Below are 57,671 nucleotides of genomic sequence, written 5' to 3' on the forward strand. Positions count from 1 at the left end.
GTGCGACGCGGTCCTTTATCGAACCGCCAGGATTGGACCGTTCGGATTTGATCCACACCTCTGCATCGCCGAACAGGCGCTGGATCCGGATATGGGGCGTATTGCCGATCGTTTCGAGGATCGTGTTCGCCTTCATGCTGCTTTCTCCTCGCTTTCAGGAAATTCGAAGCTCTTGGGGGGATCAAATGTCCGCGCGCGTCTGAGTTCCGGGAAAATCCGCGCCCATATGCCGGTAACGATGATCGCGCCTATGCCGCCGGCCACGACCGCCGCAACCGGCCCCACCAGCGCGGCAAGGAAGCCGCTTTCGGCTTCGCCCATCTCGTTCGAACCGGAAACGAACAATGTGGACACCGCGCCCACGCGGCCGCGCATTTCGTCCGGCGTGTAAAGCTGGATCAGCGACTGGCGGATATAGACCGAGATCATGTCGGCCGCACCCAGGCAGAACAGCGCGGCGAGCGAAATCAGAACCGCCGGAGCGGTGTCGGCGCCGATCATGCCGGGACCGAACAACGGCACCATCACCGGCGCGGCAAGGCCGAATATCACGGTGGAAAGGCCGAATGCCGCCACCCCCATCAGCATTTTGCCTCCCACCTGCGTTTTGAGCGGCCGCCAGGAAAAGAGTGCCGCCATCGCCACCGCGCCAAGCGCGGGCGCGGCGCGCAAATGACCCAGCCCCGCCGCGCCGACATGCAATATGTCGCGGGCATAGACCGGCAGCATCGCGGTTGCGCCGCCCAGCAACACGGCGAACAGGTCGAGCGAAATCGCGCCGAGCACCAGCCGGTTGCGCCGGACATAGGCCAGGCCGTCGATCATCTGAGCCCATGGATTGCGCTTGCCGCGGATATTGCTTCGCGCGACCGGCGTCACCAGCATGAGCATTACGAAGGCGAAAGCGAACAATCCCGCCGACACCGCATAGGGGAGCCAGCGCGCCGCGGCGTAGAGATACCCGCCCAGCGCAGGCCCGACCACGGACCCGGCCTGCCAGGCGATCGAACTGATCGCGATGGCCGTGGGAAGCACTGTGGCGGGCACCAGATTGGGCGCGAGCGCCTGAAGCGCGGGGCTGGCGAACGCCCGCGCAACGCCCAGCAGTGCGGCGATCATGAACAAGGCGGGCAGGGTGATCGTACCGCTCCATGTCAGCCAGCCCAGCGCCGATGCGCAGCCGCATTCAAGCGCCACCGCGGCGCGCGCAATCCATCGCCGGTCCACCCGGTCGGCTACCCAACCCGCGAACAGGGTAAGCAGCAGCAGCGGCACGAACTGTGCCACGCCGATAAGGCCGAGCTGAAACGAGGCGGCTCTGACGCTCATCGACTGGCGGGCGATATCATATACTTGCCAACCGATGACGATGACCATCGACATCTGGCCCAGCGTCGTCGCCAGCCTTGCCAGAAAATAGGCCCTGAAATTGGGGATTGAAAAGGGATGGCTTTCCATGCGCGCGCTGTACGACCGGTTGCGTATGATTGGCAAACAGTGATGCTTTGCGGGGGCGAAGCGGGGCTATCGCCACGACAGGTTGACGCTGCGAAAATGGGGTAATCGGGGCTGGCGCGCAGCGCCGCAACCTGCCAAAGTCCCTTCCGAGGATCGAACCGGAGGGAGTGAATGCGTTTCAGGTTGTTGACCGCGCTGGTTGCATTGGGGTGCGCGGCATGTTCGGCAGGCGGCGACAGCTTCGTGGGAGGCAATATGAGCGCGCAGGCCCCCGCGACCTGGGACGATTTCGTCAAGGACAGCACGGAGAAATGGTTTGCGCTCGATCCTGCCTTCGCGGTGTATCAGGGAAGGCATGATTTCGATGGCAAGCTCCCCGACTGGAGCGAGAAGGGGCTTGAGGCAAAGGCCACGTTTCTGAAAGATACGGTGCGCAAGGCGCGCACTTTCTCCAACCTCACCAGAGAGCAGGAATTCGAACGCGACTATATTATCAAGGTCGCCGATGGACAGCTTTTCTGGCTGGAGGATGCCGATCTGCCGCATCACAATCCCAGCTATTATGTCGGCGGCGGGCTGGACCCCAATGTCTATGTCGCGCGCGATTACGCCGACAAAAAGACGCGGATGCGCGCGATGGTCCAGTTCTTCGACCATGTGCCCGCCGCCACGCAGCAAATCCGCCAGAATTTGCAAATGCCGATGCCCGCGACATTCGTCGATTTCGGCACCGCCGCGTTCAACGGGTTCGCCGATTATTATACCGGTGACGCGCGCGCCGCCTTTGCCGATGTCGATGACGATGCCCTGCACAAGCGGTTCGACGAAGCGGCGATGCGCGCTGCCAAGGCGTCGCGCTCGCTTGCGAAATGGCTCGACAATAACCGGGCCAAGGCGACCCAGGCTTTCGCGCTTGGCCCGGAACGGTTCCTGCGTATGCTCAAGACCACCGAAGCGGTGGAAGTACCGCTCGACAAGCTGGAATCGATCGGGCGGGCGGATCTGAAGCGCAATCAGGAAGCGATGAAGGCGGCGTGCGCCGAATTCGATCCCGGCAAGACCATCCCCCAATGCGTGGCAAAGATGAACGCCGACAAGCCCGAGGGCGGTCCGGTAGCGGCCGCGCGCAAGCAGGTGGAAGAACTGCGCGCCTTCGTCACCAAGCACGATCTGGTATCCATTCCGGGTACCGAGGAAGCGAAGGTTGAGGAAGCGCCGCCCTATAACCGGCAGAACCTTGCCTATATCGATCCGCCGGGGCCGTTCGAAAAAGGCATTCCATCGATCTATTACATCTCGCCGCCCAATCCCGACTGGTCGAAAGAGAAGCAGCAGGCATATATTCCCGGTAAGGACGATTTGCTGTTCGTGACCGCGCATGAAGTGATGCCGGGACATTTCGTCCAGTTCCTTCATGCCAACCGGTCCGATTTCATGTTCGGTCGCCTTTTCGTGGGATATGCCTTTGCCGAGGGATGGGCGCATTATGCCGAAGAGATGATGTGGGACGCGGGCTATGGCGATGGCGACCCCGAAGTGCATATCGGTCAGCTTTCCAACGCACTGCTGCGCGACTGTCGCTTCCTGTCGGCGATCGGACTGCATGCGAAGGGCATGACGGTCGATCAGTCGCGCCAGATGTTTGAACAGCAATGCTATATCGATCCCGGCAATGCCGAGCAGCAGGCCGCGCGAGGCACCTATGACCCTGCATATCTGAATTACACGCTGGGAAAGCTGATGATCCGCAAGCTGCGCGACGACTGGACGGCCAGCCGGGGCGGGCGCAAGGCGTGGAAGGCGTTCCACGACCAGTTCCTGAGTTATGGCGGTCCCCCGATCCCGCTGGTGCGGCAGCAGATGATGGGCGAGGATACACCGCGCGCCGTTTTCTGACAGGCGAAGGGCAAATCGCGTGACCGACAGCCGTAAGCGGATGGCGGCGCGATGGGCGCTCGCCGCGATATTTCTGGCGGCAGGGATATTGCATGTCGCGGTGCCGGCCCCCTTTGTCGGGATCGTGCCCGGCTGGGTTCCCGCGCCCCGCTTGACCGTGTTCGCCACTGGCATATGCGAGATTGCCGGAGCGGCGGGCCTGATGATTCCGCCACTTCGACGCGCGGCGGGCATCGGGCTTGCGCTATATGCGCTGTGCGTCTGGCCGGCGAACGTGCATCACATGATCCGCGACCTTTCGAGCGGAACCGGCCTGCCGCTTTGGTATCATGTGCCGCGCCAGTTCGCGCAGCCGATCATCATGTGGTGGGCGCTATGGGCGAGCGGCGCGATCGACTGGCCTTGGCGCACGCGCCATCGAAACGGGGATTGAGCGCAGCGTCGTCGCAGCGCGATATAGCGCTACGCCGCTGCCCTGATCGAACGCGCTCGCAGAATAATTATGCGGCGATCCAGTCGGAAAATGCTTCGCGCGCGCGCGCAGTGTAGAGCTTCTTTCGCTCGGTCTTTTTGGCGCGGCCGGTGATCGGGGGGAAGAGGCCGAAATTGACGTTCATTGGCTGATAGGTCGCCGCCTCCGCCCCGCCGGTGATGTGGCCCAGCAGCGCGCCCAGCGCGGTTTCGGGCGGCGGCGGCATCATCAGTGCGCCGTCATGTTCGACCGCAGCGAACCGCCCGGCGAGCAACCCGATGGCGGCACTTTCGACATAGCCTTCGCACCCCGTGATCTGCCCGGCGAACCGGATATTGGGCCGCGCCTTCAGCCGAAGCGTCGGATCGAGCAGTTCGGGCGAGCGGATGAAGGTGTTGCGGTGCAGCCCGCCCAGCCGCGCGAATTCGGCCTTTTCAAGCCCCGGTATCGTACGGAACAGTTCGACCTGCGCACCATGTTTCAGCTTGGTCTGAAATCCGACGATGTTCCACAATGTCCCGCTTGCATTGTCCTGACGCAGCTGCACCGCGGCATAGGGCCAGCGGCCGGTGCGTGGATCGTCCAGCCCGACCGGCTTCATCGGACCGTGGCGCAGCGTGTCGATGCCGCGCTCCGCCATCACTTCGATCGGCATGCAGCCGTCGAAATAGGGCGTATCCTTTTCCCAGTCCTTGAACTCACCCTTTTCGCCGTCGATCAGTCCCTGAACGAAGGCGATATATTGCTCCTTGTCGAGCGGGCAGTTGATGTAATCCTTTCCATCCCCTTTGTTCCACCGGCTCTGGAACCATGCGACATCGAAATCGATGCTGTCGCGATAGACGATCGGCGCGATCGCGTCGAAAAAGGCGAGCGCGTCAGCGCCCGTCGCCGACCCGATCGCGTCGGCAAGCACCGGCGCGGTTAGCGGCCCGGTCGCGACGATGGTGAGGCCCTCGGTGGGGAGCACCGCCACCTTTTCACGCACCAGCGTGATGTTGGGATGGCCCTCCAGCGCCGCTGTCACGCCTGCCGAGAAACCGTCGCGATCGACCGCGAGGGCGGAGCCCGCCGGCACCTTGTGCTTGTCGCCCATCGCCATGATGAGCGAATCGAGCCCGCGCATTTCGGCATGGAGCAGCCCGACGGCATTGCTTTCGGCATCGTCCGAACGGAAGCTGTTAGAGCATACAAGTTCGGCCAGATGATCGGTCTGATGCGCAGGCGTCATGTCGCCGGAGCCGCGCATTTCGGACAGGCGGACGCGCTTGCCCTGATTGGCGAGCTGCCAAGCGGCTTCCGAACCGGCGAGGCCGCCGCCGATGATGTGCACGTCGTAGGTCATGAAATTGTTTAACTTCTCACTTTCGCGCATGTCGTAGAACAATGTAGCCGGCTCTAAAGCCTTCGTGCGCACGCTGTAAACGATATCGGAAAGCGTGCGGGCAGGACAGGGCGAGGAGTACAGCGACGCGGCCATTCTGCCGCGGGCATGGGAACTGGATTGCCGCGCCCTTCCGGGTTCGCATTGGCGAATTTCTATGCCCTCACAGTCAGACTTCCTTTTTAGCCGCTTCTTCTGCACAGCGGGCCGATGCTTTCCTTTGCGCGCGATAACTGGCGGTTTACCCGCGACAATGGCCGGTGGATCGGCGGCGGGTTTTTGCTGACGCTGTTTTCGAGCTTCGGGCAGACCTTTTTCATCGGGCTGTCGGGCAATGACATTCGCGCTACGTTTCACCTGTCGGGCGGCGCGTTCGGCGGGCTGTATATGCTGGCGACGCTGGGAAGCGCGCTGTCGCTGCCCTGGCTGGGGCGCACGCTTGACCTGATGCCGGGGTGGAAGGTGGCGCGCTTTGCGCTGCCGATGCTGGCGGCGGCATGTGTTCTGATCGCGCTGGCACCCACTATCGTGCTGCTGTGCATCGCGCTCTATCTGCTGCGTCTGTTCGGGCAGGGGATGATGACCGAAATCGCCTATACCGAGGTCGGCCGCTGGTTCGTTGCCAACCGGGGCAGGGCGATGGCGCTGGTGACGCCGGGAATCATGCTGGGTAACGCCGTATTGCCGGTGGCGTTCGTGCTGCTGCACCAGTCAATCGGATGGCATGGCGCATGGCTGGTGTCGGCGGGGCTAATCGTGCTGGTCGGATGGCCGGCAATTCTCGCGCTGATCCGTGTCGAGCGAGTGCCGCATTCGAGCGAGGCGGGATCGGCGAGTGCGCGCACCGCGCGCGACTGGACGCGCGGGCAGGTGATCCGTGATCCAGTGCTGTATCTGTTGCTGGCGGGTACGTTGGCGCCGCCGTTCATCGGGACGGTGATCTTTTTTCATCAGGGATATCTGATCGAGCTTCGCGGCTATGACCCGCTCGCTTTTGCCGCGGCGTTTCCTGTGATGGCGGTGACGACGGTGGTGTTCGGATTCGTGTGCGGGCATCTGGTCGACCGGTTCGGAGCCTTGCGGCTGCTGCCCTTCTTCCTCGCGCCGCTGACAATTGCGTCGCTGGCGGTCGGATTGGTGACGCCCTTATGGGGTGTCTATCTGTTCATGCTGCTGCTGGGGGTAAGCAACGGGTTCACCCAGAATTTGATGGGGGCGCTTTGGCCCGAAGTGTATGGGCTGGCCAATCTGGGCGGTATCCGCGCGATAACGGTGTCGGCGATGGTGCTTTCAACCGCGCTGGGGCCGGGTATTACCGGCGCGTTCATCGACTGGGGCGTGGCGCTGCCGACGCAGATGCTGTGGATGGCAGGCTGGTGCGTGGTGGCTTCGTTGTCGCTTGGATACGCGGCGAGGAAAGTGAGGGTGCGTGAGGCGGACCGGCGGGATTTGGGGGTTCGGGTTTAGGGCGTTAGGCAGTTGATCAGCGCGTAGAAAAAGCAATCGGATTGTAACTTGATCGCCGCCTGCACTCAGATAAAATCATCCAGATGCTCAACTACGTTCGTCTGTGGCAAATTGTATTGGCTATGGCTTTCATCACGACGGTAGTGTTCGGCATAGAAGGGGCAATCGTGTGGGCTGTTCCCTCGATAGTTGCTTGGATTCTCAACCGCACTCGTTCGGACGGGTCGAAGAGTTACACAGTAGCTTTAGTCATCTGGATGATCATGTTCGCTTTGTTAGCTTACGGTCGATAGGAAATGGCCTAGCCGCCTAGTCGAGCATTGAGAGAAATCTCATAACTAAACTGCTGGTTGAACTCTCCGAGGAGTAGTGCTGGCGCTGTAGGCAGTCGCTCGCCTTTTTTTGGGATGCGTCCTTGCGAGCAATAGCGAAGCAATCCAGCGGTGCGCGCGGCGCTTTTGGATTACTTCGTCGCCTTCGGCTTCTCGCAATGACGGAGGGACGGCGGTGGCCAGCTCGATAACCGGGTGACGCTGGGTCACCCCGCCACGGGCAGTTTCACCATGCCGTCCTCGTCGCGTTCGAGCGGGCTGTAGCCGATCACGGTGTCGAGGCGGATTTTGCCGTAGAGGTGCGGAAACTCGGCGCCGTCGCGCGCCTTTTCCCAGCGGATCTGGCGGCCGAGCACCTCCAGGTCCACCGCGAGCACCCACAAATCTTCATCGGACACGTCCTTGAAGTGCAGATTCACCGTTTCGGTGAGTTGGTCGGCGGTCGACAGGTGAACATAGCCGTCCTTGCGATCGACCTCCGATCCCTCGAACCGGTCCGCTTCGAAGAGCGGCATCTCTTCATCCGTCAGAACCTTGTACGCGATTTCGGGGCGATCCATTCAATCCTCCTGGGGGCCGGCTGCTAGGTCCTCCCCGGTATCACCGTCGGGGGTAGGAACGCCACCCTCCGGCCCGTCGGAAAGGTCGATTTCCGCCTCGTCCTCGCTTTCCTCGATCTTGGCCGCCGACACGACATGCTCGCCATCGGCCACGCGGAAGATCGTCACGCCCTGCGTGTTGCGCCCGGTCATGCGGATGTCGCCGACCATGGTGCGGATCAGCTTCGCCTGATCGGTGACGAGCATGAGCTGTTCGCCGTCGGTCGCGGGGAAGCTCGCCACGACGGGGCCGTTACGGTCCGACGAGACGATATTCGTGATCCCCTGGCCACCGCGATTGGTGCGGCGATATTCGTACGCGCTTGTGCGCTTGCCATAGCCGTTGGCGGTGACGGTGAGGATGAACTCCTCGTCGCGTTCGAATTCGGCCATGCGTTCGGAGCTGAGGGTGATGTCGCGCTCGCCTTCTTTCCACGGTGCGGCCTTCAGATACTGGTCGCGCTCTTCGGGCGTGGCGTCGAAGCCGCGCAGGATCGACATCGAGATGACTTCGTCGCCATCGGCAAGCCGGATGCCGCGAACGCCGGTCGAGGTTCGCGACTGGAATTCGCGCACATCGGTGCCGGCGAAGCGGATTGCCTTGCCCAGCCGGGTGGCGAGGAGGACGTCATTGTCTTCGCTGAGCAACTGCACCCCGATCAGCCGGTCGGTGCTGTCGTCATCGAAGCGCATCGCGATCTTGCCGTTCGAAGGTACGTTGGTGAATGCGTCCATCGAATTGCGGCGCACCGTGCCTTCGGCGGTCGCGAACATGACGTGAAGGTTCGCCCATTCGCCCTCATCCTCGGGCAATGGCAGGACGGTCGAGATGACTTCGCCATTGGCGAGCGGCAACAGGTTGATCATCGGCCGGCCGCGTGTGGCAGGACCGCCTTCGGGCAGGCGCCACACCTTCATCCGATACACCTTGCCATGGGTGGAGAAGAACAGCACCGGCGTATGGGTGGAGGTAACGAAGAGCGAGGTGATCGCGTCCTCATCCTTGGTCGCCATGCCGGCGCGGCCCTTGCCGCCGCGCTTTTGCGCGCGGAACGTGGCGAGCGGGGTGCGCTTGATATAGCCCTGCATGGTCACGGTGACGACCATGTCCTCACGCTCAATCAGGTCCTCGTCCTCGATCCCGTCGGCGGCGGCGCCGATTTCGGTACGACGCGGCGTCGCATAGGCATCGCGCACCTCGACCAGCTCCTCGCGCATGATTTCGTACAGCTTGGCGCGGTTGGAGAGGATTTCGAGCAGTTCGGCGATCGAATCGGCGAGCTTGGCGAGTTCGTCGCCGATCTCGTCGCGGCCAAGCGCGGTGAGGCGGTGGAGGCGAAGGTCGAGGATCGCGCGGACCTGCGTGTCCGACAGCGTGTAGGTGTCGCCCTCAATCTCGGTCTCGACCGCTTCGACCAGGCGGATATAGCTCGCGATTTCGGCGATCGGCCATTCACGCTGCAACAGGTTTTCGCGCGCAACGGCGGGGCTTGCCGAACCGCGGATGATGCGGACGACTTCGTCGAGATTGGTGACCGCGATGACAAGACCGAGCAAGATATGCGCCCGGTCGCGTGCCTTGGCGAGTTCGAATTTCGACCGCCGCGTAATGACTTCCTCACGGAACTTCACAAACGCTTCGATGATGTCGCGAAGGTTCAGCACCTCCGGCCGACCGCCGCGAATGGCGAGCGTGTTGGCGGGGAAGCTCGATTGCGCTGGCGTGTGACGCCAAAGCTGGTTCAGGACGACCTCGGGCGTGGCGTCACGCTTCAGGTCGATGACGACGCGAACACCCTCGCGGTTCGATTCGTCGCGAATGTCCGAAACGCCCTCGATCCGCTTTTCCTTCGCGGCCTCGGCGATCTTCTCAACCAGCCCAGCCTTGCCGACCTGATACGGAATTTCGGTGAGCACGATCGAGCGCCGTTCACCGCGCTGTTCGATATCGTATTTCGAACGCAGCAGGATCGAGCCCTTGCCGCTTTCATACGCCGAGCGGATGCCCGAACGGCCAAGGATCGTCGCGCCGGTCGGAAAGTCCGGACCGGGAATGTGCTCCATCAGCTCTTCGGTCGTGATCGCGCCGTTTTCGATATAGGCGAGGCAGCCGTTGATGACTTCGCCCAGATTGTGCGGCGGGACATTGGTCGCCATGCCGACCGCGATGCCGCCCGCGCCGTTGACGAGCAGGTTGGGGAAACGTGCAGGCAGAACCTGCGGCTCGCGCTCGCTATTGTCGTAGTTCGGCTGAAAATCGACCGTGTCTTTGTCGAGATCGCTCAGCAGCTCGGCGGCGGGGCGCGCGAGGCGCGCTTCGGTGTACCGCATCGCGGCGGGCGGATCGGGGTCCATCGACCCGAAATTGCCCTGACCGTCGATCAGCGGCACCCGCATCGACCAGTCCTGCGTCATGCGCGCTAGCGCGTCATAGATCGCGGTATCGCCGTGCGGATGATATTTACCGATCACGTCACCGACGATGCGCGCCGATTTGCGATAGGGCCGGTTGTAATGGAACCCGCTTTCATGCGCTGAAAACAGGATGCGCCGGTGCACCGGCTTCAGGCCGTCGCGGACATCGGGAAGCGCGCGGGAGACGATGACGCTCATCGCATAGTCGAGATAGCTCGACTTCATCTCGTCCACGATCGAGATGGGGGAAATGTCCGAAGGGTCGGCGAGGACGGTCTCGTCGGTCAAATTACAACGCTTTCGGGTAAGGTTTCAGTGATGTTGCGACCCTAGCCGGTGCGCGGCTTCATCGCAAGCCGCGCGCGCCCGCGCGTACGCGGGCGGAAAGTATGGGGCGATGCGCAGCCGGGGCAGGGTCAGGGAGCGATTTCTTCGCCGTCCCATGCAATGACTTTGCACGTATCCACGGGTTTGAGGCCGTCGATCACGTCGAGAAGCTGAAGCGCCGCGCGGCCGGGGTCGAACAGCTTTCCGGGCGCCACATTGCCCTGGAACGGCTTCGACAGCGGCGTGTCGACGGTGCCGGGATGGAGCGCGACGACGATCGAGCGCTTGTTGGTGCGCGTAGCCTCTATTGCCACGCCTTTCACAAGCATGTTGAGCGCGGCCTTGGATGCGCGATAGCCGTGCCAGCCGCCAAGGCGGTTGTCGGAGATGCTGCCCACCCTTGCCGACAGCGCGGCAAAGACGGCGGCGCTTCCCTGGGCGAGCAGCGGCACGAAATGCTTTGCGACCAGCGCCGGGCCGATCGCGTTCACCGCGAAGTTGCGCGCCAGCCAGTCGCCGTCGAGATCCTTCATCGCCTTTTCCGGGCCACGCTCACCATCGTGCAGCAGGCCGGTCGCGACGATGACGCGATGTAACGGCGGCCCTTTCGCTACGCGTGCGGCAGCGGCTTCGATGCTTGCTTCGTCGGTGATGTCGATATGCGCTTCGCCGCTGCGCGAACGGGCAAGGCCCCAGACCTTTGCGAACTCACCTTCTTCGACAAGTGCGTCCTCGAGCGCCGCACCGATGCCGCCCGATGCACCGATGACAACTGCGGCGCGGGTCATGCGCGCGTGAATTGCCAGCGATTTTCGCTGCTTTCATCCGCGTCGAAGCGATAACCATCGGTGTCGAAACCCTTCATCGCGTCGATGTCGGTCACGCGGTGTTCGCACAGCCAGCGCGCCATCATGCCGCGCGCCTTTTTCGCATGGAAGCTGACGAAGCGCGGGCCGTCGGGGCCGGGTTCGCGAAAGTCCACGTCGATCACCCGCACCGTTTCGGAAAGTTTGCCCGACACCGCGGCCCAATATTCCTGGCTCGCGAGGTTTAGGACGGTCCCCGACCCTTCGAGCGCGACGTCGGCGGCGAGCGCATCGGCGATACGCGATTGCCAGTATTCGTACAGGTTCTTCACCCGGCCCGGCGCCCATTTCGTTCCCATTTCAAGGCGATAGGGACGAATGGTATCGAGCGGTTTGAGCAATCCGTACAGCCCCGACAGGATGCGCACATGATCCTGCGCGAACGAAATAGCGGGTTCTTCAAGCGTCGCCACTTCCAGCCCCCGATACACATCGCCCGAAAAGGCGAACAGGGCCGGGCGTTGGGGTGCGGTTTCAAAATCGCGGAATCGCTGGGCATTCAGCTTGGCGAGCTTTTCCGAAATGCCCATCAGCTTGCCCAGCTTCGGCGCGCCAAGACGCGCGGCCGAGCGGGCGATGGCATGGGCGTCATCATCGAAACGCGGTGTCGCGACGGTGAGGTGGGGAAGATCGGAAGCGAAATCGAGGCTTTTCGCGGGAGAAAGAAGGGCGATCATGCGGCATTGCCTAGCGGTGCATTCAAACCGCGTCAAAGCCATGAAACTACACGCGTTCAAAGCGCGTTCAGCATGACGTTGTTACACGAGGGAAACCGTGCGGCTTGAACGGCGCGCACCCGCCCATTAGACGGGTTCGCGGCCTGGCACGGCCCCCCGCAAGAGGAGAATTTTGACGATGAAATTCGTATCCAAGGCTGCAATGGCAGCGGCCCTTGCCGTCGGCGTTTCGACGGCCATGGTGGCGACCGCGCCGATGGCCGCGGCGAAGGACAAGAAGAAGGACGAGGAAAAGCCCCTCGAACTTAGCAAGGAATTCCGCACCGAGGCGCAGGCTGCGCAGGAAGCGCTGAAAGCGAACGACACCGCGACGGCGAAGACGCATCTCGACGCAGCGGCGAAACTCGCCAAAAGCGACGACGAGAAATATTTCGTTGCCGCGCTGGGGCTACCGCTCGCTGCGCGCGAACAGGACAATGCGCGGATGAAACCCGCGCTGGAAACGCTGATCGCCAGCCCGCGCACGTCACAGGAAGATCGCGCCAAATACAGCTTTTACCGTGGCCAGATCGCGCTGCAGGAAAAGGATAACGACACCGCGCTCAGCTATCTGACCAAGGCCAAGCAGATGGGGTATAGCGATCCGCAGCTTCCGCTGCTGATGGCGCGGGTTGAGGCCGATACCGGCGCGACCCAGCAGAGCCTGGCGTCGCTGAAAGAAGCGATCGCGGCGCGCAAGGCAAGCGGTGAGCAGGTTCCTGAGGATTGGTACAAATTCGGCCTGTCACAGGCGTACAAGGCCAAGGATAATGCGGGCACCAACGATTGGGCGCGCATGTGGGTCAGCGCCTATCCGAATGCCGAAAACTGGCGCGACATGATCAAGCTGTACCAGCAGAATGCGCAGGAAAGTGGCGTGAAGATCGACGATGATGCGCGGCTGGACCTGCTCCGCCTGATGCGCGCGACAAAATCGCTCGCCGGGCAGAATGACTATTACGAATATGCGCTGCTGGCGAACCAGAAGGGGCTGCCCTACGCTTCGAAGGCGGTAATCGACGAGGGGCGTCAGAATGGCGCGATCCCTGCCAAGGCGCAGAATATCGATGAACTATATTCATCGGCGCAACAGTCGATCAAGCGCGACAGTTCGCTCAGTTCGCTGGAAAGCAAGGCGATGGCGTCGGCGAACGGCAAGCTCGCGTCGCAGACCGGCGATGCCTATCTGGCGAATGGCGATTACCAGAATGCGGTCAAGCTGTATCGTGCTGCTATCCAGAAGGGCGGGGTGGATACGCCCACCGTCAACACCCGGCTTGGTATCGCGCTTGCCGATGCGGGCATGACCGATCAGGCGAAGCAAACGTTCCAGTCCGTCAACGCGACTGGCGCACGCGCGGACATCGTGAAGATGTGGATGCTCTATCTCGACAGCAAGGGCGGCGCGAGCGCGGCGCCCGCCGCAACGCCCAGCGCCGGCTGACGCTGCGACGAATTTGCTGTAAAAGGGGCGGCGCGAGCAACCGGCCGCCCCTTTTTTTAATCTTCGGTTACAGGGATGCCGGGCAACATCTTTGACGTGCGGATGGTGAGCGAGGTTTTCACGCTCGATACGTTCGATGCAGAGGTGAGTTTGGTGGTGAGCAGTTGCTGAAAACTTTTTAGATCGACCGCGACGATTTTCAGGATGAAGTCGATTTCCCCGTTCAGCATATGGCATTCGCGAATTTCTGGAATGTCGGCGACATGGCGTTCGAACGCCTCCAGGTCGCTTTCCGCCTGGCTGCGCAGACTGACCATCGCGAAGACGGTGATCGTATAGCCGAGCGCGAGCGGATCGAGTTCGGCATGATAGCCACGGATTGATCCTTCGTCCTCCAGCGCTCGAACGCGTCTGAGGCAGGGCGGGGCGGTAAGTCCAACCCGTTCGGCCAGTTCGACATTGGTCATTCGCCCGTCGTTTTGAAGCAGCATCAGGATTTGCCGGTCGATATGATCGAGCGCCATGGGGTACTCCGCTAAAGGGGCGTGTGTTTCGTGCTTGGGTTGGTAGGCCAGCATAATATAATTACCGCTTAACGCAATTGTCCCACAATGCGACGCGAAAATTATCGCGCTTCAAGCGCCTGAACCTCGACGTTAAGCAATCATTTACGCCGTGAATCGATGCGGCGATATGGAACATGCGGTTGCACTTCGACGATACCATCGACACGGTCCTGACCACCGACGCTTCGACCGATTTCGGTCGCCAGGCGCTGTGGAGGCAGCTGGTCGACCTGTTGGGCAGGCGTCGTGCGCCCGTGACCCGCGATGCGATACATGCGCTGCATACGATCCGCGCCGACGTGCCGCCGCCGGTGCGCGCTGCAAGCGCCCGTGCGCTGGAATTCGCCGATCCACCGCCGGCGATCGTGTACCTGATGGCGATCGACGAACTGGTCATCGCGCTTCCCATATTGCGCAGCGCCCGCATGGCGACGGATGATTGGATCGCGCTGCTACCGCGCCTTACGCCATCGGCGCGATCGGTGCTGCGCGGCCGTCGCGACCTCTCACCACAGGTTATCGCGGCGCTGGAAGCATGGGGGCCGAACGATCTGGTGCTTCCGCCATCGGATGCGCATAGCGCCGAGTCGCATGCTATGCCCGCATCCGTTGTCGAAGGCCCCGTTATGCCGACGGATCCGGATGCCGGAGCGGGTTCCAGGCAGGAAGGGGAGGGGAGCGGCGTCGCACCGCCGATGCAGGTGAAGGACGACGGTTCCTTTGTTGCGGTGGGATCGATCGCGCGCGAAATGCCGATCGTCGCACTCGCTTTCCGCCGTGCCGAGGCGCAGACGCCAGCAAGTGTCGAGGAACAGACCGGGGAAGCGGAGAGCGGCACGGACGCGCCCGCCGCGCCCGATGGTCCGTTCCGCATCGCCGATGTGGTTGCGCGCATTGACGAATATCAGCGAAACCGGGAGGCAGGCGCTCCGGTCGTCGCGCCTGTGCGGCTTGCCGATCATTTCCGTTTCGAAACCGACGCACAGGGCGTTGTCCGCCGGGTGGAGGGAATCGAGCGGGCGCCGCTGATCGGCCTATCGCTAGATTTCGGTGGCGTGCCGGGCATGTCTCGCGTCGATGCGGGCGCATCGGGCGCGCTCCGCCGCCGTTCGCCCTTTTCCAACGCGCGGCTGGTGGTGGAGGGCGATTGCGAAGCGGCGGGCGACTGGTTGATCTCCGCCACGCCGACGTTCGATTCCAGAAATGGACGGTTCACCGGCTATCGCGGCACCGGCCGTCGTCCGCGGCGCGACGAACATGCCGGTCACGCAAATCGCGGGGCCGAACGCGCGGCGGCGCAGCAGCTTCGTCAGCTCGTGCATGAATTGCGGACGCCGGCGGGTGCGATCAGCGGTTTCGCCGAAATGATCGAAGAACAATATTTCGGACCGGTCGCGCAGCAATATCGCGAGCGCGCCACCGAAATCCGTACTCAGGCGCGGGACCTGGTGGGGGTGATCGAGGATCTGGACCTTGCCGCGCGTATTGCCGACAACGCGCTTGACCTGCGACCGCAAAGCGTGGCGCTGAACGGGATTTTCACGGAAATCGAAGAAGAGCTTGGCGCATTGCTGACGCTTCGTGGCGCGTCGCTTGCCGTGCCTTTTACGGGACTGTCGGTGCGTGGCGACATGCGCGCGGTACGACGACTGCTTGCCCGGCTGACAGCTACGCTCGTCGCTTTGGCGGGGCGGGGCGAGCATATCGCGATCACCATCGACCGGACCGGTTCGCAGCAGCTTTCCATCGGTTTCGACCGGCCGGAAGGCCTGATCGGCTATCCCGGTGACGCCGAAGCCCTGGATGACGAGGAGCGTGACGACATCGTCACGCTTGGCACCGGCTTTGCGCTCCGCCTGGCACGCAATCTCGCACGAGAACTGGGTGGTGCGCTGCTTTTCGAAAGCGATCACTTGACCTTGCGACTGCCTGAGGCAGAGTTGGCGGATATGGGGCAGGCGCACAACATCTGAATCGATGGCGGACGGTATTTCGCCCAACGGTCGGGCGCAAACGCGCCGCCACCGCCCACGCCCCGGCTCCCCGGTGGCATGGCCGGATGATTTCGGCACGCGCTTCACCCTTTTCGTCGATACCGAAGAGGAATTCGACTGGACCGCCCCGTTCGATTCGGCATCGCGATCGACCAGCGCCATGGCGGCGTTGCCGGATGGGCATAAGCGGCTGTGCGAGGGCGGAGGCGCGCCGGTCTATCTGATCGACCATCCGGTCGCCACCGCGCCCGCCGCGATCGACGCCTTGCGCGAGGTAGTGGCAAATGGCGGGGCGGTCGGCACGCAGCTTCATCCGTGGGTCAATCCGCCTATTCAGGAGGCGATCTGCGCCACCAACAGTTTTCCCGGCAACCTGCCCGAACAATTGGAAGCGGCAAAGCTGGATACGCTGACCGATGAAATCGCGCGCGCCTTTGGCACGGCTCCGCGAATCTACCGGGCGGGGCGTTATGGGATCGGGCCAGCGACCGCGCGACTGCTCGCCGATCGCGGATATCGAATCGATAGTTCGATGCGAAGCAGATACGATTATGGCGGGCATGGCGGTCCGGATTTTCGCGCGGTCGGCAACCACGCTTTCTGGCTGGACCGGCGGGCGGGGTTGGCCGAACTGCCGCTTACCACTGTTTTTACCGGGCGAGTGCGGGCCGGCGGCGAACGGCTTTACCGCTTTCTAGGCGAAATTCCGCGCGGGCGAGGGCTGTTTGCGCGGACGGGCATGATGGCGCGCGTCGCGATGACGCCTGAGGACATGCCGCTGGACGATGCGCTTGAGGCGATTCGGGTCGCGCTGGGCGAGGGGGTGCGCGTGCTGAATTTCAGCTTCCATTCGCCATCGCTGACGCCCGGTTTCACCCCCTATGTCCGCGATGCAGCCGATCTGAAGGCATTTTATGGATGGTGGGACGCGGTCTTCGCACTGCTGGCGCGGCGCAACGTGCAGGCGGCGTCGCAAAGCGACCTGATCGTCGCGCTCGATCGCATTCGGGCGTAATCATGCTTGCTTGCCGGGGATCGCCTCGGCTATCGGCTGCAAACGGCTGGGGGGCCTGTAGCTCAACTGGTTAGAGCTGGCCGCTCATAACGGCTAGGTTGCGGGTTCGAGTCCTGCCGGGCCCACCAGCCGCATCGCGTTAGTTGCTCCAGGATGCGCGAGTGCGCTTCACCGCCTTCATCGTGTAATCGACCTGATCGTCGAGTTTTTTATAGCCACGATCGGCGGTCAGCCCGGCCGTTTGATACAAGGTGCGGACGTAATTTTGCAGCGTATCGCCGGTCAGCGTGCCCGGCTTGTCCTGCGGCGAGCGCGATTCGAGGTCCATTTCGGCTCCCATCAGTGTCTGGATATCCTTGTAATCACCCTTGCAAAGCGAATCGGGCGCGATCCCGATCTTGCCCAGAAACGTCGTCGCGAACTGCTTCGCCTGATCAGCCCATTCGGGCGCATCCGGCGCGGCGGAAAGGGTTTCGGCGCGGCTCGACAGAAGCGAGTCGATATCGGCGCTGGAAAAGCCCGAATAGTTCGGATTGTTGTCCTTCGATTCGCACGCCGCCGTCTGCGCGGTGTTGTTCGACGGTGCCGAACCCGCCGTGCCGCCACCGCCGCACGCGCCGAGCAGCAGCGCACCACCCAGAACGAACATTGTCTTTTTCATCAAATCCTCCCTTTTCGTTACGATGCTTTGCACCCAGCATAGCGCCCAGCTTTATCGTGTCACGGGAGTTGTCGAAGTGATCGCCACGGTGTAGGCGCTTGGCGCGTCGGGGAGTGGCGCAGGCTGGTAGCGCACCTGGTTTGGGACCAGGGGGTCGCAGGTTCGAATCCTGTCTCCCCGACCATCACGCTTCGCGATCAGGGTTTGAGCGCCGCCTTTATCGCGCGCCAGTCGACCAGCTTGAAATTCTGCGCCGCGCCGTCGTTCACATCGTCCTGAACGACGACCAGCCCGGAAGGAAAGCCGCCGACCGCGCCGCCATGCGCGTCGACTCCGTCGGTGCCGGTGACTTCGTCAACGCCATTGGCCGCCGCGACATGGAAGCGACCGGCATATTGCGGCGTAGCGCCATCGATCCGCCAGACCGCAAACGCGCTGTCGCCTTGGCTCGATACGATCAGATAGCGCGCCGCGCCGTCGGTCAGAATGCTCATCCCCTCGACATCGGCGACGAGCGCGCCATTTCCGGTCTTGGCGATGGAAATGCGCGCGCCGTCGCTCCTGCCCAGCGAATAGCGCCAGACGCCGACATCTTCCTCTCCGATATACAGCGCTCCGGTCGAGTCATCGACAACGCAGCCTTCGGACTGGCTGCCGACCTCGAACCGCGCGATTTCCCGCCCGGTCAGGCTCCCGTTCGCTTCATCCTGCAGCGCGAATTCGCGCACTGCGCCGTGCTTGCCCACCACGATAGCGACCAGCGAATCGTTCAGCCGGCCCATGCAGAAGCCATAGGGTTCGGCAAGGTCGGTGGTGAAAAATCCCGCATCGGTGATGCCTCCCGAGCCGGTGTAGCGATAGAGCGAGACGCCTGAATGTCCCGGCGTGCGGTTGGATGCACCGGCGATGAAGCCGTCGCCTTCGCTTCGAAGATCGACATTGTTGAGCAGCCCTTCGGGAAGGAACTGCACCGCCTTTCCATCAAGGGCAAAGGCGTACAGGCCCGCTTTTTTGTCTGTTCCCAGAATAAGTGCTTCCACTCGCTTGCCGTTCACCGCGAACGCGGCATTGTCGGTGCGTGCAAAGATCGCCGGATCGTCGGCGGCGTCGGAATTTGCGGTGGCAACCGGAACGGTTTCCCCGACGGCCGGCACGTCGACGGTGGATGACGATACCGCAGCCTCCTGCAACGTCGTCGCACAGCCCCCGATCAGCAGAAGCGCCGCAGACAACAGATATTGGGCGATGCGCATGGTGAAACTTTCCCCGGTTGAAATGCAACGCGCCGCCTCGTGCGGATAAAATGCGACAGGGCGATGACACCCGCCGCAACGTGGCGCGACCGCCGGATCGATGCGGTATCGTCAACCGTCACGCATTCGTAACCTCAGCTTCATCACCGCGACACGGATCGCTGCAATCGCCCTTCGCGCAAAGCCATTCAGCGAAGGGGGTATATGATGAGCAGGTTTTCCACGATGCGTGTCCGATTGTTGCTGGGCACGGCGGCATTGGCGCTGCCCGCCGCCGCGCATGCGGGCGACGTCACCGGAACGGTATCCGACGCCACCGCGACACGCATTCTGGAAGGCGCGCAGATAACGCTGGTCGAACTCGGTCGCACTGCCGAGGCGGATACGAACGGCCAATATCGCTTCGCCGATGTTCCGGCAGGCACCTATACGCTACGCGCGCGCTATCTGGGCGTCGCGCCGGTCGATGCATCGGTTACTGTACCGGCCGACGGCGTGGTGCGCAGCGATTTGGTGCTCGGTACGCCCACCAGCGATATTCTGGTCATCGGTCAGCAGGCGAATTTGTTCGGTGCACTGAATCGCAAGCGCTCGGCCGATGGCGTAGAGGATGTCATCACCCGCGATGCGGTGGGCCAGTTTCCCGATCAGAATGTCGCCGAATCGCTGCGTCGCCTGCCGGGCATCAACATTCTGGATGATCAGGGCGAAGGACGGTTCGTTTCGGTTCGCGGGCTCGACCCCAACCTCAACTCCTCTTCGCTCAACGGGCTTCGTATCCCCGCGCCCGAATCCGACGTGCGCGAAGTCGCGCTGGACGTGGTGTCGAGCGATCAGGTCGAATCGATCGAGGTTAAGAAGACGCTCACTCCCGATATGGATGGCGACACGATCGGCGGATCGATCGAGATCAACACCACCAGCGCATTCGACCGCAAGAAGGACCTGCTGACCGCCAAGATGGAGGGAAGTTACAATTACAAGCGTGAATCCTTCACGCCCAAAGCGGGGCTGGATTTCGCGACGCGAGTGACTGACAATTTCGGGATTGCGGGCGGCATATCCTATTACAAGCGCAAATTTTCAACCGACAATGTCGAAACCGGCGGATGGGATGTCGCGGACGGCGTTGCTTTCGCCGACCAACCCGAATTTCGCGATTATGACGTAACCCGCAAGCGGACCAGCGCTTCGCTGTCGTTCGATTACAAGCCCAGCGACACCACCACGCTATACGCGCGCGGCGTGTTCAGCCAGTTCGACGATCAGGAATATCGCAACCGGCTGACCTTCTCGTTCGACGAAGACCCGACATCGGGTGACGCGACATCGGCATATTGGAGCGACGCCGATGGCGAGATCAAGGTCGAACGCGACCTGAAAGATCGTTTCGAACGCCAGCGCATCCGCACGCTGACCTTGGGCGGAACCACCGAAACCGGTCCCTGGAAGCTGACCTATCAGGGCGGTTGGACCAAATCGAGCGAGAAGGAAGCGGGTTCGCTCGATCCCGTCCGCTTTTCGCACAAGTTCGAAGGCGAGGGGCTGGGCGTTAATTTCGATTATTCCGACCCCGCCATTCCCAGCTATACGATCACCAGCGGCGGCACGGCGTTTTTCGATCCCGCCACCTACAGTTTCGACAAGATCGAGCGAACGACCTTGTCGGATTCGCAGGATGAGGAATACAGCGCGAAGGGCGATGTTGCGCGCAGCTTTGCAATGGATGGCGGCGAATTCACGTTGCAGGCGGGCATCAAGCAGCGCTGGCGCACCAAAATGTATAACCTGCAGCAGGATGATTATGGCGATTATGACGGCGATCTGACGTTTGCCGACCTGCTGGGCGATCCCAGCTATGACCTGGCGAATATTGCCCCGGCCTATGACTGGGGAAAGACACGCGATTTCTTTTACGGCAATGTCGGCGACTTTGAACTGGACGAAGACGGCACGATTTATGACTCCGCCGCCGACGATTACAAAGCGCGTGAGGACATATTGGCGGGATACGCGCTTGGCCGGTGGGACAGCGAAGCGCTGCGCATAATCGGCGGGGTTCGCATGGAGCGTACCTTCAACCGTCTAAAGGGCAATCTGGTTGAAGAAGAAACCGGCAATTGCGGTGATGCGGTATGCGTAAGCCCGGTCGCGTTCGAGCGAAGCTACACCAGTTGGCTGCCCAGCCTGAACGTGCGCTTCGCCGCCGGGTCCGGCGTGGTGCTGCGCGCTGCTGCCTATCGCAGCCTTGTCCGACCCAATCTTTCCGATCTCGCACCCCGTTTTCTGGTCAACGAGGATGACGAGGCGGAAGTCGGCAATCCCTATCTCGTCCCCTATAAAGCGTGGAATTTCGATGCCGAGGCATCCTATTATTTCACGCGCAGCGGCGCGGTGTCGCTTGCCTTCTTCCATAAGGAAATCGACGATTTCATCGTCGATCAGCGCACCGACATGCCGGGCACCTATCAAGGCGTGGCGTATACCGAACTCACCGTGCCGGTGAACGGCGAAACCGCGAAGGTGACCGGACTGGAGGCGAGCCTGAGCCAGGTTCTGGACTTCCTGCCCGGACCGTTCGACGGGCTGCTGGTGCAGTTAAATTATACCTATACCGATGCGACGGGCACCATCTATACCGATGGCGATGCCAGCGACCCGCGCGACATTCCGCTACCGACATCGTCGAAGCACACATTCAACGCGGTGCTGGGATATGAAAAAGGGCCGATCAGCCTGCGCGCGGCGGGCACCTATCGCGGTAAATATCTGGACGAACTGGGCGATGAGGCGAGCGACGACCGTTATGTCGCGCGGCATTTCCAGCTCGACCTGAGCGCGCGGTACGACATCACCAAAACGATCCAGCTTTATGCCGACTGGATCAACGTGAACAACGAACCGTATTTCGCGTATCAGAATTTGGCCGGGGCAAAGCGGTTGCTGCAATATGAAACCTATGGCCCGACGGTGAAAGGCGGCGTGAAGCTGAAATTCTGACGCTGATGTAAAACGCAGGCGCTCGCCGTGAGGGTGGCGCCTGCTGCGTGGGAACATATCGCGGATCATCCGCCCCGTGCACCGCCGTCCCGCTTCGGCAGCGACATTACAGGGGCAATGCATAGCCCGACGTGCCGGACAAAAGAAAAGGGCGTCGCCCTGTCGGGTAACGCCCTTTCCAAATCCATATTCGATACAGCCGGAGCGGAGCGCCCCGGTCGGGCCGATTACATGGCGTCCATGTCGTTGTTGGACATCATGGAATTATCCATGGAATTGTCCATCATCATGGGGTCGGTCATGTTGGTGGTGTTATCCATCATCATGTCCATGTTGTCGGCGCCCATATCGAGGTTCGCCATCGTCGCATCGGTGTTGGTCGTATCATCACTACCACCCGAGCACGCCGCCAGAGACATCAGGCCGGCGGCAGCAGCGGCGAAAACAATCTTCTTCATAACCCTTGCTCCCAAACGAATTCAGATTCGCGGCCGGCCCGAACGCCGTCGCGAAATTGCCCCAATAACGTCAGTCGAAGTCGCGTCAATCGGTAATTCATATCCCTGAACGGGAAATTACCGCTTCGCGCCGCCGTGTCACGGGGAAGTCCGCGCCGGCTTTCTGGTCCCAAAGCGGGAAGTGGAGCCGGGAGCGCATGCTTGCGTCACACACATTCCCGGCCCGTCATCCGGCGAACCGGATTACTGAACGTCCGATTCCATGGCGTCGGCGTTGTCTGCCTGCTGTTCCATGTTGTCGGCCATGTTCTCATACATGTCTTCGCCGGCTTCGGTCGTGGCGTTGTCGGCCATCATGTCGTAGTTGTCGGCCGCCATTTCGGCATTGGCTTCCATGGCTTCCGCATTGTTTTCAGCCGGGGTCTGCGACGAGCAGGCGGCGAGGCCCATAAGGCCGGCGGCAACCGAAACGATCATGATCTTCTTCATAGAAACTTGCTCCCTTTGCAATAAGCCCTGTGCCGTGCCGGAATCGGCACCGCGAGCCTCCACGCATTAGCGCCGCCATGGCGTGCGTCAATGCATCTTGGTGTTTCGCAGGGTTCGATTCAGGCAACTTCGTGGCGGAAAAAAGGTTCCGCCGCATGTTTGGTGAAGAAGAAGGATGTACGTTTTATCAGAGGGTTATGTGCGTCGGAGACGGATTTTCAGCCAAATGGCGGGGCGGCATGCGCGTGTCAAAAAAGCGCTATCGGTTTGCCAATCGCCGCCGCCGCCGCTACATCGCGCGCGACTTTCTCGCCCAAAATCGCATTCCTTTTCGGAGCATCAACGTGGCCGCTCAATACGCCTTCGTCATGAAGGACATGACCAAGACTTTCCCCGGTGCGCAAAAGCCGGTGCTGTCCAACATCAACCTGCAATTCTATCAAGGCGCCAAGATCGGTATCGTGGGCCCCAACGGCGCGGGTAAATCGACGCTGATGAAGATCATGGCCGGGATAGACGATGATTTCTCGGGCGAAGCCTGGCCCGGCGAGAACATCACCGTCGGTTATCTGGCGCAGGAACCGCAGCTCGACCCCGACAAGACGGTGCTGGAAAACGTCAAGGATGGTGCGCGAGAGGTCGCCGACATGGTCGACCGGTTCAACGCCATCTCCGCCGAAATGGGCGATCCGAAGGACGATACCGATTTCGATGCGCTGATGGAGGAGATGGGGGTCCTTCAGGAAAAGATCGACGCGGTCGATGGCTGGACGCTCGACAACCAGCTCGAAATCGCCATGGAGGCGCTGCGCTGTCCGCCGGGCGACTGGAGCGTCGACAATCTTTCGGGCGGTGAAAAGCGCCGCGTCGCGCTGACCCGGCTGCTCATCCAGAAGCCGTCGATCCTGCTACTCGACGAACCGACCAACCATCTCGATGCCGAAAGCGTCGACTGGCTGGAAAACCACCTCGCCGAATATGAGGGCGCGGTGCTGATGATCACCCATGATCGCTATTTCCTCGACAATGTCGTGGGCTGGATTCTGGAACTCGATCGCGGGAAATACTTCCCGTACGAGGGGAATTATTCGACCTATCTGGAGAAAAAGGCCAAGCGACTCGAGCAGGAATCGCGCGAGGAATCGGGTCGCCAAAAGGCGATCAAGGATGAGCTTGAATGGATTCGCGCCGGCGTCAAAGGGCGTCAGACCAAGTCCAAGGCACGTATCGCCAAGTTCGACCAGCTGGTCGAGGCGCAGCAAAATCGCGCCCCGGGCAAGGCGCAGATTGTTATCCAGGTGCCGGAGCGCCTGGGCAACAAGGTGATCGAGGCGACGAACATTTCGAAAGCCTATGGCGACAAGCTGCTTTTCGAAGACCTTTCGTTCAACCTGCCGCCGGGCGGAATCGTGGGCGTGATCGGGCCGAACGGCGCGGGTAAATCGACGCTGTTCCGGATTATCACCGGGCAGGAACAGCCCGACAGCGGCGATGTCGATATCGGGCCGACAGTCCATCTTGGCTATGTCGATCAAAGCCGCGACGATCTCGACGCTTCGCACAATGTCTGGGAGGAGATTTCGGACGGCCTGGATTATGTGAAGGTCAACGGCCACGATATGTCGACGCGCGCTTATGTCGGGGCGTTCAACTTCAAGGGGCAGGACCAGCAGAAGAATGTCGGCAAGCTGTCGGGCGGTGAGCGCAACCGCGTGCACATGGCCAAGATGCTGAAGCAGGGCGGCAATGTCCTGCTGCTTGACGAACCGACCAACGACCTTGACGTCGAAACGCTGGGCGCGCTGGAGGAGGCGATCGAGAATTTCGCGGGTTGCGCGGTCGTTATCAGCCATGACCGCTTTTTCCTCGACCGTCTGGCGACGCATATTCTGGCGTTCGAGGGCGACAGCCATGTCGAATGGTTCGAAGGCAATTTCGCCGCCTATGAAGAGGACAAGCGTCGCCGCATGGGTGACGCCGCAGACCGCCCAACCCGGCTTGCTTACAAGAAGCTGACGCGCTGAGCGTATAATGGCTGGGCAGGGTTCTTCGCCCTTGCCTGCAAAGGGCGTCCTGATCACCGTCAGGGCGCCCTTTTTGTTTAATTGCGCTGGTCTGCGGTTTTCCGTCCGGATCGCGTCATTCGATCCGAATGCCGATGATTTCGGCTTGCATACCGCTGTATTATGTGAATGGTACACTTATCAACAAGAAGCAATGGGGCAGGTATGTTGGCAGCATTTTTGATTGCACTGTTGGGCGCACAAACGAACGCCTCGATTCCCGTCGTTAATGGCGCAGGCATCGGGCCGCTGGAGCAATGCTTCGCCATGCAGCGTGGCGGCAAGACGATCGGCGCAACGCTTCAGACGATCCGCGCGGTCGAGGAAAATGGCGTTCCCGCCTGGGACGTCGTCGTACATCAGAGGGTTGGGGACGGCAGCCGCTTCGACATGCGTGACCATTTCGTGCTGCAAAAGCGCGACTTGCGGCCGATCCGGTTCGACAGCGCCGCCGTTCGCGGCGATCAGCGCCAACATGTCGAACTGGTCTATGGCACCGATCATGTGACGGGAAAGCGCGTAGTTGGCGATACTTCCACGCCGATCGACGTCACGCTGTCCGGCCCGGTCTGGGAAGGCGATCTGTGGGGCGTGATGTTCGGCGCGTTGCCGTTGCGGGAGGGCGGCAGCTACCGGCTGCCCTTTTTTCAATATGACAAAGGTCTTGGCGAATTCGAACTGAACGTGAGCGGAAGCGAGACGGTGGAGACGCCAGCCGGGTCGGTCGCGGTGTGGACGGTGGACGTCACTACCGGCGACGGTCCGCCAGCGACCTATCTGATCAGCAAGCAAGGCGGAGCCGAAATGGGCTATAGGGCGCAAGGGTTTGCGAACGTGCTTGGCGGCGACTGTTCAGGTCTGTCCTGAACAGTCACCGCCGCGCGCTTTCAGTTCAATAGGTTACGATTTTTACTTTGTCGCCTGTGTGAAGCGTCGCACCCTGCGGAATGCCGTTGAGCACATAGAAGCGCTGCAACTGATCGTCGTCGAACGCCATGCGTGCGGCAAGCGAACTTGCCGTGTCGCCTGACTTGACCGTGACGATGCGGACATATCGGGGCTTCACCTTCGAAGCATCGGCGTTCGACAGTTTACGGAACGATTGCACCATGCCCTGCGCTGTTCCCAGCCACTGACCGGCAGGCGTCAGCACCACGAAATGATATGCGCGGCTTTTCGATGCTTCATAGGCAAAGATGGTGACGTCCACCGATCCTGACTGGGTGGAAGCGCGCGTCTGGGCATAGGCGGTGGGAAAGCCGTTGATGGTAGTACGCTGCACCTGTCCGCCGGACAAGGTTGCGCCGCTGCCGCCCAGCGACTTCAGAACCTGCTGGATATAGTTCGGCAGGCTGCCCGAATAAGAGCCGGTGCCGAATTGCGCCTGCATGTTCTGGCCCGAAATCGTTACAGCCTGCGCGTTGTTCTGCATCTGCGCGCCCTGCGGGATCGTGAAGGCGATGCCGAGCTTCGGATGCAGAAAGTCGCGGCCGTCGATGATCCCGTTGTCGGGATTGTCACCATATAGAAGCCCGTCGATCGCGCTGAGATAGGCGTCGCGATTGCGCGGCTGTTCGGTGCCGCCGATCCGCCGTGCTTCAGCGAGCGCAGCCTGAATACGCTCGCCCGATTGCGGGTGGGTGCTCGCCCATGCGGGGACCGAGCGGGTATCACCGGATATCTGCTGATCAAGCTGTTGCTGACTGTTGAGGCTGGTCAGCATAGAGGCAAGCGCGTCGGTATCGTATTCCGCCCCGTTCAGATAATCGACGCCAAGTTGATCGGCCTGACTTTCCTGGCTGCGCGAATAGCCGAGCGTGGCGAGTTGCGACCCCGTACCCGCCGCCCGTCCGAGAAGCTGGCCGAACCCCGAATCACCGAGCACGGCACCAGCCAGCACCTGACCCAGTGCGCCGAAGATGCTGTTGCGCTGCGCTGCTGCCTGTCGCTTTTGACTGTGGCGCGCGGCGACGTGTCCCACCTCATGCCCCAGTACAGCGGCAAGCTCCGCCTCGTCATTCATCAGCGCCAGCAGGCCGCGCGTCACATAGACATAGCCTCCCGGCGTTGCGAAGGCGTTGTCGACCGAACTGTCTAGCACTGTGACGGTGAATGCGCCCGGATCGGACGAAAGGCCCGACTGGACCGCGATCCGCCGCGCCACATTGGTGACATAGCCAGTGGGGCCGCGCGTATAGGCGCCATTATATTCGTTCAATATGCCGGTGCGCGCTTCGCTTCCCTGCTGCCGTTCGGTCACGCTGATCGGCGCGGCCTGACCCGGCGTGACCGGGGCGGTGTTGGTAAGGCCGCCGGCTGCACACCCGGCGAGCGCCAGCGGCGCAGTGCAGCCCATCAGCATGCGTGAAAATGCCATCGTCCGATCCTCCCTGTTCGTTATCGCGCAATCAAAGCAGAAAAGATGACTTCGTTCCGGTAACGATATGACGTAACATATTGTCCGCTAATGGACTTTACGAAAAAACTGACATGGTACAGTGCGGTGCGGTCAGCGGGGCGGGGGCCAGATACCCGCAGGTATCGCCGCCAGTGCGTCGACCGGTCGGTTGTAATGATAGGCGATGACACTTCGGCCGGCAGCGGTGGTCAAGCTGCGCCGAAGATATTCGCTTGTGTCGGGATGCAGGGCGTCGAACCCCTCCACCGCGTCGATTTCACGCGAAAGGGCGGAATCGTCAATTTCGAAAACGTCGCCGTGGATCAGCCGCCGCTGCCAAAAAGCGCAGCGGGCCAAGGGCCGCAATCGTAAAGGCGGCCGGCAACCCGGTCCTCGCCGATGAAGCGAGCCCGGTTCGCCAGCCGCAATTGATGGTGGAAGCGGCCGCCGCGCCGAAGGGTTCCGTAAAAGAAGAACCGCTCCATGCGCGAGCGCGCCGCAGCTTCATTCGGCGGCGGTGATTGGTTGAGCGGTATCGCCCGCCTCTTCGCCTTCCATGATGCTGACCAGCCAGGTGACCAGCCAGGAAAGCGCGAAGCCCGGAACGATTTCGTACAGCCAGTCGCTCCAGCCGATCGCGATCCAGAAGCCCACCACGAGCGCGCCGACGATCATGCCCGCCATCGCGCCGTTGCGCGTCAGCCGGTTCCAGGTGAGGCTGAGGATGACCAGCGGGCCGAACGCCGCGCCGAACCCAGCCCAGGCGTGGCTGACGATGCTGAGCACGTTCGCGTTTGGATTCCACGCGATGGCGAGCGCCACCAGCGCCACGACCAGCACCGAAATACGCCCGGCCAGAACCAGTTCCTTCTGGCTCGCCTCGCGCCGGAAAAAGCGCCGGTAATAATCCTCGACGATCGAACTCGACGAAACGAGCAGCTGCGACGAAATGGTCGACATGATCGCGGCAAGGATCGCGGCGAGCAGAAAGCCCGAAATCCACGGATTGAACAGAACGTCGGAAAGGACGATGAAAATCGTTTCCGGATCGTCGATCGGTACGTTGTTTTCGGTCGCATAGGCAAGGCCGGCAAGGCCCACCGAAAGCGAGCCGATCAGCGTTACGAGCATCCAGCCCATGCCGATATTGCGCGCCGTCGGCACCTGATCACGGGATTTGATCGCCATGAAGCGAACGATGATGTGCGGTTGGCCGAAATAACCCAGTCCCCAGGCGAGCGAGGAGATCAGCCCGACCGCGCCAAGCCCTTTCCACAATTCCATGTGCTGCGGATCGACCGAACGGATCACCTGACCGGCATGGTCCCAGCCGCCAGCGCCGGTAAGCGCGACAATCGGCACCATGATCATCGCGACGAACATGATGCAGCCCTGAACGAAGTCGGTAAGGCTGACCGCCAGAAACCCGCCGAACAGCGTATAGGCGACTACGACGCCTCCGGTAAGGAACAGGCCGAGCGTGTAGCTTTCGCCGAACGCGCTGTCGAACAGCTTGCCGCCCGCGACAAGGCCCGATGCGGTATACAGCGTGAAAAAGATCACGATGACCGCAGAGGATACGACCTGGAGCGACTGCCCATTGGGAAAGCGCTTGCCGAAATAATCGGGGATGGTGAGCGCATCGCCGACATCGACAGTCCTGTCGCGCAGACGCGGCGCGACGATCAGCCAGTTGGTCAGCGCGCCGAGAAACAGGCCGACGCCGATCCATGCGGCGGAAAGCCCGGTAACGAACATCGCGCCGGGCAGGCCGAGCATCAGCCAGCCGGACATGTCCGCAGCACCGGCGGAAAGGGCCGTTACCCCCGGTCCGAGCGAACGCCCCCCGAGAACGTAGCCGTCGATATCACTCGTCGATTTGCGCCAGGCATAAAAGCCGATGCCCAACATCGCGATGAAATAGATGGTGAGTCCAACAATGGTTCCAATATGCATGCCCCATCACGTAACAAACGATTTTGGGACATTCCACCCCCTGCGACCTCCGGCAACCGTCAATGGATTGCCGAGCAGTTTCGCCACACGTACTGGCGTAGCGGAATGCTGATTGGGCGCATCAATGCGTGTCGGTATGCCTTATCGCATCAACGGACACGCTTGACCACGATTTGGCCGCCCTCGCGCCGTTCAGTCTGAAAATTGGGGACGGCCTCGATCAGGTCGGAGAGACGTGCAAAGCCGTAATTGCGCGTGTCGAAGCTGGACCGGTTTCCCGCCCGCTGCCCAACATCGGACAGGCTGGCATAGCCACGCTCATCCCGCTTCGCCGCATTATAGGCGTCGATCAGCAGACGCAGCAACTGTTCGTCGACCGCCTGTTTCCCGCCGGATGCGGGTTCGGACGGCTCTGCCGCCGTGGTCGCGCTCGCGCTCGCCGCGTTATCGTCATGCGCCTTCACCAGCGCCTGTACGTCGATAAAGCGGCTGCAGGCCTGACGAAATCCCTCCGGCGTCCGGTCGGTGCCAAATCCATAACAGTCCAGCCCCTGCTGCCGGATGCGCATCGCAAGCGGCATGAAATCGCTGTCCGACGACAGGATGCCGAACCCGGTCACGCGGCCGCCGAAAAGCAGGTCCATCGCGTCGATGGTCATCCGCATGTCGGTGGCGTTCTTGCCCTTGGTAATGTCGAACTGCTGATACGGCTCGATCCCGTACCGCAGCGTCATGTCCGCCCAGCCTTTGAGCGATTGTTTGCGCCAGTTGCCGTAAACGCGCCGGATATTGACGGTGCCCAGTTCGGCCAGCACGGTCAGCACGGGGTCGATGCTGTTGGGCGATGCATTGTCGGCGTCGATCAACAGCGCGATATTGCCGCGTGCGGACGGTGCGTTTTCCATGCGGTTTCTCTCCTCCCGGTTCTGTTATAGCCGCCAATGGGCGAGGGGAGGCGATGTTCCCTCAATTCACGCGGTGAACCGTTTGGTGAAGCCTTTCAGCATGCGCGGCGAAGGCTCGGCCTGAACATCGACGCGGGACACTTGCGCGGCGCGCGGGCCTTCGTGACACGCCTCGGTAAAGGCCTCGACCGCACCGGCATCGCCGGCAGCGAGGATTTCGACGCGGCCATCCTGAAGATTGCGGATCCAGCCGGTGATGTTGAGTTCCTTGGCGGTCTTCACCGCCCAGTCGCGATAGCCGACGCGCTGTACGCGTCCTTCCACCAGCAAACGGCACGCGTCCATGATATTTCCCCGCTACGCGATTGTGAAAGGCCGCAAACTTCCGGCCCGTTGGAAGCGGGTATCTAGCGCGTCGCCGGGCGAACGCGAAGGGGAGTCCGTCGCGCACGCCGAACGGGTCGGCGCGGGCAGGCACGGTCAGGCGTCGGGATAGGCGATCGCCATTACTTCATATTCCCTTTCGCCCGCCGGAAGCGCAACGCGGCGAAGGTCGCCGACACTCGCGCCGCGAAGCGCACGCGCGATCGGTGAGTTCCATCCGACCTTGCCCTTTCCTGCATCCGCTTCATCATCGCCGACCAGCATCAGCGTGCGGCGGTTGTCGTCTTCATCGGCGATTTCAACGGTAGCGCCGAAGAACACCCGGCTGCGATCGGGCTGGTTGGCGGGATCGACGACCTTCGCCGCATTCATTCGCCGCGACAGCCAGCCGAGCCGCCGGTCGAGCTCGCGCAGTTTCTTTCGTCCATAGATATAATCGCCATTTTCCGACCGGTCGCCATTACCCGCCGCCCAGGAGATGATCTCCACCAGCTTGGGCCGTTCCTCGGCGAACAGCGCGTCATATTCCGCCTTCAGCGCGGAGTATCCCGACGGGGTGATGTAATTGGGACGGTTGGTCATCGCGGCAGGCTTGAAAAAATCCGCGCCGCCCCGCCCGCAAATGGGAGAATGGCGGCGCACGATTGGACTATATGCAGGTGGAAGGGGCGGCGCGGTGATCAGCCCGGTTTGTTCTTGCCAAGATACCAGGAAAGGTTCGCCGAGCCCCTCGACAGCGCATGCTGCTGATTCATAAGGTCATAGACCACCGCGTTTTCCAGCACGCGCTGCACATAATTCTTGGTTTCGTAGATCGGGATGTCCTCGATCCATTTGACCATGTCGACGCCGGGCATGCGCGGATCGCCATTGGCGCGAATCCATTTGTTCACATTGCCCGGCCCGGCATTGTACGCGGCGACGGCAAGCGGATAGCTGCCGCCATAATAGCTGAGCATCCGCTGGAAATAGCTCGATCCAAGCTGGATATTATATTGCGGGTCGCCGGTCAGCGAATCCGAACTATAGGCAAGTCCGATCTTTCCCGCCGCCTCCCGCGCGGTGCCCGGCATCAACTGCATCAGCCCGCGCGCGCCGGCATGGCTGATCGCGGCGGTGTTGAACTGACTTTCCTGCCGCGCGATGGCGTGGATCATCGTCCAGTCATTCTGATAGCCCGCAGGGACGGGAACCGATGGATAGCCGAGCGCCGTATAATCGGTGAGACCGTTCAGCCGGGCGCTGCGCCCGACCATCACGCCCAGATCGGGCCGCCCCAGCGACCGCGAAAGTTCGAAGGCGAGGGCATGATCCGTATCGCTTTTGGCATCTGCCGCAATCTGGCGAATGAACGCGGTCTGATCGTCCCAGTCGCCCTGCGTGCCCAGCAGCTGCGCGGCGCGCACCACTTCGCCGGAATAAAAGGCGTTGCGCGTATCATCGGCGATCTGCTGCGGCCCGTCGCCCGACGGACGACGCAGTTTTTCGCCCAGCCGTTCTGTCGACAGTTGGCCGTAATACAGGTCGGGAAAGCCCGCCGCTTCGCGATAATAGGCCTTGGCCTTTACCTGCTCGCCCGCCGCTTCGGCCGCGCGCCCGGCCCAGTACAACCCCTTGGACTGGGTCTGGGGGGTGCGCGATCCACGCGCATAACGGATGAACATGTTTTCGGCGTCGCCGGGCTTGCCCAGCTTGTAGAAAGCGGTGGTGCCCGCCAGCCAGACAAGGCTGGTATAATCGTCGCGCTCGCCCAGCGATTTTGTGCTCACATCGGTCGCGATCGGATAGGCGTCGTCAACCTGGCTGGCGATGGCATAGGCGGTCTGGTACTGGCCGTCATTCTCCGCTGCGCGGGCGTTGGCGAGCAGGACTTCATACCATTCCTCCGCATCGCCGGGACGTTCGGTCAGGTTATGCGGCTGCGCCAGATATTGGCGCACCACAGGACTTTGACCGTTGCTGCGAAGCCAGGTCGCGCGATCGGCGATGAAGCCTGCATGCTGGCGCGCGTCGCCGCGCACCTGCGAATCGAGCTGGCCGACATCGGACGAATTGGTGCGGAACGCCAGCCGCGCCGCGAATTCGGCGCGCCGCTGCGGCGATACGCGATAGAGTTCGCGCTGCGCGGCCGTAGTGGCACCCTGCCACAACAGGGCATCCATCCGCGCATCATCGTCTTCGGACTTGATCGAACCGGCAAAGGCGCCGAGCAGCCGCGCCTCATCCTCAGTGCGCATCACCCCGGCGCGCCAGGCATCGCGTGCCGCCTGCGCAGCGGCGATCGGCTGACCGGTGGCCATCAGCGCTTCGGCATAGCGGACGCGCCCCGTCGCGCTGAGCGGAGGAAATTTCGTGAAGAACTGAACGGCGAGGGTGGGCGAATATCCGTTGTCCATCGCGCCTTCGGCAGCGACACGGCGGCTCTTTTCGCCCGGCCAGCCGGGATGCGCGAGCAGGAAATCGGCATATTGGCTGAACGAATAGCTGTCCGATTGCTGAAGCTGCTTCCACTGCCGGATCGTTTCGGCGAGCGCCGCGTTACTTGCCGTGGAACTGGATGAAGCCATCCATCCCGCCACCGCGGCGCGCGCTTCGTTGACGCGCGGTTGAAGGGTGCCGGCGGATGCGGCAAGGCCGGATACACCGGCAAGCAAGAATATGTTCTTGAATACCATCGCTACCATGCTGGACATGATACGGAATCAATCCCTATCTGCCACCCTGAAATTACACGGTAGCGAGGAGTTTGTTCAAAACCATGTTCTCCGGTTCGATTCCCGCCCTGGCTACCCCCTTCCGTAACGGCGAACTGGACGAAGCCGCGTTTCGTGCTTTCGTCGAATGGCAGATCGAACAAGGGTCGTCTGCGCTGGTGCCGTGCGGGACGACGGGCGAAGCGGCGACCATGCCCAAGGAAGAGCATTTCCGTGTCGTGCGCATCTGCGCCGAACAGGCGGCGGGTCGGGTGCCGGTGATCGCAGGGGCGGGATCGAACGACACCCGCGTCGCGTGCGAAAATATCCGGGCGGCAAAAGAGGCGGGCGCCGATGCCGCGCTGATGGTGCCGCCTTATTATAATCGCCCCGGGCAGGAAGGTATTTTTCGCCATTTCGAGGCGGTCGTCGAAAGCTGCGACCTGCCGATCGTTCTTTATAACGTGCCCGGCCGCACCGTGACCGACATCCAAGTGGAGACGATGGGGCGGCTTGCCAATGCATTTCCCTCGATCGTCGCGGTCAAGGACGCGACCGGCATCCTGTCGCGCGTGTCGGCGCAGCGAGCGGCGTGCGGAGCGGACTTCTGTCAGCTTTCGGGCAATGACGAAACCGCGATCGGTTTTATGGCGACGGGCGGGCGCGGCTGTGTGTCGGTGACCGCCAATGTCGCGCCTGCGCTGTGCGCGCAGTTCCAGGCGGCGTGCCTTGCCGGCAAATACGGCGATGCACTTGCGCTTCAGGACCGGCTGTTCGCGCTTCACCTCGCCATGTTCGCGGATGCTTCGCCGGGACCGGTCAAATACGCGATCGGTCGCGTGCTGCCAGACTTTCCCACCGAACTGCGCCTGCCTATGGTGGAGCCGGGCAAGGAAGCGAAGCTGGTCGTCGACGCAGCGCTGGAGGCGGCCGGGCTGGTCTAAAGGAGCGGGCGGAAATCGTAGCGACCCGTTGATTGCGCGCCATCCTTCGTGCCGCTTTTAGGCGCGCGGTGCAAAAACAGCCGTTCTTCTTTGGTCCCGCTTTTATTTCACCGCCCATCGGCCTACATGGCGTCTCCCATGGCCCGACCCCGCACCCAGAGTTTCGACAAGAAGAAGACCGTCGCCGAAAACCGGCGCGCGCGCTTCGACTATGCCATCCAGGATACTTATGAGGCCGGAATCGCGCTTACCGGGACCGAGGTGAAGAGCTTGCGCTTCGGCGAAGGGTCGATTGCGGAAAGCTATGCCGAGGTGAAGGACGAGCAGGTCTGGCTGGTCAATTCCAACATTCCCGAATTTTCGCACGGCAACCGGTTCAACCATGAACCCAAGCGCGCACGTAAACTGCTGCTTCATCATCGCGAGATACAAAAATTGCATGGGGCAGTTGCGCGCGAAGGCATGACGCTTGTTCCGCTGTCTATATATTTCAACGGACGGGGGCGTGCGAAGGTCGAACTCGCGCTGGCCAAGGGCAAGAAGGCGCATGACAAGCGCGAGGCGATCAAGGAGCGGGACTGGAAGCGTGAACAACAAAGGCTTCTGCGCGACCGGGGATGAACCGGCGAACCGGAAGGCGGGAAAGGGCGGATTGATTGAGCGGTTCCACCGTGCGCTGCCGACCCGCGCCGGGATGGCGAGCAACAAATGGCTGCGCCCTGTCGCCCACCGGGTGCTTCATCCCGCCTTGTGGCGCTTCACCCGCCGTTCGGTGCCACGCGGTGTCGCGCTGGGCATGCTGACCGGCATGCTGGTCCCGGTGGCGCAAATCCCGCTGTCCGCGCTGCTGGCCTTTCCGGTAAAGGCCAATATTCCCGCTGCCGCGCTGACCACCTTTATCACCAATCCGCTGACGATGCCGCCGATCTGGCTTGCCGCATACTGGACTGGCAAATGGGTGCTCAGCATCGATGCGCGGGTCCCCGGGCGGCCGATTACCGTGCAGGCGCAGACGGGCTGGCTGCATTGGCTGGTCGCGGATGCCGGTCCGGCGACGATTGTCGGCCTTGTTGTCTTCGCGATCGTCGGGGCGGTGCTTGGCTATGCGATCAGCGCGCTCGGCTGGCGCTGGTGGATCGCGCACAAGTGGAAACGCCGTCGCAAGAGCGTTTGACTGTAGCGGGCAGTTTCGCGATACATCGTTACAAGTATCTGATGTAACCACCCATTTCGCGAAAGAGGATTTCATGCGGACCTCGCTTCTAGCCTCCACGTTGCTTGCCGGATCGGCACTGCTTGCATCCTGCGCCACGATGACGTCCCCTCAGACCAGCGCGGACGCCGTTCCGGCCAAGGACAAGCTGGCGGTTGCCCAGACCACACCGCAACAATCGAACAAGCCGCAGATCGGCACGTTCGGCTTCGATGAAGCGGGAATGGAAAAGGCCGTGGTTCCGGGCAATGATTTCTATGATTACGCCAACGGCACCTGGCAGCAGGAAACCAGCATCCCGTCCGACAAGTCGAATTACGGCCTGTTCACCGTACTGTCGGACCTGTCGCAGGAGCGCACGCGCAAGATACTGGACGAAGCGAAGAACGATCCCAATTCCAAGATCGGCACCGCCTATGCCAGCTATCTCGACCAGGCGGCGATCAATGCCAAGGGTCTGACCCCCATCCAGCCGTGGCTAAACACCATCAAGGCACTGAATTCAAAGGCCGGGTATCCCGCCTTGCTTGCCCAGGCAAACCGTGACGGCATCTCCGGCCCGTTCGCCCCCTATGTCGGGCAGGATGATAAGAATCCCGACTATTACGCGGCGCACCTCTATCAATCCGGGCTGGGCCTGCCCGATCGTGATTACTATCTGTCGGATGAGGCCAAATCAGCCGAAACGCGCGCCGCCTATGTCGCGCATATGGCCAAGCTGCTGAGTCTGGCGGGCGAAAACGATGCCGAGGCGCGGGCCAAGGCGGTCATGGATCTGGAAACCCGCATCGCCAAGGTGCACTGGACGCGTGTCGAGAGCCGCGACGCCAACAAGACCTATAACAAGATGACTCTGGCCCAGCTTCAGCAGGCGGCGCCGGGATTCAATTTCGCGAGCTTCTTCCGCGATCTGGGAGCGAATGTCGATTCGGTCATCGTCGCGCAGCCGAGCGCGATCACGGGCGAGGCAAAGGTGGTCGCCGACGCGCCGCTTCAGGCGCTGAAGGACCAGTTGCTCGTCCGGTCGCTCGACAGCTTTTCCGATGTGCTGCCCGAAGCGTTCGATCAGGAACATTTTACCTTTTACGGCACCCGCCTGTCGGGTACGCCGGAGCAGGAGGCGCGCTGGAAACGCGGCGTCGATTTCACCTCGGGCATTCTTGCCGACGATGTCAGCAAAATCTATGTCGAGCGCTATTTCCCGCCCGAAGCCAAGGCGGCTGCGGACGAGATGGTGCAGAACATCATCGCCGCGATGGGCCGGCGCATCGATCAGCTTGACTGGATGGCGCCCGAAACCAAGCAGAAGGCGCATCAGAAACTTGCCGCCTTCACGCCGAAGATCGGCTATCCCAGCAAGTGGCATGATTATTCCGATCTGGTCATCAAGCCGGGCGATGCGTTCGGCAACAATCTGCGCGCCAACCAGTGGAGCCATGATTTCGAGCTGAACAAGCTGGGCAAGCGCATTTACGACTGGGAATGGGGTATGACGCCGATGACAGTGAATGCCTATGCCAATCCCGGCAGGGTCGAAATCGTCTTTCCGGCCGCGATCCTTCAGCCGCCCTTCTTTGATCCCGACGCAGACCCCGCAGTGAATTATGGGGGGATCGGCGCGGTGATCGGTCATGAACTAAGCCATCATTTCGACGATCAGGGTTCGAAATATAATGCCGAGGGACGTCTGGTCGACTGGTGGACCGACGCCGATCACAAGGCGTTCGAGGCGCGCACGAACGCGCTGGTCGAGGAATACAACAAATACGAACCGCTGCCCGGAAAATTCGTCAACGGCAAGCTGACGCTGGGCGAAAATATCGCCGACCTTGCCGGGCTGACCGTGTCGCACGATGCCTATATGCATTCGCTGAACGGCAAGACACCTCCGGTCATCGACGGGTTTACCGCCGATCAGCGCTTCTATCTCGGCTGGGCGCAGGTATGGCGGCGCAAGGTGCGCGACGAAGAGGCCGCTCGCCGCTTGTTGACCGATCCGCATTCGCCCTCTCCGGCGCGGGTGTCGGTCGTGCGCAATCTCGACCCATGGTACAAGGCGTTCGACGTGAAGCCGGACCAGAAATTGTACCTTGCCCCCGATGCGCGGGTTCGCATCTGGTAAGTCTTTGACGGTAGCGGCGGATCATAACGCCGCTACCGGCTTGACCGGCGGCGGACGGCAGCACATCACGGCGCCGACATGGCAACGCTTCCCGCAAAAATTTCCACCAGGGCAGCCGCATTTCCCTATGCGGTAACCATCGCGTGCGGCGTGGCTGCCGCGCTAATCATCCTCACGCTGCTGGGCAATGCGTTCGTCGCCGCCGGCTTTGCGGGTGCGTCGCTGGTCATCGCCGGGGCGATGTATGGCTGGCATCGGATGCGCAGCGGGGAGGCAGAGCCGGAAGTCGTGATCGACTGGGCGCTCGCCAATCTGTTGGCCGAAGCAAGTTCCGACGCCGTGGCGGTTACCGATCGGGCGGGACGGCTGGTCTGCGCCAATTCGGCGTATCAGTCGATGTTCGGCGGCTATCCCACACCGCCGGCGCTGCCGCTGAACCACAGCGATGCGGAACTGGCTTCGGCGGGCCGTGCGGCGTGGCGTGACGGACTGGTTACGCTGGGCATCGTGCTGAAGGGCGGAGTGCGCGCCGCCGCGCGGATCGAACGCACCGGTGGTGAGATGCTGGTGTGGCGTTTCACCCGTTCAAGCTCGGCGGACCTGCCGCGGCAGGTCGAAACCCTGATCGGCGGCGATAGCGGCGACCGGCTCGGTTCAGCCGGCATCATGGCGGTCAGCCTGTCGCCGGACGGGAGAATACGGGCGGCGAACCGCGTGTTCCGGCTGCGCGCGACGGGCAAGGACGATTCGCCGGTCGAAGGCCGCGATTTCGCACGCTTTCTTGCCACCGATGGTCAGGGGCTGGTGCGCTTCGAACGCGAAGCGGGGGAAGGAACGCCGCTTCGCGTTCTGCAAATCCCCTTTGTCGAAGGCGAAGGCGCGCCGATGCTGATCGCGCTGCTGGATGAGGAAGACCCCGGCACGCCGGCGCAGGCGATGCATGCCGCCGCGCATGTCCGGTCGCTGATATCGCTGCTTCCGGTGGGGATGGCGCTGGTCGATCGCAACGGCCGGTTTCTTCACATGAACGACGCCTTCACCCGTGCCGCCGATGTTAGCGAGGTGAACCCGCCGCTTTACCCCGGCGACCTGGTGGTACGCGACGATAAGGGGCCGCTGGCAGACGTCATTCGCCGCTTCGCCAACGGCGCCGCCCATTCGGCCGATATCGCCATCCGCTTGAAAAACCGTGGCGAGGAGGCGGTGCAGCTTTCGGTCGCGGGGGCGCGCGGGCTGGGCGATGCGGCGGTGCTTCTGACGCTGAAGGATTCGGGGGAGGAAACCCGGCTGAAACGACAGGTGGCGCAGGCGACCAAGATGCAGGCGGTGGGTCAGCTCGCCGGCGGTGTGGCACATGATTTCAACAACATCCTCACCGCCATTCTGGGCCATTGCGATCTGATGCTGATGCGCCATTCGCCCGGCGACAGCGATTATGACGATATCCAGCAGATTCGCGCCAATTCCAACCGCGCGGCCAGCCTGACGCGGCAACTTCTTGCCTTTTCGCGGCAGCAGACGCTGCGCCCGCAGGTGCTGCAACTTCCCGATGTGATTTCCGAAGTGTCCAATTTGCTCAAGCGGTTGCTGGGCGAGACGGTGCAACTGGTGGTCCAGCATGGTCGCAATCTGGGGCCGGTACGCGCCGATCCTGGGCAGCTTGAACAAGTGGTGGTCAACCTTGCCGTCAATGCGCGCGATGCGATGCTGGCGAAGAACCCGAATGGTGGCGGTACGGTGACGATCCGCACCCAGGCGATCAGTCAGGCCGATGTCCGCAAAATGGAGGATGACGTTCTGCCGGTGGGCGATTACACCGCGCTTTTCGTTTCGGACACCGGAACGGGCATCCCGCCCGAGGCGCTGGGTAAGATTTTCGAACCCTTCTTCACCACCAAGGAAGTGGGCAGGGGAACCGGCCTGGGTCTTTCCACCGTTTACGGCATCATCAAACAGTCGGGCGGTTATATCTTCGCCGATTCGGTTCCGGGAGAGGGAACAACCTTCGCCATCTATTTGCCGGTGCATGCGGTTCGTGCCGGCGAGAAAAGACCGATCCCCGCAGTGCAGAAACCAAAGGCGGGCGATCTATGGGGTACGGGAACCATTCTGGTCGTCGAGGACGAGGATATGGTTCGCGCGGTTGCCGAACGCGCGCTCAGCCGTCAGGGCTATACCGTTCTTACCGCCGAAAACGGTGAGGCCGCGCTGGAAATGATCGCCGACGATCCGGCGCTCGACCTGCTCGTATCCGATGTGGTCATGCCCTCAATGGACGGACCGACCATGGCGGGGCACATCCGCAAACGCTATCCCGATCTGCCGATCCTGTTCATGTCCGGCTATGCCGAAGAGCAGTTGCGCAAGTCGATCGACATCGACAATGTCGCCTTTCTGCCCAAACCGTTTTCGGTTCAGCAGCTTGCCGAGGCCGCGCGCGCGATACTTGCGGAAAAATAAACTTGGCGATCCGGGCGCTTTGTGCTTGGACCCGGTGCGATGGCAGACCTGCAAAAGATATTCGTCGTAGAGGACGAACCGCTGATCGCGATGATGCTCGAGGATTTCCTCGACATGCTTGGGAAACAGGCGGTCGGGAGCGCCGATACCGTCGCATCCGCGCTGGAGCAGGTGGAAAGCGGCGGCATGGATGCTGCGATACTCGACGTTCATCTGCGCGGCGGTGAAAAGTCCTGGCCCGTCGCCGAGGCACTGGCCCGGAACAATATTCCCTTCATTCTCGCCACCGGCGGATCGGGCGAGATGATCGACCCCGCATTTCGCGACCGCCCGATCCTTGCCAAGCCGTTCACGCTGGACGGTGTCGGGGAATCGCTCGCCAAGCTGGGCTGAATTCGGGAGCATCAAACGACCGAAGCGTGTCCGGTCGGGTGCGCGGTTAACTCTGCGCAAAAAACTTTATGTTCCGCCCTTGTTCCATAAGAACAAATAGGATACATGCTGATCGCAGACGTTGAACGCGTATCAGACATGCTCTAGCGACGAGGGTTCACCAATGGCAGCATCTCTTAAGGTAGTCGACGACAAGATGGCAGGAAACACGGACCGCCAGAAGGCGCTCGACGCGGCGCTCGCGCAGATCGACCGCGCGTTCGGCAAGGGCAGCGCGATGAAGCTGGGCAGTCGCGAAGCGATGGAGATCGAAGCGATTTCGACCGGTAGCCTAGGTCTCGACATTGCGCTGGGTATTGGCGGCCTGCCACGCGGCCGCGTGATTGAGGTCTATGGCCCCGAAAGTTCGGGCAAGACGACGCTGGCGCTGCATGTCATCGCCGAGGCGCAAAAGGCGGGCGGTACGGCAGCGTTCGTCGATGCCGAACATGCGCTCGACCCCGTTTACGCCAAGAAGCTGGGCGTCGATATCGACGAACTGATCGTTTCGCAGCCCGATACCGGCGAACAGGCACTGGAAATCACCGACACGCTGGTCCGATCGAACGCGATCGACGTGCTGGTGGTCGATTCGGTCGCGGCGCTGGTCCCGCGCGCCGAGATCGAAGGCGAGATGGGCGACAGCCATGTCGGCCTGCAGGCGCGGCTGATGAGCCAGTCGCTGCGCAAGCTGACCGGATCGATCAGCCGTTCGCGCTGCATGGTGATCTTCATCAACCAGCTGCGCATGAAAATCGGCGTGATGTACGGCAATCCCGAAACCACGACGGGCGGCAATGCACTGAAATTCTATGCCTCGGTGCGGCTCGATATTCGCAGGACCGGCCAGATCAAGGACCGCGACGACATTATCGGCAATTCTACCCGGGTAAAGGTGGTCAAGAACAAGGTTTCGCCGCCGTTCAAGCAGGTCGAATTCGACATCATGTATGGCGAGGGCATTTCGAAGATCGGCGAAATTCTCGACCTTGGCGTGAAGGCCGGCATCGTCGAAAAGGCGGGCGCGTGGTTCAGCTATGACAGCACCCGGATCGGGCAGGGACGGGAAAACGCCAAGACGTTCCTGAAAGAACATCCCGAAATGTGCGAAAAACTGGAACGCGCCATTCGCGGCAAGGAAGATGAAGTCGCCGAGGAAATGATGACCGGCCCTGACCCCGACTGAAGACAGTGCGCGCGGAGGCGGACACATTGTCTGGCCTGCGCGGTCATGCAAATGGTGTCAGACCCGGCATCGCAAGGTGCCGGGTCTTCTTTTTTCGCGATCGGCTCATGGGGCGGTACGACCGGCGCCTTCCACGCGCTCTTTCGTATCGCGCGATCGCCGCATAAAAGGACGCGGTTCGACCTATCGGCCAGGATCGGAGGCTTTGCCAGTGACCATCACCGTCCATCACCTCGAAAATTCACGCTCGCAGCGCATTTTGTGGATGCTCGAAGAATTGGGGCTCGACTATTCAGTGAAGCGCTATGAGCGCAATACGAAGACCATGCTTGCGCCCGCCGAACTGAAGCGGGTGCATCCGCTGGGCAAATCACCGGTGATCGACGACGATGGCCAGGTCGTTGCCGAAACCGGCGCGATCGTCGAATATCTGGTGGAAAAGGCGGATGGCAGGCTCGGCCCGCTCGGCCATCGCGAATCGGTGCTGCGCTGGCGCTATTTCCTTCATTATGCCGAGGCTTCGTTGATGCCGCCGCTATTGGTGAAGCTGGTACTTGGCCGGGTGCCCCTGTTCGGCAAAGCGGCGCAGAAGCGGATCCAACCGATGATCGACGTGCATCTCGATTATGTCGAAAGCGAACTTGCCAGCCGGCCCTGGTTTGCGGGCGAGGAGATGACGGCCGCCGATATCATGATGAGCTTTCCGCTGGAGGCTGCGCGCGGTCGCGCCGGGCTGGACAAGGACCGCCCGGCCACGATCGCATGGCTGGAAAAAATCCATGCCCGCCCGGCTTATCGGGCCGCCCTCGAACGGGGCGGCCCGTATGCCTATGCCTGATCGGGGTGCTGCGCGAACCCTTTCGTGGGCGCGTGCGGCGGCTCCATTTCGGGCGGAGCTTCGGGATCGAGTTGTCCTTCCCAGCGCGCGATGACGGTGGAGGCGACCGCGTTGCCGATGACGTTGGTCGCTGTTCGCCCCATGTCGAGGAAATGATCGACCGCCAGGATCAGCAGAATCCCCGCTTCGGGAATGTTGAACATGGTCAGCGTCGCGGCGATCACCACCAGGCTGGCGCGCGGGACGCCCGCAATCCCCTTCGACGTCACCATCAGCACGAGCAGCATCGTGATCTGCTGCCCCAGTGAAAGGTCGATGCCATAGGCCTGCGCGATGAACAGCGACGCGAACGTCATGTACATCATCGACCCGTCAAGGTTGAACGAATAGCCGAGCGGCAGGACGAAGCTGGCGATGCGCGGCGGCACGCCATACCGCTCCAGCGCTTCGAGCAGGCGGGGATAGGCCGCTTCGGACGATGCGGTCGAAAAACCCAGCAGCAACGGTTCGCGAATATACCGCAGCAGATGGCGCGTGCGGCGTCCGACAAAGATGAACCCGAGCGCGAAGAGCGAGCACCACAGGATGAACAGCCCGATATAGACCGACATCATGAAATAGGCGAGGTTGCCGATGACACCGGGTCCGCGCTCCGCCAGCGCTCCTGCCACTGCGGCGAAGACCGCCACGGGGGCGAACCGCATGACATAATCGGTGATCTGAAGCATCACCTTCACCAGCGCATCGATCGCGCGGACCAGCGGCTTCGCATCTTCCCCCACCGCCGTGATGGCAACGCCGACGAACACTGAAAACACGACGATCTGAAGAATTTCATTGGTCGCCATCGCCTCGATCATCGAGGCGGGGAAGATGTGAGTGAAGAAATTGTTGAGGTTGAACGCGGCCTTGTCCACGCCCGATGCTGCGTCCGCCGCCGGAACGGCGAGGTTGAGCGCGCTTCCCGGTTGCAGGATGTGGACGAGGATAAGCCCGATGGTCAGCGACATCAGGCTGGCGCAGATGAACCAGCCGAGCGAGCGCAGCCCGATCCGGCCCAGCGCGCCGCTGTCGCCCATATGCGCTATCCCGGCGACCAGCGTTGAAAACACCAGCGGCGCGATGATCATCTTGATCAACCGCAGGAAGATGGTCGTCAGGATCGAGAAATAGCCCGCGATTTCCTTTAGCTGCGCGGCCGAGGCGGCGCTGCCGTCGTCGATCGCGGCGTTGAGCCCCCAGCCGACAAGAAGCCCGAGCACCAGCCCGAGCAGAATGAACATGGTCAGCCTTTTGGCCATTAACGCACCCCGTTTGAATTAAGCGCACAGGGAAGGGGATTGCGTGCGCCGGGTCAAGCGCCGCATGAAGGCGGCATGAAAAAGGGGGAATGGAAATGAGCGGGCGTTTTTCGATCGGTCGGCGCGAAATGCTCGCGCTCGGGGCAGCCGCTCCGCTTGCGCTGGGCGTTTCTTCGGTATTGCGTGCGGCCGAGCCGGACCTTTCCGACCTGCACGACATCACCACCGCAGCGGTGCCGATCGGTCCGGCGGAGCGTCGTTCGCGCATCGCCCGCGCGCAGGCGCTGATGAAGGCGAACGGCATCGGATCGGTACTGGTCGAGGCGGGAAGCTCGCTTGCCTATTTCACCGGCATCCGCTGGTGGCGCAGCGAACGGCTGACCGCCGCGATCATCCCGGTAGAGGGCGAGGTCATGATCGTCACGCCGTTTTTCGAGGAGCCCTCGGTTCGCGAATCGCTAGGCATCGCGGCAGATGTGCGCGTGTGGCAGGAGGATGAGGACCCGCTGAAACTGATCGCGGGGTATCTAAAAGAGCGCGGGCTTGCCGGAAAACCGGTCGGGATAGAGGAAACGGTTCGCTATTTCGCAGTGGATGGCCTTCGCCACGCATTGCCCGACGCGACGATCGTTTCGGCCAATCCGGTGGTGCGCGCGGCGCGGATGCGCAAGACGCCCGCTGAGATTGCGCTGATGCAGCTTGCCACCGACGTCACCATCGCTGCCTATCGCTGGACCTATGACCGCGTCGAAAAGGGCATGACGTCGGGCGAGATTTCCGCACTGATGAGCGCAGCCACGCGAAAACTGGGCGGCGAGGTGGAGTTCAGCATGGTGCTGCTGAACGAAGCGTCCGCCTATCCGCACGGTTCGAAACAGCCGCAAAAAGTGATCGATGGCGGCGTGGTGCTGATGGATTGCGGATGCACCGTGCACGGCTATCAGTCCGACGTTTCGCGCACCTGGGTGCACGGCGCGCCTTCCACCGCGCAGCGCACGGTATGGGATCAGGTCCATCGCGGGCAACATGTCGCGATCACCGCGGCAAGGCTGGGCGCGCCTGCCGGAAGCATCGACGATGCGGTGCGCGGCTATTACGAAGCACTCGGCTATGGTCCGCGCTACAAGTTGCCCGGCCTGTCGCACCGCACCGGACACGGCATCGGCATGGACGGGCACGAACCGGTGAACCTGGTTCATGGCGAGAACGAGCCGCTGGACGTGGGCATGTGCTTTTCCGACGAACCGGGCATCTACCTTCCGGGCAAGTTCGGCGTGCGGTTGGAGGACTGCTTCCACATGACCGAGGCAGGGCCGAAATTCTTCAGTGAACCGCCGCAAAGTATCGATGCGCCGATGGGGTGAGGCGGTGGACAGCGGTGCAGCCCCGGACGCCCTAACGTGTCGAAGGGCGGCCTTCGCCACGTTCCGCCCGAGCGGCATGGCGATTGCCATGAGCCGCAACCACCGATCACGGTCATCGACGCGTTTCGCTTGAGCATCGGCCTTTGCGCGCTTAAGTCGGCTTTATGATCTCGACCAACGATATTCGCCGTTCGTTCCTCGATTATTTCGCCGAACACGGCCATGAAAAGGTGCCGAGCGCGCCGCTGGTGCCGCATAACGATCCCACGCTGATGTTCGTCAATGCGGGGATGGTGCCGTTCAAGAATGTGTTCACGGGGGTGGAAAAGCGCCCCTATTCAACCGCGACCAGCGCACAGAAATGCGTCCGTGCGGGCGGCAAGCACAATGATCTCGACAATGTCGGCTATACCGCGCGGCATCACACATTCTTCGAAATGCTCGGCAACTTCTCGTTCGGCGACTATTTCAAGGATCGCGCGATCGAATTGTCATGGAACCTGCTGACGAAGGAATGGGGGATCGATGCGAGCCGCCTGCTCGTCACCATCTATCACGACGATGATCAGGCCGCCGAAATCTGGAAACGGGTCGCGGGGCTGCCCGATGAAAAGATCATCCGCATCAACAGCAGCGACAATTTCTGGACGATGGGCGATGACGGGCCGTGCGGACCGTGTTCGGAAATCTTCTATGACCATGGTGACCATATTCCGGGCGGCCCGCCGGGAAGCCCGGATGAGGATGGCGACCGGTTCATCGAAATCTGGAACCTGGTCTTCATGCAATATGTGCAGGAGGGCGGGAAGATCGTCGGCGACCTGCCGCGCCCTTCGATCGACACCGGCATGGGCCTGGAACGTATCGCCGCGCTGCTTCAGGGCAAGCACGACAATTACGATACCGATACCTTCCGCGCGCTGATTGAGGAATCCGCCGCGCTGACCGGTGTCGATCCCGACAGCGCGTTCAAGGCGAGCCACCGGGTGATCGCGGATCATTTGCGCTCGAGCGGCTTTCTGGTCGCCGATGGCGTGCTGCCCGCCAATGAAGGACGCGGCTATGTGCTTCGCCGGATCATGCGCCGCGCGATGCGCCATGCGCACCTGCTGGGCGCGAAACAGCCGCTGATGCACCGCATGGTGCCCGCGCTGGTCGCGGAGATGGGCGGCGCCTATCCCGACCTGCTGCGTGCGCAATCGCTGATCGAAGCGACCCTGCTTCAGGAGGAAACGCGCTTCCGCCAGACGCTCGACAAGGGGCTGAAACTGCTCGACGAAGCGACGACGGGTATGGCCAAGGGCGATACGCTGCCCGGCGCGACCGCGTTCAAGCTCTATGACACTTATGGCTTTCCCTACGACTTGACCGAAGACGCGCTGCGTTCGCAAGGGCTGACGGTCGATCGTGCAGGGTTCGACGCGGCAATGGCCGAGCAAAAGGCGGCGGCGCGCGCGGCGTGGAAGGGATCAGGCGAAAAGGCGTCGGACGATCTGTGGTTCGATCTTGCCGACGAACTGGGAAGCACCGAATTCACCGGATATACGTCGAGCGAGGGCGAGGGGCAGGTCGTCGCGCTGGTAAAGGACGGCAAGCGGGTCGAAAAACTCACCGCCGGCGAAAGCGGCGTTATCCTGACCAACCAGACGCCTTTTTACGGCGAAAGCGGCGGCCAGATGGGCGATGCCGGACTGGTGACAGGCGGCACGCTGCGCGCCAGCGTTGCGGACACATCGAAGCCGCTCGGCCGGCTGCATGCGCATCAGGCGACGGTCGAAGAGGGGGCGATCGCACCGGGTGATACGGTTCATCTTGCCATCGATGTCGATCGCCGCGATCGCATCCGCGCCAATCATTCGGCGACGCACCTGCTTCATGCCGCGCTTCGTGAACGGCTGGGCAAGCATGTCACGCAAAAGGGAAGCCTGGTCGCGCCCGATCGCTTCCGATTCGATTTTTCGCATCCCAACGCGCTGACCGCCGAGGAACTTGCGTGGGTGGAGGCGGATGTAAACGCGCAGATCCGCCATAATGACGAGGTTACCACCCGACTCATGACGCCCGATGATGCGATTGAGGCGGGCGCGATGGCGTTGTTCGGCGAAAAATATGGTGACGAGGTCCGCGTCCTGTCGATGGGCAAGGCGACCGACCGGCATTATTCGGTCGAACTGTGCGGCGGTACGCATGTCCGCGCGCTGGGCGATATCGGCATCTTCAAGATCGTCAGTCAAAGCGCCGTTTCGAGCGGCGTCCGCCGGGTCGAGGCGCTGACGGGCGAGGCGGCACGGCAATGGCTGACGGCGCGTGAGGAGCGGCTGCGTGAAACGGCGGCGGCGTTGAAAGCGACGCCCGAGGAAGTGCCGCACCGTGTCGCGACGCTGATTGAGGAGCGCCGCAAGCTGGAACGCGAACTGGCCGAGGCGAAAAAGGCGCTGGCGCTTGGCGGCGGGGCGGCGGGCCAGTCTGCCGGACCGGAAGAGATCGGCGGCGTCAACTTCATCGGGCAGGTGGTCGAGGGGCTGGAGCCCAAGGGCCTGCGCGGCGCGGTGGACGATGCGAAGGGCCAGGTCGGTTCGGGCATCGCGGCGATCGTCGCGGTTAATGACGGCCGTGCTTCGGTAGCGGTCGGCGTGACCGACGACCGGACGAGCGCCTATAACGCCGTAGAGCTGGTTCAGGCGGCGGTTGCCGCGCTGGGCGGGAAGGGCGGTGGCGGCCGCCCCGACATGGCGCAGGGCGGTGGTCCCGACGGCGACAAGGGTGAGGAGGCGTTAGCCGCAATTCGCGAAGCACTGGCGAGGGTCGCCGCCTGAAATATCGAGAAGGTCAGTCGGCGAGATAATCCTCGTCGCTGACCTTCTCCATCCACGTCACCGGACTACCGTCCAGCGATTCCTGGATGGCAATATGCGTCATCGCACTGTCGCTTGTCGCACCATGCCAGTGCTTGTGTCCCGGCGGACACCAGATGACATCGCCGGCGCGGATTTCGACTTTTTCCTCACCCTCGCAGCGCGTCCAGCCAATCCCATCGGTGACGATAAGCGTCTGGCCCAGCGGGTGGGTGTGCCATGCCGACCGGGCACCGGGCTGAAACGTCACGCTGGCGCAGGATGCACGGGCCGGATCGGCAGGATTGTTGAGCATTTCGACCTGAACCGAACCGGTGAAGTTTTCCTCCGGCCCGGAAGCGACCTGACGTGTTCCGGCGCGTTTCAGATGCATGGCGTTTCTCCGTAATCTGTTGGCTCTCGCACCGACAACGATTGCGGACGGAGCGGGGTCCAATGTTCAGGCCTGTCCCGGATCGGCCTCGCCAATGCGCGTGCGGCGCAGCCGGGGTTCGCGATCCATATTCGCTGCGTCCTTGATCGCCTTGCGCATACCGTCGCGCTTTTCGTGGATCGACGCGATCACCGGGCCGACCGCGACGCCCAGATCGACCAGCACCGCTTCGGATAGCTGAAGCGAGCTTTCGAGTGTTTCGGGCACGGCGTCGGTGGCACCCGCCCGGTACAGTTCGGCGGCATGGTTCCAGTCGCGCGCGCGTGCGATGATCGGCAATGTGGGTACCCAGCCGCGCACCCGGCGAGTCAGCCGGACGGTCAATACCGGTTCATCCATCGTCAGGATCAGCGCGTCGGCGCGGCCGAGGTTGAGGCGGTCGACCAGCTCCGGTCGCGACACGTCCCCGAAAATCACCGGGTAGCCATCGCGCCGGCCAGCATTGACGCTATCGATATCGGCCTCCACCGCGACGAACTTCTTGCCATGCACCTGAAGCATATCTGCGACGGTGCGGCCGACCCGACCAAACCCGATAATCACGGTGCCGGGGCCTTCCTCATCTACATCGGCTTCGGGTGGCAATTCGCCCGACAGGAATTCGATCCGCCGCGCGATCAGCGTACCCGCCTTGGCGAGCAGCGGCGTGATGGTGAGGCCGATGGCAGTAACCGTGGTCCAGAACGCAGCGGTGGACGGCAGGATCAGACCCGCCGCGCTGGCGGCACCGAGCACGATCAGCGTGGTTTCGGACGGGCTTGCCATCATAACGCCGGTTTCCGCCGCGGTGCCGGTGCGCGCGCCAGTGAGTTTGACGAGGCCGGTCGTTACCGATGACTTCACGATCATCACGCCCATAATGGCGAGCAGAAGCATCTGCCAGTTGGCGGCCACCAGACGCAGGTCGAGCCGCATGCCGATGGTGATGAGGAACACGCCGAGCGCCAGCCCTTTGAACGGCGCGGTCATCACCTCGACCTCGCTATGATATTCGGTTTCGGCGATCAGCAATCCGGCGAGTAGCGCCCCAACGATCGGCGACAGTCCGGCAGCCGCGGTGGCCAGGCTGGCGACGATGACGATGAGCAGGCTGGCGGCAAGGAACAACTCGGGACTTTTGGTGCGGGCGGCCTGACCGAACATGCGCGGCAGGATGAAGCGGCCGGCGATGAACAGAACCGCGACGGTGATGCCGCCACGGATCGCCACCTGCATCAGGTTTCGCCAGCCTTCATCAGTTGCATTGGGCGCGAGCGCGCCGAGCATGAAGATGATCGGGACGAGCGCGACATCCTCGAACAATAGCATGGCGAATGCGGCACGACCCGACGCGCTTTGCGTACCGGCCAGCGGCAGGACCAGCGCGGTGGAGGAGAGGGCGAGCGCCAGCCCCATTCCGATTGCGCCGCCCCATGCCTGCCCGATGAAATGAAGCGCTATTCCGATGATAAGGCCGGAACCGAGAAGCTCCGCCGCGCCGACGCCGAACACCAGCGTCCGCATTGCCCAGAGCCGCCGAAGCGACAATTCAAGCCCGATCGAGAACAGCAACAGGATGATGCCGAATTCAGCAAATGGTTCGATGCCATGCGGATCGGAGATCGTGAGGTAGTATAGCCAGGGATACTGAGGCACGAGCGCGCCGAGCCCCGCCGGCCCCACGAGCAGGCCGACAAGGATGAACCCGATGACCGGGCTGATGCGAAACCGCGCAAATGCGGGGATCACCAGCCCCGCCGCGCCGAGGATCACCAGCGCGTCGCTGAATCCGCCATGGTTCAGGTCGAATAGCATGGCGTCATCTAACCGCGCGACGACGGCGCTGTCATGCCCCTTCCTGATGCGATCAGCGGAAATAACGCAGAGGCGACGGAAAAAAGAAAAAAGGCCCCGGCACGAATGCCGAGGCCCCTTTGTCGTTTCAAATGCCAGCGGGGTTCAGATCAGACCCTGCTTCGACATTTCGGTTTCAAGGTTCGCACGGATCGCTTCGAAGAACTGCTCCGACGTCATCCAGTCCTGGTCGGGGCCGATCAGGATCGCGAGATCCTTTGTCATCTGGCCGTTTTCGACCGTCTGAACGCAGACCTTTTCCAGCAGTTCGGCAAACTGTGTCACTTCCGGCGTATTGTCGAACTTGCCGCGATAGATGAGGCCGCGCGTCCAGGCGAAGATCGACGCGATCGGGTTGGTCGAGGTTGCCTTGCCCTGCTGATGCTGGCGATAATGGCGGGTGACGGTGCCGTGCGCCGCTTCGGCTTCCACCGTCTGGCCGTCGGGCGTCATCAGCACAGACGTCATCAGACCGAGGCTGCCGAACCCTTGCGCCACCTGATCCGACTGCACATCGCCGTCATAGTTCTTGCAGGCCCAGACGAACTCGCCGTTCCACTTCAGTGCAGATGCGACCATATCGTCGATCAGGCGGTGCTGATATTCGATGCCCGCTTCCTTGAACCTGGCTTCGAATTCGCTTTCGAACACTTCCTGGAACAGGTCCTTGAAGCGACCGTCATAGGCCTTCAGAATCGTATTCTTGGTCGACAGATATACCGGCCATTTGCGATCGAGCCCGTAGTTCATCGACGCGCGCGCGAAGTCGCGGATCGAATCGTCCAGATTGTACATGCCCATGGCAACGCCGGAGCTGGGGAAATCGAACACTTCCTCTTCGATTTCCTGTCCGTCCTCGCCCTGCCATTTCATCGTCAGCTTGCCGGGGCCGGGCACCTTGAAATCGGTCGCCTTATACTGGTCGCCGAACGCATGACGGCCAACGACGATCGGGTGCGTCCAGCCGGGGATCAGGCGGGGTACGTTCTTGATAACGATCGGTTCACGGAAGACCACGCCGCCCAGGATGTTGCGGATCGTGCCGTTGGGCGACCGCCACATTTTCTTCAGGCCGAATTCCTCGACACGCGCTTCGTCGGGCGTGATCGTCGCGCATTTCACACCGACGCCGTATTTCTTGATCGCTTCGGCGGACTGCACCGTGATCTGATCGTCGGTTTCATCGCGCTTGGTGACCGACAGGTCATAATATTCAAGGTCGATGTCGAGATACGGTTTGATCAGCCGTTCGCGGATCCATTCCCAGATGATCCGCGTCATTTCGTCGCCGTCGATCTCCACGACCGGCGTTTTCACCTTGATCTTCGCCATATCTCGCTTGTCCTTGCCTGTACTGGGAATGGAAGTTTGCCCGAGCGTCTAGGCAAGACCCCGGGCCGGATCAAGCCATCACCCCGTCAGGGCGCAAACCACCAACGCTGTTGCCACCCGCGGGTTTCCGCGATCGGCTCACCCGTCGAATCGCGCGCGGGGCGAAAGCGGAAACGCTTTTCGATCAGGCGGCAGGTGGTTTGGTCCAGTGCTGTATTGCCGCTGGACGCCATGATACGGCAATCACGCGCACGACCGTCGGTTTCGACGCGATATGTCACAATCACAGTGCCTTGCGCGTTCGCGCGTCGCGCCGCCGCCGGATAGTCGCCAGGCGTGATCGCGCCCGCGATCCTCTCGCTCGGTGCTGCCAGCCCGGTACCGGTGCCCGAACCGCCATCGCCGCTGCCACGACCACTGCCGACGCCGCCAGCACCGCTGCCGCTTCCCGCGTGCGCCGCGCCCGCACTGCTTTGCGCACCGTAACCCGGAACGGGCGGAGCGGGCGGGGTGAGTTTTAGCGGTATAATCGGGGCAGGGGCGGCGAGCGAAACCGGATCGGCTTTTTTCGCGGGCGGTGCGGTTTTCGCCGGCGCTGCTGTTGAGGTGCCGGTGTGCGGTCTTACCGGCGGCGGGGCAGGGGGCGGCGTCACGGTAAACAGCGACAGCGAATCGTCGATCCGATGCGGCAACGGAACCCGCAGTCCTATGATCAGCAGCACGGCAAGCAATGTGATCGATGCGGCCGAGGCCAGCGCAGGCGCGCCATGCCGGTCGCGCAGCCTTTTCCAGTCGATATCCCCCATGTCGGCCCAGGTCATGTCTGACGATATAACACGGCCCTCGCTGAGCAATGCTGAACGAAGCGTAGCGAGGCATGCGCGCGGGGCCGGATTGTCAACGCCACGCACCCCGGCTAGACCGGGGTAATGGCATCGCTGGAAAAGCCGGAAATCGGCACGACGACGGTCAAATGGCGCTTTCCGAGCGTTCATCCCGAGGGGCGCAAATATGTGCTCATCGCGCTCGTCCTCACGTTTATCATGTGGCTGGTCTGGGATTTCCTGACCTGGCCCATGCTCGGCCTGACCTTATGGGTCGCGGCATTCTTTCGGGATCCCGTTCGCGTGACGCCCGAAGGGGAAGGGCTGGTAACCTCGCCCGCCGACGGGCTGGTGACGATGATCCGGCGTGTTCCCGTTCCGCCGGAAATGGCGGGGCCGGACGGGCTGGGCGAAGGCGAGCTTGAACGGGTTTCGATCTTCATGAGCGTGTTCGACGTTCACATCAATCGCACGCCTATCGCCGGTACGATCCGGCGTGTCGTCTACATTTCCGGCAAGTTCCTCAATGCCGACCTCGACAAGGCCAGCGAGGAAAATGAGCGCCAGCATGTCCTGGTCGAAGGGCCCGACGGGCGCATGGTCGGCTTCACCCAGATTGCAGGGCTGGTCGCGCGGCGAATCGTCAGCTTCGTCAAACCGGGCGACATGATCGCTACCGGGCAGCGGGTCGGTCTGATCCGTTTCGGCAGCCGGGTCGACGTCTACCTGCCAGCCGATACGGTTTGCCAGGTTACGCTGGGACAGCGCGCGATCGCCGGGGAAACGGTGCTTGGCCGTGTCGGTGGTGTTCCGGTGGTCGGGGTCGAACAGTGAGGGCGCCGCGCCGCCGCCGGCCCGATACCGGCATCCCGCTTCGCGCGGTGGTGCCCAACGCGGTCACCGCCGCGGCATTGTGCTTCGGTCTTACCGGAATCCGGTTCGCAATCGCCGCCGACTGGGAGCGCGCGGTGCTGATGATCGTCATTGCCGGTGTGCTCGACGGCGTCGATGGTCGTATTGCGCGCATGGTCGGCGGGGAGAGCCGGTTCGGTGCCGAACTCGATTCGCTGTCCGATTCGATTTCGTTCGGCGTGTCGCCCGCGATCATCATGTATCTGTGGGCGCTGATCGAAGTGCCCAAACTCGGCTGGATCATCGCCCTTCTATACGCCGCGTTCACCGCGCTTCGCCTTGCCCGATTCAATGCGCGCATCGACGTTCTGGATCAGCCGCATAAATCGGCAGGATTTCTGACCGGCGTTCCCGCTCCCGCCGGGGCGGCACTGGCGATGCTGCCGCTATACCTGTGGATTTTCACCGGTCTTTCGATTTTCCGATCGCCTTGGGTGGTAACTCCCTGGGTCGCATTTGCGGCATTCCTGATGATTTCCAGCATCGCGACCTATTCCTGGGGGTCGTTGAAGCTGCGTCGGCGCATCCGCTTCGAAGCGCTGGTCGTGGTGGCAATCGTGGTGGCGGCGCTGGTGACCGCCCCGTGGCAAACGCTCGCGGCGCTGACTATCGCCTACCTGGCGACCATTCCGTTCAGCTACCGTTCCTATCGTCGGGTCAGGCGGCAGCGCGCCAATATGGCGAAATCGCCGCGCGTCGAGTCGGTGCCGTAACCCGTTCGCGCCGAGCAGGAACGGGCGGCGTAGGGACACCATCCGGGATCACGTTGGCGAACAGGGCGCGGATATATTCCGCCTTGGGAGCGATGGTGGCAACCATGGCCCAGAGCGACGCAACCAGCGCGCCACCGAAAATCACGAACGCGACAACAATATTCATTACCGACTCCCTCAAGTGGAAATCCCGGCAAGTCTAACCGCGGGATACTGAATATGTTCCGCCATTCGCGGAATAGACCCTATATGTTCCGCTAACGTTCCTTGGTCAACCATTGATTTGGGCGATCGGTTGCGCTAAGCGCGCGCATTCAATCCACATGGAAAGCACATAAACCGGTGCCCCGATGTCGGGGTCATCGCTTTCCAGAGGACTAACCGGAAGGAGATATCCCTATGGCGGCACCTGTCGTCTCGATGCAGCAACTGCTCGAATCTGGCGCGCATTTCGGGCACCAGACCCATCGCTGGAACCCGAAGATGAAGCCTTACATCTTCGGTGATCGCAACGGCGTTCACATCATTGATCTGTCGCAGTCGGTGCCGCTTTTCGCGCGCGCGCTTGATTTTATCAGCCAGTCGGTTGCCAGCGGCGGCAAGGTGCTGTTCGTCGGCACCAAGCGCCAGGCGCAGGAGCCGATCGCCGACGCCGCTCGCCGGTCGGGTCAGCATTTCGTCAACCATCGCTGGCTGGGCGGCATGCTCACCAACTGGAAGACGATTTCGGGTTCGATCAAGCGTCTCAAAACGCTTGAGGAAACGCTGTCGGGCGACACGCACGGCCTGACCAAGAAGGAAATCCTGAACCTGACGCGCGAGCGCGACAAGCTGGAACTTTCGCTTGGCGGCATCCGCGACATGGGCGGCATTCCCGACATTATGTTCGTCGTCGACGTGAACAAGGAAGAGCTGGCGATCAAGGAAGCGAACACGCTGGGCATTCCCGTCGTCGCGATCCTCGATACCAACAGCTCGCCCGACGGCATCGCTTTCCCGGTTCCGGGCAATGACGATGCGGCGCGCGCGATCCGCCTTTATTGCGAAGCGGTCGGCATCGCCGCGACGCGTGGCGGCGAACAGGCGGCTGTTGCCGCCGGTCAGGACATTGGTTCGATGGAAAACCCGCCGAGCGAAGCGGCGATGAGCGAAGCGAAGGCCGAGCCGGAAGCCGCCGCCGCGTCGAACGAGCCGGAAACCGCTGCCGAGGGCGAGCGTCAGATCGACGCCTGAAACGCGTTTCGGTGACTTTCGCCGTTCGCTCCGGGCCGGTCGACGCGCTGTCTTGCTCCTGTAACCGGGAAAGTAGACGGCGGCCCGACCGGCTCGGAACGGACGGTTTTGCTTATTGACCACGTTTGAGCCGCTTTAAGGCTCACGATGAAGAGGACAGAGACATGGCCGAGATCACGGCAGCAGCGGTGAAGGAACTTCGCGAACGTTCCGGCGCCGGGATGATGGATTGCAAGAAGGCGCTCAACGAAACGAACGGCGACATGGAAGCCGCGGTCGACTGGCTGCGCACCAAGGGCCTTGCCGCCGCGCAGAAAAAGTCGAGCCGCACCGCCGCCGAGGGACTGGTCGGCGTCGCCGTCGCCGGTCCAAAGGGTGCCGCGGTCGAGGTCAATTCCGAAACCGACTTCGTCGCCAAGAACGACCGGTTCCAGAATTTCGTGCGCGAAGTGACCGAACTGGCGCTGGCCGAAGGTGATGATATCGAAACGCTGAAGGCGGCGCAGATGCCGTCGGGCACCACGGTGCAGGACGCGCTGACCAACAATATCGCGACGATCGGCGAAAATCAGTCGATCCGCCGCGCAGCTCAGCTGGAAGTGTCGCAGGGCGCGGTCATCCCCTATGTCCATAACGCTGTTTCCGACGGACTGGGCAAGATCGGCGTGCTCATCGCGCTGGAATCGGACGCGGGGGTCGACGTTCTTGAGCCGCTGGGCAAACAGATCGCGATGCACATCGCCGCGACCTTCCCGCTGGCGATGAACGCCGAGGACCTGGATCAGGAAACCATCGCTCGCGAACGCGCGGTGGCGATGGAAAAGGCGCAGGAATCGGGCAAGCCCGCCGAGATCGTCGAAAAGATGGTCGATGGCGCGGTAAAGAAGTTCGCCAAGGAAAATGCGCTGATGTCGCAGCTTTTCGTGATGGACAATAAAACCCCGGTGGCCGATGTCGTCGCCAAGGCGGGCAAGGATGCGGGCACCACGATTACGCTGAAGGACTATGTCCGTTTCCAGCTCGGTGAAGGCATCGAAAAGGAAGAAAGCGACTTCGCCGCTGAAGTCGCCGCCACCGCAGGCGTCAAAAAGTAAGCACGCTTTCGCCGTTCATTGCGGCGGATTATCATTGGCACGGCGGCGCGGCCCTTCTAAGGTCCGCGCCGCTTTGCATATCAACCCCAGGCGAAGAGGCACGATGACACTTCCCCGATTTAACCGGATCCTTCTTAAATTATCGGGCGAGGTCCTGATGGGCCAGGGGCAGTTCGGCATCGACCCGGCGACGTGCGACCGGGTGGCGAGTGAAATAGCGGCGGCGAAGGAGGCGGGGCACGAACTGTGCCTGGTCGTCGGCGGCGGCAACATCTTTCGCGGTCTTGCCGGGGCTGCCAAGGGGTTCGACCGCGCCAATGCCGATTATATGGGCATGCTCGCCACGGTGATGAACGCGCTGGCGGTTCAGAACGCACTCGAACGCGCAGGTATCGAGACACGCGTGCAATCGGCGATCCCGATGTCGTCGATCTGCGAACCGTATATCCGTCGCCGCGCGGTGCGGCATATGGAGAAGGGGCGGATCGTCATCTTTGCCGCTGGAACCGGCAATCCGTTTTTCACCACTGACACGGCGGCCGCGCTTCGCGCCGCCGAAATGGGTTGCGACGCGTTGTTCAAGGGGACCAGCGTGGACGGCGTTTATGATGCCGATCCCAAAAAAGTGCCCGATGCCAAGCGTTATGACACGTTGAGCTTCAACCGGGTTCTCGCCGACGACCTTCGCGTCATGGACGCGAGCGCGGTGGCGCTTTGCCGCGACAATAATATTCCGATCGTCGTGTTCAACATTCGCGGCGAGGGGGCGCTGACCTCCGTCCTGGATGGCCAGGGCACGGCAACGATCGTTCAGAACGCTGAATAACAGGAAAGTAGAGGGAAATTGCCATGGCCGCTTATGACAAGGCCGATCTGGAACGCCGCATGGCCGGCGCCGTCGATTCGCTGAAACACGATCTGGCCGGGCTGCGCACCGGGCGCGCTTCGGTGACGCTGCTCGATCCGGTGACGGTCGACGTATACGGCGCGCACATGCCGCTCAATCAGGTCGGCACGGTGTCGGCTCCCGAACCGCGCATGCTGTCGGTTCAGGTCTGGGACAAAGCGAACGTCGCGGCGGTGGACAAGGCGATCCGTTCGGCGGGACTTGGCCTCAACCCCATTGTCGACGGCCAGAATGTCCGCCTGCCGATTCCCGACCTTACCGAGGAGCGGCGCAAGGAACTGGCCAAGATCGCCGGTCAATATGCCGAAAAGGCGCGGATCGCGGTGCGCAATGTGCGTCGCGACGGTATGGACAGCCTGAAAACCGACGAGAAGAAGGGCGAAATCAGCGAGGATGAACGCAAGCGCGCGGAAAACGAGGTCCAGAAGCTGACCGACTCGACAGTCGCCGATGTCGATGCCGCC

At 62.1% G+C, this 57,671-nt stretch carries 50 protein-coding genes and 2 tRNA genes (2 of these 52 cut by a window edge); 27 read left to right on the forward strand and 25 right to left on the reverse strand.

Going from position 1 to position 57,671, the window contains the following annotated elements; all coding sequences use genetic code 11:
* Together cysK and KY084_RS08145 are read right to left on the reverse strand one after the other, a co-directional pair.
* A protein-coding gene (gene cysK, locus KY084_RS08140; RefSeq protein WP_219237969.1) for a cysteine synthase A crosses the window boundary here: on the reverse strand, positions 1-136 show its beginning. The gene continues 785 nt to the left of window position 1, outside the view; the window shows 136 of its 921 coding nt (coding positions 1-136); the start codon lies at positions 134-136; its stop codon lies beyond the left edge, outside the window.
* The gene (locus KY084_RS08145) at positions 133-1,458 is read right to left on the reverse strand and encodes an MFS transporter (protein ID WP_219237970.1); all 1,326 of its coding nucleotides are present in this window, start codon (positions 1,456-1,458) and stop codon (positions 133-135) included. Before KY084_RS08145 ends, cysK begins: the two co-directional genes overlap by 4 nt.
* A gap of 171 nt (positions 1,459-1,629) precedes the next feature.
* Between KY084_RS08145 and KY084_RS08150 the strand changes: the two genes are divergently transcribed.
* Together KY084_RS08150 and KY084_RS08155 are read left to right on the forward strand one after the other, a co-directional pair.
* Positions 1,630-3,354 (forward strand): DUF885 domain-containing protein, encoded by a 1,725-nt coding sequence (locus KY084_RS08150; RefSeq protein ID WP_219237971.1) that lies wholly within the window; start codon positions 1,630-1,632, stop codon positions 3,352-3,354.
* Between the two features lie 19 nt (positions 3,355-3,373).
* Complete coding sequence (locus KY084_RS08155; RefSeq protein WP_343227980.1) at positions 3,374-3,787, forward strand: DoxX family protein; 414 nt, start codon at positions 3,374-3,376, stop codon at positions 3,785-3,787.
* Between the two features lie 67 nt (positions 3,788-3,854).
* Here KY084_RS08155 and trmFO read toward each other — a convergent pair whose 3' ends face one another.
* Positions 3,855-5,171 carry a methylenetetrahydrofolate--tRNA-(uracil(54)-C(5))-methyltransferase (FADH(2)-oxidizing) TrmFO gene (gene trmFO / locus KY084_RS08160; protein WP_219237972.1) on the reverse strand — a complete coding sequence of 439 codons (1,317 nt, stop codon included), beginning with the start codon at positions 5,169-5,171 and terminating at the stop codon, positions 3,855-3,857.
* Between the two features lie 249 nt (positions 5,172-5,420).
* On the opposite strand from trmFO, the gene KY084_RS08165 reads away from it, so the two are divergent.
* Positions 5,421-6,677: an MFS transporter gene (locus KY084_RS08165; RefSeq protein WP_219237973.1), complete on the forward strand. Its 1,257-nt coding sequence runs from the start codon at positions 5,421-5,423 to the stop codon at positions 6,675-6,677.
* Positions 6,678-7,215: 538 nt separating this feature from the next.
* On the opposite strand, the gene KY084_RS08170 is transcribed toward KY084_RS08165, so the two are convergent.
* The 4 genes from KY084_RS08170 to yaaA form a co-directional block, all read right to left on the reverse strand.
* Positions 7,216-7,569: a DUF952 domain-containing protein gene (locus KY084_RS08170; RefSeq protein ID WP_219237974.1), complete on the reverse strand. Its 354-nt coding sequence runs from the start codon at positions 7,567-7,569 to the stop codon at positions 7,216-7,218.
* Entirely contained in the window at positions 7,570-10,311 is a 2,742-nt protein-coding gene (gyrA, locus tag KY084_RS08175; protein WP_219237975.1) for a DNA gyrase subunit A, read from the reverse strand. It abuts the gene before it with no gap.
* A gap of 128 nt (positions 10,312-10,439) precedes the next feature.
* The gene (locus KY084_RS08180; protein WP_219237976.1) at positions 10,440-11,138 is read right to left on the reverse strand and encodes an SDR family NAD(P)-dependent oxidoreductase; all 699 of its coding nucleotides are present in this window, start codon (positions 11,136-11,138) and stop codon (positions 10,440-10,442) included.
* Positions 11,135-11,893, reverse strand: coding sequence for a peroxide stress protein YaaA (yaaA, locus tag KY084_RS08185; RefSeq protein ID WP_219237977.1), 759 nt, complete (start codon positions 11,891-11,893; stop codon positions 11,135-11,137). The genes KY084_RS08180 and yaaA overlap by 4 nt, the downstream gene beginning before the upstream one ends.
* Positions 11,894-12,071: 178 nt before the next feature.
* Here yaaA and KY084_RS08190 point away from each other — a divergent pair, with 178 nt between their 5' ends.
* Positions 12,072-13,376: a hypothetical protein gene (locus KY084_RS08190; protein WP_219237978.1), complete on the forward strand. Its 1,305-nt coding sequence runs from the start codon at positions 12,072-12,074 to the stop codon at positions 13,374-13,376.
* A 56-nt stretch (positions 13,377-13,432) separates the two neighbouring features.
* Here KY084_RS08190 and KY084_RS08195 read toward each other — a convergent pair whose 3' ends face one another.
* A complete protein-coding gene (locus KY084_RS08195; RefSeq protein ID WP_219237979.1) occupies positions 13,433-13,900 on the reverse strand; it encodes an Lrp/AsnC family transcriptional regulator in 468 nt (155 codons plus the stop codon).
* A 176-nt stretch (positions 13,901-14,076) separates the two neighbouring features.
* On the opposite strand from KY084_RS08195, the gene KY084_RS08200 reads away from it, so the two are divergent.
* From KY084_RS08200 to KY084_RS08210, 3 genes are all read left to right on the forward strand, one after another.
* Complete coding sequence (locus KY084_RS08200; RefSeq protein ID WP_219237980.1) at positions 14,077-15,915, forward strand: histidine kinase dimerization/phospho-acceptor domain-containing protein; 1,839 nt, start codon at positions 14,077-14,079, stop codon at positions 15,913-15,915.
* Between the two features lie 4 nt (positions 15,916-15,919).
* Positions 15,920-16,951 carry a polysaccharide deacetylase family protein gene (locus KY084_RS08205; protein ID WP_246586993.1) on the forward strand — a complete coding sequence of 344 codons (1,032 nt, stop codon included), beginning with the start codon at positions 15,920-15,922 and terminating at the stop codon, positions 16,949-16,951.
* Between the two features lie 51 nt (positions 16,952-17,002).
* Positions 17,003-17,079: transfer RNA gene (locus tag KY084_RS08210), tRNA-Ile, on the forward strand.
* 11 nt (positions 17,080-17,090) lie between these two features.
* Here KY084_RS08210 and KY084_RS08215 read toward each other — a convergent pair.
* Complete coding sequence (locus KY084_RS08215) at positions 17,091-17,612, reverse strand: hypothetical protein (protein ID WP_219237981.1); 522 nt, start codon at positions 17,610-17,612, stop codon at positions 17,091-17,093.
* A 107-nt stretch (positions 17,613-17,719) separates the two neighbouring features.
* Here KY084_RS08215 and KY084_RS08220 point away from each other — a divergent pair.
* Positions 17,720-17,796, forward strand: a tRNA-Pro gene (locus KY084_RS08220).
* 13 nt (positions 17,797-17,809) lie between these two features.
* Here the strand turns inward: KY084_RS08220 and KY084_RS08225 are convergent.
* Entirely contained in the window at positions 17,810-18,865 is a 1,056-nt protein-coding gene (locus tag KY084_RS08225) for a phytase (protein WP_219237982.1), read from the reverse strand.
* A gap of 207 nt (positions 18,866-19,072) precedes the next feature.
* Here KY084_RS08225 and KY084_RS08230 point away from each other — a divergent pair, with 207 nt between their 5' ends.
* Positions 19,073-21,865, forward strand: coding sequence for a TonB-dependent receptor (locus tag KY084_RS08230; protein ID WP_219238076.1), 2,793 nt, complete (start codon positions 19,073-19,075; stop codon positions 21,863-21,865).
* A gap of 227 nt (positions 21,866-22,092) precedes the next feature.
* Here the strand turns inward: KY084_RS08230 and KY084_RS08235 are convergent, their stop codons facing one another.
* Together KY084_RS08235 and KY084_RS08240 are read right to left on the reverse strand one after the other, a co-directional pair.
* Positions 22,093-22,323 carry a hypothetical protein gene (locus KY084_RS08235; protein WP_219237983.1) on the reverse strand — a complete coding sequence of 77 codons (231 nt, stop codon included), beginning with the start codon at positions 22,321-22,323 and terminating at the stop codon, positions 22,093-22,095.
* 243 nt (positions 22,324-22,566) lie between these two features.
* Positions 22,567-22,812, reverse strand: coding sequence for a hypothetical protein (locus KY084_RS08240; RefSeq protein WP_219237984.1), 246 nt, complete (start codon positions 22,810-22,812; stop codon positions 22,567-22,569).
* A 344-nt stretch (positions 22,813-23,156) separates the two neighbouring features.
* Here KY084_RS08240 and ettA point away from each other — a divergent pair, with 344 nt between their 5' ends.
* Both ettA and KY084_RS08250 read left to right on the forward strand, forming a co-directional pair.
* Positions 23,157-24,836 (forward strand): energy-dependent translational throttle protein EttA, encoded by a 1,680-nt coding sequence (gene ettA / locus KY084_RS08245; protein ID WP_219237985.1) that lies wholly within the window; start codon positions 23,157-23,159, stop codon positions 24,834-24,836.
* Positions 24,837-25,040: 204 nt separating this feature from the next.
* On the forward strand, positions 25,041-25,742 hold the full coding sequence (locus tag KY084_RS08250) for a DUF3108 domain-containing protein (RefSeq protein WP_219237986.1): 702 nt from the start codon (positions 25,041-25,043) through the stop codon (positions 25,740-25,742).
* Positions 25,743-25,767: 25 nt separating this feature from the next.
* Here the strand turns inward: KY084_RS08250 and KY084_RS08255 are convergent, their stop codons facing one another.
* The 8 genes from KY084_RS08255 to KY084_RS08285 all read right to left on the reverse strand — a co-directional run bounded on the left by KY084_RS08255 (position 25,768) and on the right by KY084_RS08285 (position 33,202).
* Positions 25,768-27,252, reverse strand: a complete 1,485-nt coding sequence (locus KY084_RS08255) for a M48 family metalloprotease (RefSeq protein WP_219237987.1) — start codon at positions 27,250-27,252, stop codon at positions 25,768-25,770.
* Positions 27,253-27,384: 132 nt separating this feature from the next.
* Positions 27,385-27,540: a hypothetical protein gene (locus KY084_RS16770; RefSeq protein ID WP_425516726.1), complete on the reverse strand. Its 156-nt coding sequence runs from the start codon at positions 27,538-27,540 to the stop codon at positions 27,385-27,387.
* A 56-nt stretch (positions 27,541-27,596) separates the two neighbouring features.
* A complete protein-coding gene (locus KY084_RS08260) occupies positions 27,597-27,758 on the reverse strand; it encodes a gamma-glutamylcyclotransferase family protein (RefSeq protein WP_219237988.1) in 162 nt (53 codons plus the stop codon).
* Between the two features lie 19 nt (positions 27,759-27,777).
* A complete protein-coding gene (gene putP, locus KY084_RS08265) occupies positions 27,778-29,229 on the reverse strand; it encodes a sodium/proline symporter PutP (protein ID WP_219237989.1) in 1,452 nt (483 codons plus the stop codon).
* Between the two features lie 149 nt (positions 29,230-29,378).
* Positions 29,379-30,134, reverse strand: coding sequence for an NYN domain-containing protein (locus tag KY084_RS08270; protein ID WP_219237990.1), 756 nt, complete (start codon positions 30,132-30,134; stop codon positions 29,379-29,381).
* A 66-nt stretch (positions 30,135-30,200) separates the two neighbouring features.
* Entirely contained in the window at positions 30,201-30,479 is a 279-nt protein-coding gene (locus tag KY084_RS08275) for an acylphosphatase (protein WP_219237991.1), read from the reverse strand.
* Between the two features lie 135 nt (positions 30,480-30,614).
* Entirely contained in the window at positions 30,615-31,100 is a 486-nt protein-coding gene (gene greB, locus KY084_RS08280; protein ID WP_219237992.1) for a transcription elongation factor GreB, read from the reverse strand.
* A 98-nt stretch (positions 31,101-31,198) separates the two neighbouring features.
* The gene (locus tag KY084_RS08285) at positions 31,199-33,202 is read right to left on the reverse strand and encodes a lytic transglycosylase domain-containing protein (RefSeq protein ID WP_219238077.1); all 2,004 of its coding nucleotides are present in this window, start codon (positions 33,200-33,202) and stop codon (positions 31,199-31,201) included.
* A 74-nt stretch (positions 33,203-33,276) separates the two neighbouring features.
* Between KY084_RS08285 and dapA the strand changes: the two genes are divergently transcribed.
* The 8 genes from dapA to KY084_RS08325 all read left to right on the forward strand — a co-directional run bounded on the left by dapA (position 33,277) and on the right by KY084_RS08325 (position 42,406).
* Complete coding sequence (gene dapA / locus KY084_RS08290; RefSeq protein ID WP_219237993.1) at positions 33,277-34,155, forward strand: 4-hydroxy-tetrahydrodipicolinate synthase; 879 nt, start codon at positions 33,277-33,279, stop codon at positions 34,153-34,155.
* 138 nt (positions 34,156-34,293) lie between these two features.
* Positions 34,294-34,776 carry an SsrA-binding protein SmpB gene (gene smpB, locus KY084_RS08295; RefSeq protein ID WP_219237994.1) on the forward strand — a complete coding sequence of 161 codons (483 nt, stop codon included), beginning with the start codon at positions 34,294-34,296 and terminating at the stop codon, positions 34,774-34,776.
* Complete coding sequence (locus tag KY084_RS08300) at positions 34,742-35,329, forward strand: DUF2062 domain-containing protein (protein WP_343227982.1); 588 nt, start codon at positions 34,742-34,744, stop codon at positions 35,327-35,329. Before smpB ends, KY084_RS08300 begins: the two co-directional genes overlap by 35 nt.
* 73 nt (positions 35,330-35,402) lie before the next feature.
* Positions 35,403-37,490: a M13 family metallopeptidase gene (locus KY084_RS08305; RefSeq protein WP_246586994.1), complete on the forward strand. Its 2,088-nt coding sequence runs from the start codon at positions 35,403-35,405 to the stop codon at positions 37,488-37,490.
* A 78-nt stretch (positions 37,491-37,568) separates the two neighbouring features.
* Positions 37,569-39,950, forward strand: coding sequence for a response regulator (locus KY084_RS08310; protein ID WP_219237996.1), 2,382 nt, complete (start codon positions 37,569-37,571; stop codon positions 39,948-39,950).
* Between the two features lie 39 nt (positions 39,951-39,989).
* Positions 39,990-40,343, forward strand: coding sequence for a response regulator (locus KY084_RS08315; RefSeq protein WP_219237997.1), 354 nt, complete (start codon positions 39,990-39,992; stop codon positions 40,341-40,343).
* A gap of 163 nt (positions 40,344-40,506) precedes the next feature.
* The gene (gene recA / locus KY084_RS08320) at positions 40,507-41,568 is read left to right on the forward strand and encodes a recombinase RecA (RefSeq protein WP_219237998.1); all 1,062 of its coding nucleotides are present in this window, start codon (positions 40,507-40,509) and stop codon (positions 41,566-41,568) included.
* 211 nt (positions 41,569-41,779) lie between these two features.
* Entirely contained in the window at positions 41,780-42,406 is a 627-nt protein-coding gene (locus KY084_RS08325; protein WP_219237999.1) for a glutathione S-transferase family protein, read from the forward strand.
* Here the strand turns inward: KY084_RS08325 and KY084_RS08330 are convergent.
* Entirely contained in the window at positions 42,397-43,707 is a 1,311-nt protein-coding gene (locus tag KY084_RS08330; RefSeq protein WP_219238000.1) for a dicarboxylate/amino acid:cation symporter, read from the reverse strand. The two genes, KY084_RS08325 and KY084_RS08330, sit on opposite strands and share 10 nt — an antisense overlap.
* A 95-nt stretch (positions 43,708-43,802) precedes the next feature.
* Here KY084_RS08330 and KY084_RS08335 point away from each other — a divergent pair, with 95 nt between their 5' ends.
* A complete protein-coding gene (locus KY084_RS08335; protein ID WP_219238001.1) occupies positions 43,803-45,071 on the forward strand; it encodes a M24 family metallopeptidase in 1,269 nt (422 codons plus the stop codon).
* Between the two features lie 164 nt (positions 45,072-45,235).
* Positions 45,236-47,887 carry an alanine--tRNA ligase gene (gene alaS / locus KY084_RS08340; RefSeq protein WP_219238002.1) on the forward strand — a complete coding sequence of 884 codons (2,652 nt, stop codon included), beginning with the start codon at positions 45,236-45,238 and terminating at the stop codon, positions 47,885-47,887.
* A 13-nt stretch (positions 47,888-47,900) separates the two neighbouring features.
* Here alaS and KY084_RS08345 read toward each other — a convergent pair whose 3' ends face one another.
* The 4 genes from KY084_RS08345 to KY084_RS08360 form a co-directional block, all read right to left on the reverse strand.
* Positions 47,901-48,299, reverse strand: coding sequence for a (R)-mandelonitrile lyase (locus KY084_RS08345; protein WP_219238003.1), 399 nt, complete (start codon positions 48,297-48,299; stop codon positions 47,901-47,903).
* Positions 48,300-48,365: 66 nt separating this feature from the next.
* Entirely contained in the window at positions 48,366-50,153 is a 1,788-nt protein-coding gene (locus tag KY084_RS08350; protein ID WP_219238004.1) for a cation:proton antiporter domain-containing protein, read from the reverse strand.
* Positions 50,154-50,297: 144 nt separating this feature from the next.
* Positions 50,298-51,524, reverse strand: a complete 1,227-nt coding sequence (locus KY084_RS08355; RefSeq protein ID WP_219238005.1) for an NADP-dependent isocitrate dehydrogenase — start codon at positions 51,522-51,524, stop codon at positions 50,298-50,300.
* Between the two features lie 86 nt (positions 51,525-51,610).
* Positions 51,611-52,345, reverse strand: a complete 735-nt coding sequence (locus tag KY084_RS08360) for an energy transducer TonB (protein WP_219238006.1) — start codon at positions 52,343-52,345, stop codon at positions 51,611-51,613.
* A gap of 108 nt (positions 52,346-52,453) precedes the next feature.
* On the opposite strand from KY084_RS08360, the gene KY084_RS08365 reads away from it, so the two are divergent.
* From KY084_RS08365 to frr, 6 genes are all read left to right on the forward strand, one after another.
* Entirely contained in the window at positions 52,454-53,182 is a 729-nt protein-coding gene (locus tag KY084_RS08365; RefSeq protein ID WP_219238007.1) for a phosphatidylserine decarboxylase, read from the forward strand.
* Positions 53,179-53,973 (forward strand): CDP-alcohol phosphatidyltransferase family protein, encoded by a 795-nt coding sequence (locus KY084_RS08370; protein WP_219238008.1) that lies wholly within the window; start codon positions 53,179-53,181, stop codon positions 53,971-53,973. Before KY084_RS08365 ends, KY084_RS08370 begins: the two co-directional genes overlap by 4 nt.
* A 399-nt stretch (positions 53,974-54,372) precedes the next feature.
* Positions 54,373-55,206, forward strand: coding sequence for a 30S ribosomal protein S2 (gene rpsB, locus KY084_RS08375; RefSeq protein ID WP_219238009.1), 834 nt, complete (start codon positions 54,373-54,375; stop codon positions 55,204-55,206).
* Positions 55,207-55,370: 164 nt separating this feature from the next.
* The gene (gene tsf, locus KY084_RS08380; protein WP_219238010.1) at positions 55,371-56,300 is read left to right on the forward strand and encodes a translation elongation factor Ts; all 930 of its coding nucleotides are present in this window, start codon (positions 55,371-55,373) and stop codon (positions 56,298-56,300) included.
* 103 nt (positions 56,301-56,403) lie between these two features.
* Complete coding sequence (gene pyrH / locus KY084_RS08385; RefSeq protein WP_219238011.1) at positions 56,404-57,126, forward strand: UMP kinase; 723 nt, start codon at positions 56,404-56,406, stop codon at positions 57,124-57,126.
* Positions 57,127-57,149: 23 nt separating this feature from the next.
* A protein-coding gene (gene frr, locus KY084_RS08390) for a ribosome recycling factor (protein WP_219238012.1) crosses the window boundary here: on the forward strand, positions 57,150-57,671 show its 5' portion. 36 nt of this gene lie beyond the right edge of the window; only the first 522 of its 558 coding nucleotides appear in the window; it begins with the start codon at positions 57,150-57,152; the stop codon falls past the right edge of the window.

Source organism: Stakelama flava (assembly GCF_019351405.1).
Taxonomy (GTDB): Bacteria; Pseudomonadota; Alphaproteobacteria; order Sphingomonadales; family Sphingomonadaceae; genus Sphingomonas; species Sphingomonas flava_A.

Bases quoted from the DNA above. Each gene is read 5' to 3' on its own strand.
- KY084_RS08145 (WP_219237970.1), bottom strand. From the start codon at position 1,458: ATGGAAAGCCATCCCTTTTCAATCCCCAATTTCAGGGCCTATTTTCTG.
- KY084_RS08150 (WP_219237971.1), top strand. From the start codon at position 1,630: ATGCGTTTCAGGTTGTTGACCGCGCTGGTTGCATTGGGGTGCGCGGCA.
- trmFO (WP_219237972.1), bottom strand. From the start codon at position 5,171: ATGACCTACGACGTGCACATCATCGGCGGCGGCCTCGCCGGTTCGGAA.
- KY084_RS08165 (WP_219237973.1), top strand. From the start codon at position 5,421: ATGCTTTCCTTTGCGCGCGATAACTGGCGGTTTACCCGCGACAATGGC.
- KY084_RS08170 (WP_219237974.1), bottom strand. From the start codon at position 7,569: ATGGATCGCCCCGAAATCGCGTACAAGGTTCTGACGGATGAAGAGATG.
- KY084_RS08180 (WP_219237976.1), bottom strand. From the start codon at position 11,138: ATGACCCGCGCCGCAGTTGTCATCGGTGCATCGGGCGGCATCGGTGCG.
- yaaA (WP_219237977.1), bottom strand. From the start codon at position 11,893: ATGATCGCCCTTCTTTCTCCCGCGAAAAGCCTCGATTTCGCTTCCGAT.
- KY084_RS08190 (WP_219237978.1), top strand. From the start codon at position 12,072: ATGAAATTCGTATCCAAGGCTGCAATGGCAGCGGCCCTTGCCGTCGGC.
- KY084_RS08195 (WP_219237979.1), bottom strand. From the start codon at position 13,900: ATGGCGCTCGATCATATCGACCGGCAAATCCTGATGCTGCTTCAAAAC.
- KY084_RS08200 (WP_219237980.1), top strand. From the start codon at position 14,077: ATGCGGTTGCACTTCGACGATACCATCGACACGGTCCTGACCACCGAC.
- KY084_RS08205 (WP_246586993.1), top strand. From the start codon at position 15,920: ATGGCGGACGGTATTTCGCCCAACGGTCGGGCGCAAACGCGCCGCCAC.
- KY084_RS08215 (WP_219237981.1), bottom strand. From the start codon at position 17,612: ATGAAAAAGACAATGTTCGTTCTGGGTGGTGCGCTGCTGCTCGGCGCG.
- KY084_RS08225 (WP_219237982.1), bottom strand. From the start codon at position 18,865: ATGCGCATCGCCCAATATCTGTTGTCTGCGGCGCTTCTGCTGATCGGG.
- KY084_RS08230 (WP_219238076.1), top strand. From the start codon at position 19,073: ATGAGCAGGTTTTCCACGATGCGTGTCCGATTGTTGCTGGGCACGGCG.
- KY084_RS08235 (WP_219237983.1), bottom strand. From the start codon at position 22,323: ATGAAGAAGATTGTTTTCGCCGCTGCTGCCGCCGGCCTGATGTCTCTG.
- KY084_RS08240 (WP_219237984.1), bottom strand. From the start codon at position 22,812: ATGAAGAAGATCATGATCGTTTCGGTTGCCGCCGGCCTTATGGGCCTC.
- KY084_RS08250 (WP_219237986.1), top strand. From the start codon at position 25,041: ATGTTGGCAGCATTTTTGATTGCACTGTTGGGCGCACAAACGAACGCC.
- KY084_RS08255 (WP_219237987.1), bottom strand. From the start codon at position 27,252: ATGGCATTTTCACGCATGCTGATGGGCTGCACTGCGCCGCTGGCGCTC.
- KY084_RS08260 (WP_219237988.1), bottom strand. From the start codon at position 27,758: ATGGAGCGGTTCTTCTTTTACGGAACCCTTCGGCGCGGCGGCCGCTTC.
- putP (WP_219237989.1), bottom strand. From the start codon at position 29,229: ATGCATATTGGAACCATTGTTGGACTCACCATCTATTTCATCGCGATG.
- KY084_RS08270 (WP_219237990.1), bottom strand. From the start codon at position 30,134: ATGGAAAACGCACCGTCCGCACGCGGCAATATCGCGCTGTTGATCGAC.
- KY084_RS08275 (WP_219237991.1), bottom strand. From the start codon at position 30,479: ATGGACGCGTGCCGTTTGCTGGTGGAAGGACGCGTACAGCGCGTCGGC.
- greB (WP_219237992.1), bottom strand. From the start codon at position 31,100: ATGACCAACCGTCCCAATTACATCACCCCGTCGGGATACTCCGCGCTG.
- KY084_RS08285 (WP_219238077.1), bottom strand. From the start codon at position 33,202: ATGGTAGCGATGGTATTCAAGAACATATTCTTGCTTGCCGGTGTATCC.
- dapA (WP_219237993.1), top strand. From the start codon at position 33,277: ATGTTCTCCGGTTCGATTCCCGCCCTGGCTACCCCCTTCCGTAACGGC.
- smpB (WP_219237994.1), top strand. From the start codon at position 34,294: ATGGCCCGACCCCGCACCCAGAGTTTCGACAAGAAGAAGACCGTCGCC.
- KY084_RS08305 (WP_246586994.1), top strand. From the start codon at position 35,403: ATGCGGACCTCGCTTCTAGCCTCCACGTTGCTTGCCGGATCGGCACTG.
- KY084_RS08310 (WP_219237996.1), top strand. From the start codon at position 37,569: ATGGCAACGCTTCCCGCAAAAATTTCCACCAGGGCAGCCGCATTTCCC.
- KY084_RS08315 (WP_219237997.1), top strand. From the start codon at position 39,990: ATGGCAGACCTGCAAAAGATATTCGTCGTAGAGGACGAACCGCTGATC.
- recA (WP_219237998.1), top strand. From the start codon at position 40,507: ATGGCAGCATCTCTTAAGGTAGTCGACGACAAGATGGCAGGAAACACG.
- KY084_RS08330 (WP_219238000.1), bottom strand. From the start codon at position 43,707: ATGGCCAAAAGGCTGACCATGTTCATTCTGCTCGGGCTGGTGCTCGGG.
- KY084_RS08335 (WP_219238001.1), top strand. From the start codon at position 43,803: ATGAGCGGGCGTTTTTCGATCGGTCGGCGCGAAATGCTCGCGCTCGGG.
- alaS (WP_219238002.1), top strand. From the start codon at position 45,236: ATGATCTCGACCAACGATATTCGCCGTTCGTTCCTCGATTATTTCGCC.
- KY084_RS08345 (WP_219238003.1), bottom strand. From the start codon at position 48,299: ATGCATCTGAAACGCGCCGGAACACGTCAGGTCGCTTCCGGGCCGGAG.
- KY084_RS08350 (WP_219238004.1), bottom strand. From the start codon at position 50,153: ATGCTATTCGACCTGAACCATGGCGGATTCAGCGACGCGCTGGTGATC.
- KY084_RS08355 (WP_219238005.1), bottom strand. From the start codon at position 51,524: ATGGCGAAGATCAAGGTGAAAACGCCGGTCGTGGAGATCGACGGCGAC.
- KY084_RS08360 (WP_219238006.1), bottom strand. From the start codon at position 52,345: ATGACCTGGGCCGACATGGGGGATATCGACTGGAAAAGGCTGCGCGAC.
- KY084_RS08365 (WP_219238007.1), top strand. From the start codon at position 52,454: ATGGCATCGCTGGAAAAGCCGGAAATCGGCACGACGACGGTCAAATGG.
- rpsB (WP_219238009.1), top strand. From the start codon at position 54,373: ATGGCGGCACCTGTCGTCTCGATGCAGCAACTGCTCGAATCTGGCGCG.
- tsf (WP_219238010.1), top strand. From the start codon at position 55,371: ATGGCCGAGATCACGGCAGCAGCGGTGAAGGAACTTCGCGAACGTTCC.
- pyrH (WP_219238011.1), top strand. From the start codon at position 56,404: ATGACACTTCCCCGATTTAACCGGATCCTTCTTAAATTATCGGGCGAG.